Annotated in this window: 49 protein-coding genes and 1 pseudogene (1 of these 50 running past the window's edge); 35 read left to right on the forward strand and 15 right to left on the reverse strand. The window is 71.0% G+C overall.

Annotation, left to right across the window (positions count from 1 at the left end; genetic code table 11):
* Positions 1 to 478 precede the first annotated feature (478 nt).
* The 6 genes from ruvB to FAF44_RS23090 all read left to right on the forward strand — a co-directional run bounded on the left by ruvB (position 479) and on the right by FAF44_RS23090 (position 8173).
* Positions 479 to 1513, forward strand: coding sequence for a Holliday junction branch migration DNA helicase RuvB (ruvB, locus tag FAF44_RS23065; protein WP_237105310.1), 1035 nt, complete (start codon positions 479 to 481; stop codon positions 1511 to 1513).
* Between the two features lie 213 nt (positions 1514 to 1726).
* On the forward strand, positions 1727 to 2119 hold the full coding sequence (gene yajC / locus FAF44_RS23070; protein WP_237105311.1) for a preprotein translocase subunit YajC: 393 nt from the start codon (positions 1727 to 1729) through the stop codon (positions 2117 to 2119).
* Between the two features lie 91 nt (positions 2120 to 2210).
* Positions 2211 to 4019 carry a protein translocase subunit SecD gene (secD, locus tag FAF44_RS23075; RefSeq protein WP_237105312.1) on the forward strand — a complete coding sequence of 603 codons (1809 nt, stop codon included), beginning with the start codon at positions 2211 to 2213 and terminating at the stop codon, positions 4017 to 4019.
* Position 4020: 1 nt separating this feature from the next.
* Complete coding sequence (gene secF, locus FAF44_RS23080; protein ID WP_237105313.1) at positions 4021 to 5031, forward strand: protein translocase subunit SecF; 1011 nt, start codon at positions 4021 to 4023, stop codon at positions 5029 to 5031.
* Between the two features lie 227 nt (positions 5032 to 5258).
* Entirely contained in the window at positions 5259 to 5777 is a 519-nt protein-coding gene (locus FAF44_RS23085; RefSeq protein ID WP_237105314.1) for an adenine phosphoribosyltransferase, read from the forward strand.
* Positions 5778 to 5980: 203 nt separating this feature from the next.
* Positions 5981 to 8173: a bifunctional (p)ppGpp synthetase/guanosine-3',5'-bis(diphosphate) 3'-pyrophosphohydrolase gene (locus tag FAF44_RS23090; protein ID WP_237105315.1), complete on the forward strand. Its 2193-nt coding sequence runs from the start codon at positions 5981 to 5983 to the stop codon at positions 8171 to 8173.
* Between the two features lie 4 nt (positions 8174 to 8177).
* Here the strand turns inward: FAF44_RS23090 and FAF44_RS23095 are convergent, their stop codons facing one another.
* The 3 genes from FAF44_RS23095 to FAF44_RS23105 all read right to left on the reverse strand — a co-directional run bounded on the left by FAF44_RS23095 (position 8178) and on the right by FAF44_RS23105 (position 11505).
* The gene (locus FAF44_RS23095) at positions 8178 to 9269 is read right to left on the reverse strand and encodes a cupin domain-containing protein (protein WP_237105316.1); all 1092 of its coding nucleotides are present in this window, start codon (positions 9267 to 9269) and stop codon (positions 8178 to 8180) included.
* 128 nt (positions 9270 to 9397) lie between these two features.
* Positions 9398 to 10627 (reverse strand): DUF349 domain-containing protein, encoded by a 1230-nt coding sequence (locus FAF44_RS23100; protein ID WP_237105317.1) that lies wholly within the window; start codon positions 10625 to 10627, stop codon positions 9398 to 9400.
* A gap of 62 nt (positions 10628 to 10689) precedes the next feature.
* Complete coding sequence (locus FAF44_RS23105; RefSeq protein WP_308193363.1) at positions 10690 to 11505, reverse strand: peptidylprolyl isomerase; 816 nt, start codon at positions 11503 to 11505, stop codon at positions 10690 to 10692.
* A gap of 195 nt (positions 11506 to 11700) precedes the next feature.
* Here FAF44_RS23105 and FAF44_RS23110 point away from each other — a divergent pair, with 195 nt between their 5' ends.
* From FAF44_RS23110 to aspS, 3 genes are read left to right on the forward strand one after another with little or no spacing between them, the layout of a single operon-like run.
* Positions 11701 to 12381 (forward strand): MBL fold metallo-hydrolase, encoded by a 681-nt coding sequence (locus tag FAF44_RS23110; RefSeq protein ID WP_237105319.1) that lies wholly within the window; start codon positions 11701 to 11703, stop codon positions 12379 to 12381.
* Positions 12381 to 13637 (forward strand): histidine--tRNA ligase, encoded by a 1257-nt coding sequence (gene hisS / locus FAF44_RS23115; RefSeq protein WP_237105320.1) that lies wholly within the window; start codon positions 12381 to 12383, stop codon positions 13635 to 13637. Before FAF44_RS23110 ends, hisS begins: the two co-directional genes overlap by 1 nt.
* A 55-nt stretch (positions 13638 to 13692) precedes the next feature.
* A complete protein-coding gene (gene aspS / locus FAF44_RS23120) occupies positions 13693 to 15429 on the forward strand; it encodes an aspartate--tRNA ligase (protein WP_237105321.1) in 1737 nt (578 codons plus the stop codon).
* Between the two features lie 69 nt (positions 15430 to 15498).
* Here aspS and FAF44_RS23125 read toward each other — a convergent pair whose 3' ends face one another.
* The gene (locus tag FAF44_RS23125) at positions 15499 to 16404 is read right to left on the reverse strand and encodes a peptidylprolyl isomerase (protein ID WP_237105322.1); all 906 of its coding nucleotides are present in this window, start codon (positions 16402 to 16404) and stop codon (positions 15499 to 15501) included.
* A 275-nt stretch (positions 16405 to 16679) separates the two neighbouring features.
* Between FAF44_RS23125 and FAF44_RS23130 the strand changes: the two genes are divergently transcribed.
* The 16 genes from FAF44_RS23130 to FAF44_RS23205 all read left to right on the forward strand — a co-directional run bounded on the left by FAF44_RS23130 (position 16680) and on the right by FAF44_RS23205 (position 33879).
* The gene (locus FAF44_RS23130; RefSeq protein WP_237105384.1) at positions 16680 to 17921 is read left to right on the forward strand and encodes a replication-associated recombination protein A; all 1242 of its coding nucleotides are present in this window, start codon (positions 16680 to 16682) and stop codon (positions 17919 to 17921) included.
* An 84-nt stretch (positions 17922 to 18005) separates the two neighbouring features.
* Entirely contained in the window at positions 18006 to 18869 is an 864-nt protein-coding gene (locus FAF44_RS23135; protein WP_237105323.1) for an oxygenase MpaB family protein, read from the forward strand.
* Positions 18870 to 18954: 85 nt separating this feature from the next.
* Entirely contained in the window at positions 18955 to 19356 is a 402-nt protein-coding gene (locus FAF44_RS23140) for a DUF948 domain-containing protein (RefSeq protein WP_237105324.1), read from the forward strand.
* Complete coding sequence (locus FAF44_RS23145; protein WP_237105325.1) at positions 19353 to 19586, forward strand: hypothetical protein; 234 nt, start codon at positions 19353 to 19355, stop codon at positions 19584 to 19586. Before FAF44_RS23140 ends, FAF44_RS23145 begins: the two co-directional genes overlap by 4 nt.
* Positions 19587 to 19753: 167 nt before the next feature.
* Entirely contained in the window at positions 19754 to 22426 is a 2673-nt protein-coding gene (gene alaS / locus FAF44_RS23150) for an alanine--tRNA ligase (protein WP_237105326.1), read from the forward strand.
* 1 nt (position 22427) lies between these two features.
* Complete coding sequence (gene ruvX / locus FAF44_RS23155) at positions 22428 to 22907, forward strand: Holliday junction resolvase RuvX (RefSeq protein ID WP_237105327.1); 480 nt, start codon at positions 22428 to 22430, stop codon at positions 22905 to 22907.
* A 103-nt stretch (positions 22908 to 23010) separates the two neighbouring features.
* Positions 23011 to 24219, forward strand: a complete 1209-nt coding sequence (mltG, locus tag FAF44_RS23160) for an endolytic transglycosylase MltG (RefSeq protein WP_237105328.1) — start codon at positions 23011 to 23013, stop codon at positions 24217 to 24219.
* Positions 24220 to 24430: 211 nt separating this feature from the next.
* Positions 24431 to 25585, forward strand: coding sequence for an endolytic transglycosylase MltG (gene mltG, locus FAF44_RS23165; protein WP_237105329.1), 1155 nt, complete (start codon positions 24431 to 24433; stop codon positions 25583 to 25585).
* 75 nt (positions 25586 to 25660) lie between these two features.
* The gene (locus tag FAF44_RS23170) at positions 25661 to 26518 is read left to right on the forward strand and encodes a shikimate dehydrogenase (protein WP_237105330.1); all 858 of its coding nucleotides are present in this window, start codon (positions 25661 to 25663) and stop codon (positions 26516 to 26518) included.
* A gap of 290 nt (positions 26519 to 26808) precedes the next feature.
* Positions 26809 to 27405 (forward strand): translation initiation factor IF-3, encoded by a 597-nt coding sequence (gene infC / locus FAF44_RS23175; RefSeq protein WP_308193364.1) that lies wholly within the window; start codon positions 26809 to 26811, stop codon positions 27403 to 27405.
* A gap of 123 nt (positions 27406 to 27528) precedes the next feature.
* Positions 27529 to 27723, forward strand: a complete 195-nt coding sequence (rpmI, locus tag FAF44_RS23180) for a 50S ribosomal protein L35 (protein WP_090761693.1) — start codon at positions 27529 to 27531, stop codon at positions 27721 to 27723.
* A gap of 24 nt (positions 27724 to 27747) precedes the next feature.
* Entirely contained in the window at positions 27748 to 28131 is a 384-nt protein-coding gene (gene rplT / locus FAF44_RS23185) for a 50S ribosomal protein L20 (RefSeq protein WP_090945401.1), read from the forward strand.
* Between the two features lie 75 nt (positions 28132 to 28206).
* Positions 28207 to 29010, forward strand: coding sequence for an RNA methyltransferase (locus FAF44_RS23190; protein WP_237105332.1), 804 nt, complete (start codon positions 28207 to 28209; stop codon positions 29008 to 29010).
* A gap of 50 nt (positions 29011 to 29060) precedes the next feature.
* Positions 29061 to 30152 (forward strand): ATP-binding protein, encoded by a 1092-nt coding sequence (locus FAF44_RS23195; protein WP_237105333.1) that lies wholly within the window; start codon positions 29061 to 29063, stop codon positions 30150 to 30152.
* A gap of 131 nt (positions 30153 to 30283) precedes the next feature.
* Complete coding sequence (gene pheS / locus FAF44_RS23200) at positions 30284 to 31324, forward strand: phenylalanine--tRNA ligase subunit alpha (protein ID WP_237105385.1); 1041 nt, start codon at positions 30284 to 30286, stop codon at positions 31322 to 31324.
* Positions 31324 to 33879 carry a phenylalanine--tRNA ligase subunit beta gene (locus FAF44_RS23205; RefSeq protein WP_237105334.1) on the forward strand — a complete coding sequence of 852 codons (2556 nt, stop codon included), beginning with the start codon at positions 31324 to 31326 and terminating at the stop codon, positions 33877 to 33879. The genes pheS and FAF44_RS23205 overlap by 1 nt, the downstream gene beginning before the upstream one ends.
* Before the next feature lie 42 nt (positions 33880 to 33921).
* Here the strand turns inward: FAF44_RS23205 and FAF44_RS23210 are convergent, their stop codons facing one another.
* Complete coding sequence (locus FAF44_RS23210; protein ID WP_237105335.1) at positions 33922 to 34527, reverse strand: Uma2 family endonuclease; 606 nt, start codon at positions 34525 to 34527, stop codon at positions 33922 to 33924.
* Positions 34528 to 34591: 64 nt separating this feature from the next.
* On the opposite strand from FAF44_RS23210, the gene FAF44_RS23215 reads away from it, so the two are divergent.
* Entirely contained in the window at positions 34592 to 34825 is a 234-nt protein-coding gene (locus FAF44_RS23215) for a hypothetical protein (RefSeq protein WP_237105336.1), read from the forward strand.
* Between the two features lie 60 nt (positions 34826 to 34885).
* Positions 34886 to 35629 (forward strand): metallophosphoesterase, encoded by a 744-nt coding sequence (locus FAF44_RS23220; RefSeq protein ID WP_237105337.1) that lies wholly within the window; start codon positions 34886 to 34888, stop codon positions 35627 to 35629.
* 110 nt (positions 35630 to 35739) lie between these two features.
* On the opposite strand, the gene FAF44_RS23225 is transcribed toward FAF44_RS23220, so the two are convergent.
* From FAF44_RS23225 to FAF44_RS23240, 4 genes are all read right to left on the reverse strand, one after another.
* Positions 35740 to 37038: an MFS transporter gene (locus FAF44_RS23225; RefSeq protein WP_237105338.1), complete on the reverse strand. Its 1299-nt coding sequence runs from the start codon at positions 37036 to 37038 to the stop codon at positions 35740 to 35742.
* A gap of 101 nt (positions 37039 to 37139) precedes the next feature.
* On the reverse strand, positions 37140 to 37490 hold the full coding sequence (locus tag FAF44_RS23230) for a nuclear transport factor 2 family protein (RefSeq protein ID WP_237105339.1): 351 nt from the start codon (positions 37488 to 37490) through the stop codon (positions 37140 to 37142).
* A gap of 51 nt (positions 37491 to 37541) precedes the next feature.
* Positions 37542 to 37952, reverse strand: coding sequence for a hypothetical protein (locus tag FAF44_RS23235; protein ID WP_237105340.1), 411 nt, complete (start codon positions 37950 to 37952; stop codon positions 37542 to 37544).
* Positions 37953 to 38266: 314 nt separating this feature from the next.
* Positions 38267 to 39928: a class I adenylate-forming enzyme family protein gene (locus FAF44_RS23240; protein ID WP_237105341.1), complete on the reverse strand. Its 1662-nt coding sequence runs from the start codon at positions 39926 to 39928 to the stop codon at positions 38267 to 38269.
* Positions 39929 to 40234: 306 nt separating this feature from the next.
* Between FAF44_RS23240 and FAF44_RS23245 the strand changes: the two genes are divergently transcribed.
* Together FAF44_RS23245 and FAF44_RS23250 are read left to right on the forward strand one after the other, a co-directional pair.
* Entirely contained in the window at positions 40235 to 41848 is a 1614-nt protein-coding gene (locus FAF44_RS23245) for an endo-1,4-beta-xylanase (RefSeq protein ID WP_237105342.1), read from the forward strand.
* Between the two features lie 91 nt (positions 41849 to 41939).
* Positions 41940 to 42236, forward strand: coding sequence for a hypothetical protein (locus FAF44_RS23250; RefSeq protein WP_237105343.1), 297 nt, complete (start codon positions 41940 to 41942; stop codon positions 42234 to 42236).
* Positions 42237 to 42260: 24 nt separating this feature from the next.
* Here FAF44_RS23250 and FAF44_RS23255 read toward each other — a convergent pair whose 3' ends face one another.
* Entirely contained in the window at positions 42261 to 42866 is a 606-nt protein-coding gene (locus FAF44_RS23255) for a VOC family protein (RefSeq protein WP_237105344.1), read from the reverse strand.
* 122 nt (positions 42867 to 42988) lie between these two features.
* On the opposite strand from FAF44_RS23255, the pseudogene FAF44_RS23260 reads away from it, so the two are divergent.
* Positions 42989 to 45832 (forward strand): annotated as a pseudogene (locus FAF44_RS23260) (alpha-mannosidase); the annotation flags it as partial.
* Between the two features lie 12 nt (positions 45833 to 45844).
* On the opposite strand, the gene FAF44_RS56405 reads toward FAF44_RS23260, so the two are convergent.
* Positions 45845 to 47017 carry an ROK family transcriptional regulator gene (locus tag FAF44_RS56405; RefSeq protein ID WP_368857766.1) on the reverse strand — a complete coding sequence of 391 codons (1173 nt, stop codon included), beginning with the start codon at positions 47015 to 47017 and terminating at the stop codon, positions 45845 to 45847.
* A gap of 118 nt (positions 47018 to 47135) precedes the next feature.
* Here FAF44_RS56405 and FAF44_RS23265 point away from each other — a divergent pair, with 118 nt between their 5' ends.
* The 4 genes from FAF44_RS23265 (at position 47136) to FAF44_RS23280 (ending at position 54063) form a co-directional block, all read left to right on the forward strand.
* A complete protein-coding gene (locus FAF44_RS23265) occupies positions 47136 to 48467 on the forward strand; it encodes an extracellular solute-binding protein (RefSeq protein WP_237105345.1) in 1332 nt (443 codons plus the stop codon).
* The gene (locus FAF44_RS23270; RefSeq protein ID WP_237105346.1) at positions 48464 to 49381 is read left to right on the forward strand and encodes a carbohydrate ABC transporter permease; all 918 of its coding nucleotides are present in this window, start codon (positions 48464 to 48466) and stop codon (positions 49379 to 49381) included. Before FAF44_RS23265 ends, FAF44_RS23270 begins: the two co-directional genes overlap by 4 nt.
* A complete protein-coding gene (locus FAF44_RS23275) occupies positions 49378 to 50199 on the forward strand; it encodes a carbohydrate ABC transporter permease (protein WP_237105347.1) in 822 nt (273 codons plus the stop codon). The genes FAF44_RS23270 and FAF44_RS23275 overlap by 4 nt, the downstream gene beginning before the upstream one ends.
* A gap of 180 nt (positions 50200 to 50379) precedes the next feature.
* Positions 50380 to 54063, forward strand: coding sequence for a S8 family serine peptidase (locus FAF44_RS23280; protein ID WP_237105348.1), 3684 nt, complete (start codon positions 50380 to 50382; stop codon positions 54061 to 54063).
* Here the strand turns inward: FAF44_RS23280 and FAF44_RS23285 are convergent.
* On the reverse strand, positions 54048 to 54605 hold the full coding sequence (locus tag FAF44_RS23285) for a TetR/AcrR family transcriptional regulator (RefSeq protein WP_237105349.1): 558 nt from the start codon (positions 54603 to 54605) through the stop codon (positions 54048 to 54050). The two genes, FAF44_RS23280 and FAF44_RS23285, sit on opposite strands and share 16 nt — an antisense overlap.
* Before the next feature lie 72 nt (positions 54606 to 54677).
* Between FAF44_RS23285 and FAF44_RS23290 the strand changes: the two genes are divergently transcribed.
* Positions 54678 to 55487 (forward strand): SDR family oxidoreductase, encoded by an 810-nt coding sequence (locus FAF44_RS23290; protein ID WP_237105350.1) that lies wholly within the window; start codon positions 54678 to 54680, stop codon positions 55485 to 55487.
* Here FAF44_RS23290 and FAF44_RS23295 read toward each other — a convergent pair.
* The 3 genes from FAF44_RS23295 to FAF44_RS23305 form a co-directional block, all read right to left on the reverse strand.
* Positions 55465 to 56133, reverse strand: a complete 669-nt coding sequence (locus FAF44_RS23295) for a sensor domain-containing protein (protein ID WP_237105351.1) — start codon at positions 56131 to 56133, stop codon at positions 55465 to 55467. The two genes, FAF44_RS23290 and FAF44_RS23295, sit on opposite strands and share 23 nt — an antisense overlap.
* A gap of 72 nt (positions 56134 to 56205) precedes the next feature.
* Entirely contained in the window at positions 56206 to 56949 is a 744-nt protein-coding gene (locus tag FAF44_RS23300) for a carbon-nitrogen hydrolase family protein (protein ID WP_237105352.1), read from the reverse strand.
* Between the two features lie 4 nt (positions 56950 to 56953).
* A protein-coding gene (locus FAF44_RS23305; RefSeq protein ID WP_237105353.1) for an ABC transporter ATP-binding protein crosses the window boundary here: on the reverse strand, positions 56954 to 57671 show its end. Its footprint extends 887 nt past the window's final position; only the last 718 of its 1605 coding nucleotides appear in the window; its start codon lies beyond the right edge, outside the window; the stop codon is at positions 56954 to 56956.

A 57671-nucleotide genomic window follows, 5' to 3' on the forward strand; every position in this document is an offset into this window, starting at 1 on the left:
ACCGACCACCCCTCGACCCCCTTCGGCCCCGTCTCGGCCTCTTTCGGCCCCGTCTCGATTCCACCCGGCTGTGTCGAAAGGGCTTCAGGCGCGCGCCTTTTCGGGCATGGCCCGGTCGTGTGCTCTTCCGGTCGTGCCCTGGCCGCGCGGGACGTCGCCGAAGGCTCTCCCGCCGACCGCGTCTCGCTCGCGCCGGGTCTTGCCGGGGATGTCTCGTTCGCGTTCCTTTCTGGTTGTGGCTTGGTCACGCGGGGCTGGGTAGATGATGGGTCGCCATTCGCGAAAACGCTTTCTGGGCGACGGTTTGTGACGGCGGCCTCCGGTTCTCGGCCTATGAAGTGGGTTGCGTGCGCGCCGTCCACGGCGGCGGCCCGCGAGGCCGGGCGGCCGGGTGCGAAGGTGGGGGCGGAGGTTCGAAAGCCGGCCGACACCCGGATGACGACCACCCGGATGACGACCACAGGAAGGAGACGCCGGAGTGGGGTTTGAGCGGGAGGAGATCCTTTCCTCCACCGCCGGAGGCGACGAGCTGCAGATCGAGGCCGCCCTCCGGCCCAAGCGCCTGAGCGAGTTCATCGGCCAGGGCCGCGTGCGCGAGCAGCTCTCGCTGGTGCTGGAGAGCGCGCTGCGCAGGCAGAGCCCGCCCGACCACGTGCTCATGAGCGGCTCCCCCGGCCTCGGCAAGACGACCCTGGCCATGATCATCGCGGTCGAGCTGAACGCCCCGCTCCGGATCACCTCGGGCCCGGCGCTGGAGCGGGCGGGCGACCTGGCGGCGATCCTGTCCACGCTGAGCGAGGGCGAGGTGCTGTTCATCGACGAGATCCACCGGATGGCCAGGCCCGCCGAGGAGATGCTCTACCTCGCGATGGAGGACTTCCGGGTCGACATCATCGTCGGCAAGGGCCCGGGGGCGACCGCCATCCCGCTCGACATCGCCCCGTTCACGCTGGTCGGCGCGACCACCAGGGCCGGGCTGCTGCCGGCGCCGCTGCGCGACCGGTTCGGGTTCACCGCGCACATGGACTTCTACGAGGCCGCCGAACTGGAGCAGGTGCTGCACCGCTCGGCCCAGTTGCTCGGGGTGCCGCTGCCGGAGGAGGGCGCGCACGAGATCGCCCGGCGCTCGCGCGGCACGCCCCGTATCGCGAACCGGCTGCTGAGACGGGTGCGCGACTTCGCCGACGTGCGGGCCGACGGCGTGATCGACCGCGACATCGCCTCGGCGGCGCTCAACCTGTACGAGGTCGACGGCGAAGGGCTCGACCGGCTCGACCGGGCGGTGCTCGGCGTGCTGCTGAAGAAGTTCGGCGGCGGCCCGGTCGGCCTGTCCACCCTGGCGGTGGCCGTGGGGGAGGAGCCGGAGACGGTCGAGGTGGTGGCCGAGCCCTTCCTCGTACGCCAAGGGCTGCTGGCCAGGACCCCGAGAGGCCGGGTCGCCACCGCCGCGGCATGGGCCCATCTAGGAATGAAACCGCCACCCGATGCGTTCGGAGCGTCACTTTTCGACTGATCACAGAACGGTTGCAACCGTTTCAAAATGGGAACTTCCCCGCGCGCCGAAACGCTGCCTCGTTGCCGCGTTTCGCAACAAGCGCCTACACTCCGTGGCTTGGCTGGCTGTGTAGGCTGACGGGCTGAGCGGCGCGGCCCGAAGCAACGCACGGAATTTCCGGCGCGAGGCCGGTGTCAACTTCTTTGTACGAAAAATGGAAGGTCGCCCCTGATGGACATGGGACAACTCGGAAGCATCCTGCCGCTGATTCTTCTGGTGGTGGTGTTCTACTTCCTGCTGATCCGCCCGCAGCGCAAGCGCCAGCAGGAAGCGGTCAAGATGCAGAACTCCCTGACGCCCGGAACCCGGGTCATGACCACGACGGGCCTGTTCGCCAACGTCGTGACGGTCGACAATGAGGACGTCGTCCTCGAGATCGCGCCGGGGATAGAGACCCGTTGGGTGAAGGCGGCGATCGGCCGCGTCGTCACTCCGGGCGATGCCCCGGCCAGTGACGGCGATCCGGTCGCTGACCAGGCGGATCTCGACGATGAGGGTAAGAAGGAGACCGAGGCCACCGTAGAGCGCGACGGCGACCAGGGCTCCAGTACCAAGCAGTCCTGACTAAGCTCTGCGACAAACCTCTATCTGAAAGAACTGACGACCAGTGGCCCGACCGACCAGCCGCCACAGCCGACCGGGGCGTACGCTCCTGGTGCTTCTGGCGCTCATCCTCGCCCTGGGCGGGACGATGTTCCTGCAGAAGGCGTTCACGCCCAAACTTGGGCTCGACCTCGCGGGTGGCACGACGGTGACGCTGTCGCCCGTGACCCAGAACAACGCCTCGCCGCCTGAGGAGATCCTCGACCGCGCGGTCAACATCATCCGCGACCGGGTCAACGGCACCGGAATCTCCGACGCCGAAGTCGCCAAGTCCGGCGACAACATCATCATCTCCATCCCGGGCGTCGGTCAGAGCGAGGCCATCAAGCTGGTCGCGACCACCGCGGAGCTGCGTTTCCGCCAGGTGCTGGCCGTGGCGGCCACCCAGGCCCCGCAGGAGCTGGCCACCAACGCGCCGACGCCGGGCGCCACGCCCTCGGGCGGCGCGTCCACGGCTCCGTCGGGCGAGCCGTCGGGCTCGGCGCCGTCCAGTTCGGCCTCGGTGCCGAGCGCCTCTCCGACGGGCAAGGCACTGTCGTCGGCGCTGACCGCTCCGACGCCCGCGGCCTCGGCGCCCGCCCAGGGCGCCGAGGACCCGACGGCCAAGCCGGCCGCGACGCAGAACGGCCAGACGGGCCAGGACGGCCAGACGGGCCAGACCGGTCAGGACGCCAAGCAGCAGGACGGCAAGAAGGGCCAGGAGGCCAAGGCCACGCCGACCGGCCAGGCCAGCACGCCGCCCGCGCAGGACCCCAACGCCGGCATCGACACCTCGGGCATCGACCCGGCGGTGCTGGCCCAGTTCAACAAGCTCGACTGCGCCGACCCGGCCAACCGCGGCCAGGGCGTCCAGGACGACCCGAACAAGCAGTTCGCGGGCTGCGAGACCGACGGCAGCTACAAGTACGTCCTCGACGTCGCCAAGGTCGTCGGCACCGACATCGACACGGCCTCGGCGGGCGTGCGCCAGGGCACCACCGAGTGGGTCGTCCAGCTCGACTTCAAGAGCAAGGGCGCCGGCGAGTGGGGCAAGCTCACCACGGCCGCCTTCAACTCGCCCGAGCCGCGCAACATGGTCGCGGTCGTGCTCGACGGCGTCGTGATCACCGCGCCGGTCATCCAGGGCCCGATCCCCGGCGGCCGGGCCGAGATCACCGGCAACTTCGACCAGGTCAGCGCCACCAACCTGGCCGACCAGCTCAAGTACGGCGCGCTGCCGCTGAAGTTCAACCGCAGCTCGATCGACACGGTCTCCTCGACCCTCGGCCAGGACCAGCTCGAAGGCGGCCTGATCGCCGGCCTCATCGGCCTGGCGCTCGTGCTCGTCTACTGCCTGCTCTACTACCGGGGCCTGGGGGTGGTGGCGGTGCTGAGCCTCGTGGTGGCCACGGTCATCACCTACACGGCGGTGGTCGTGCTCGGCCACAACGCCAACTTCCGGCTCTCGCTGCCGCACATCATCGGCCTGGTGGTCTCGATCGGCATCACCGCCGACTCCTTCATCGTGTACTTCGAACGCATACGTGATGAGATGAAGGAAGGACGGCGGACGCTTCGCGCGGCCGTCGAGGTGGCCTGGGTCCGCGCACGGCGCACGATCCTGATCGCCGACGCCGTGATGTTCATCGCCGCGATCGTGCTGTACTTCCTGGCGGTGGGCGGTGTGGCCGGGTTCGCGTTCGCGATGGGCCTGACCACGCTGATCGACATCGTGGTGGTGTTCATGTTCACCAAGCCGTTCATCGCTCTGCTGGCGCGGTTGAAGTTCTTCGCCAAGGGGCACCCGCTGTCGGGTCTCGACGCCGAGCGCATGAGCGACACGCACTCGACCGGCCGCACGACCACACCGCAGGAGGCCTGAGATGGGACTGGGGCGTCGCCTCTACCGCGGCGAGATCGATGTCGACTTCGTCGGCAAGTGGCGGCTGTGGTACAGCCTGTCCGGCCTGCTGCTGGTCGTCTCGCTCGCCGGTCTGCTGATCAACGGGCTCAACCTGGGCGTGGAGTTCAGGGGCGGGTCGGTCTTCTCGTTCAAGGCCGGCAACGCGAGCATCGAGCAGGTCCGTGAGACCTTCCAGGCCGAGGGTGTGCACCAGCCGATCGTGCAGACGGCCGGCGACCGCTGGCGGGTCACCACCGAGACGCTGGCGGAAGGCACCACCACCCAGGTGCAGACGGCCATCTCGAAGGACTACAGCGTCCCCGCCGACCAGGTCGACATTCAGTCGATCGGCGCGTCCTGGGGCGGTGAGGTGTCGCAGAAGGCCTGGATCGGCCTGGGCGTGTTCATGCTGGCGATCATCCTGTACCTGTCGATGGCGTTCGAGCCGAAGATGGCGCTGGCCGCCATCGTCGCGCTCGTCCACGACCTCGTCATCACCGCCGGCATCTACGCCTGGTCGGGCTTCGAGGTCACGCCCGCGACGCTGCTGGGCTTCCTGACCATCCTCGGTTATTCGCTCTACGACGCGGTCGTGGTGTTCGACATGATCAAGGAGGTCACGGCCAAGCTGGGGCACACGTCGAAGCAGACGTACTCGATGGCGGCCAACAACGCGCTCAACCACACGCTGATCCGTTCGCTGAACACCTCGCTGGTCGCGATCCTGCCGGTGGCGGCGATCCTGTTCATCGGCACCACGCTGCTCGGCGCGGGCACGCTGAAGGACCTGTCGCTGGCCCTGTTCGTCGGCATGATCGTCGGTACGTACTCGTCGCTGTGCGTCGCCACGCCGCTGCTGGTGACGCTGAAGGAGCGCGAGCCGAAGTACCAGGCCATCGCCAGGAGGCTGGCCTCCACGGGAGGTGGCGGCAAGGGCTCCGGCGGCAAGGGGTCGAAGGATTCCAAAAGCGCGGCGGTAGCCAAGGGGTAGCCGCCCGAAAGCCAGGCTGTCGACAGGCGCCTCCGTCCCTGAGCGGGCGGGGGCGCCTTCGCGTGCGCCCCGCCTCTCCCGAGGGCGCGCGGGAGCACCCGGAGCGCTCACAGGGGCTCTGAGGGACGCGGGAGGGCTACCCAGCACGGGAGCGGTACGAGCCGGACGCCCCGATGCACCATCATGGAGCCCGGCAGACGGCCGGCGGAGAAATGCGAGGAAATGCGATGACCGAGCTCAGCACGCTGATCCTGGACCGGATCAGGGACGTGGCCGACTACCCCAAGCCGGGAGTCATGTTCAAGGACATCACCCCGCTGCTGGCCGACCCGGTCGCGATGGCGGCCGTGGTGGAGGAACTGGCCGGCCTGTACCAGGTGGACAAGATCGTGGGCATCGAGGCACGCGGGTTCATCCTCGCCGCGCCGGTGGCCTACCGGGCGGCGGCCGGATTCGTGCCCGTACGAAAGAAGGGGAAACTGCCCGCCGAAACCCTGGAGGAGTCCTACGATCTGGAGTACGGCTCCGCGACGATCGAGGTGCACCGCGACGCGTTCGCGCCGGGTGACCGCGTGCTCATCGTCGATGACGTGCTGGCCACAGGAGGCACCGCGCAGGCGGCGGTGGAGCTGGTGAGCAGGGCAGGGGCCCAGGTCGTCGGCATCGCGGTGCTGATGGAGCTGGCGTTCCTGAAGGGGCGGGAGCGGCTGACGGGATTGGATGTGCACTCCCTCGTGATCGTCTGAACCGGCCCGCGACGGCTCAGGTTCGCCGCCTGGATACACTGTGGTCTCTGGACTCGAAACGTAAGGAGCTTTTTGCGTGAGGAGCCAGTGCGGGAGGAGCCTGTGTGCCCCGTGATGTGGTCGTGCCCGACGTAACCGACTCTGGCAATGCCGAGACGCCCAACGTCCCAGCGGTGCGTCGAAGGCGGTTTGGGGGTGGGGCCATGAATCCGGTGCTGGAACCGTTGTTCCGCACCGTACGGGCCACCCACCCCAAGGCGGACCTGCGGGTGATCGAGCGTGCCTACGACGTGGCCGCCTACCATCACCGCGACCAGAAGCGGAAGTCCGGCGACCCGTACATCACGCATCCGCTGGCCGTGGCGACGATCCTGGCCGAGCTCGGCACCGACGACGAGACGCTGTGCGCCGCGCTGCTGCACGACACCGTCGAGGACACCGCCTACAGCCTCGACGAACTGCGCGGCGACTTCGGCGACACGATCGGGTCCCTGGTCGACGGCGTCACCAAGCTCGACAAGGTCAAGTTCGGCGACGCCGCGCAGGCCGAGACCGTCCGCAAGATGGTCGTCGCCATGTCGCGCGACATCCGCGTGCTGATCATCAAGCTGGCCGACCGGCTGCACAACATGCGCACCATGCGCTACCTGCCGGAGCACAAGCGTCACCAGAAGTCGCGCGAGACGCTGGAGATCTTCGCCCCGCTCGCCCACCGCCTGGGCATGAACACGATCAAGTGGGAGCTGGAGGACCTCGCCTTCGCGATGCTCTACCCCAAGCGCTACGACGAGATCGCGCGCATGGTGTCGGAGCGGGCGCCCCGCAGGGACCTGTTCCTGCAGGAGGTCATCGAGAAGGTCTCCGGCGACCTGCGCGAGGCCAGGATCCGCGCGGTGGTCAAGGGGCGGCCGAAGCACTACTACTCGGTCTACCAGAAGATGATCGCCAGGGATGTCGCGTTCGACGACATCTACGACCTGGTGGGCATCCGCGTGCTGGTCGACAGCGTGCGCGACTGCTATGCCGCGCTCGGCACCATCCACGCCAGGTGGAACCCGGTGCCGGGCCGGTTCAAAGACTACATAGCGATGCCCAAGTTCAACATGTACCAGTCGCTGCACACGACGGTGATCGGTCCCGAGGGCAAGCCGGTGGAGCTGCAGATCCGCACCCACGCGATGCACCACAGGGCCGAGTACGGCGTGGCCGCGCACTGGAAGTACAAGGAGGAGGTCGGCGCCCCCGGCCCCGCGGGCAAGGTCAAGCCGGGCAGCGACATGGCCTGGCTGCGCCAGCTCCTCGACTGGCAGAAGGAGACCTCCGACCCGGGCGAGTTCCTCGAGTCGCTGCGCTTCGACCTGTCGGTCTCCGAGGTCTACGTCTTCACCCCGAAGGGCCAGGTCATCGCCCTGCCCGAGGGGGCCACGCCGGTCGACTTCGCCTACGCGGTGCACACCGAGGTGGGCCATCGCTGCATCGGCGCCCGGGTCAACGGGCGGCTGGTGCCGCTGGAGTCGCGCCTCGGCAACGGCGACACGGTGGAGATCTTCACCTCGAAGTCGCCCGACGCCGGGCCGTCGCGCGACTGGCTGAAGTTCGTCAAGTCGGGCCGCGCCCGAAACAAGATCCGGCAGTGGTTCTCCAAGGAGCGCCGCGAGACCGCGATCGAGGCGGGCAAGGAGGCCATCGGCCGCGCCATGCGCAAGCAGGGCCTGCCGCTGCAGCGGCTGATGTCCGGCGAGGCGCTGCTGGCGCTGGCCCGCGACCTGCGCTACCCCGACGTGTCGGCCCTGTACGCGGCCGTCGGCGAGGGCCACATCGCGGCCCAGGCGGTCGTGCAGAAGCTGGTGGCCTCGATCGGCGGCGTCGACAGCGCCGAGGAGGACATCGCCGAGACCTCGCTGCCGACCCGCCTGCGCGGCCGTCCCCGGGGCGGTGGCGGCGCGGGCGTGGTGGTGGCCGGCGACGCCGACGTCTGGGTCCGGCTGTCGAAGTGCTGCACCCCGGTGCCCGGCGACGAGATCGTCGGCTTCGTCACCCGCGGCCACGGCGTGTCCGTGCACCGCGACGACTGCACCAACGTGCAGCAGCTCAAGACGCAGCCCGACCGGCTGGTCGAGGTGAGCTGGTCGCCGAGCGACGACAGCGTGTTCCTGGTGGCCATCCAGGTGGAGGCGCTCGACCGGCCGAGGCTGCTGTCCGACGTCACCCGTACGCTGTCCGACCAGCACGTCAACATCCTCAGCGCCTCGGTGACGACCTCGCGCGACCGGGTGGCGATCAGCAAGTTCACGTTCGAGATGGGCGACCCGAAGCACCTGGGGCACGTGCTCAAGGCGGTGCGCAACATCCAGGGCGTGTTCGACGTCTACCGGGTGAGCGGCGCGGGAAGCTGAGCCCTCAGCGGGGGCGCAGGTCGGGCAGGTTGACCACGATGGCCTCCTGCGTGCTGCGCGCGATCACCACGACCGCCTCCCGCGAGGGGTCGGGGTTCTCCTCGCGGTGCGGCACGTACGGCGGCACGAAGACGTAGTCGCCGGGCCCGGCCTCGATGCGGGTCTCCGCGCCGTCCTCCAGGAACGCGAACGACGGCGTGCCGCTGACCACGTAGATGGCCGTCTCGGAGGCGCCGTGGTGGTGGTCGGAGGAGCGGGTGGCGGGGGCGACGTGGGTCTGGCCCATCCACAGCCGCGCCGACCCGGTCGTGGCGCCGCTGATCGCGGCCAGCCGCCGCATTCCCGAACTCTGCGCCGTCTCGCCGGAGAGCTCTCCTGAGCGGACGTGACGCAGCGGCCGGTGGAAAGGGTCACCCTGGGCCCGGTAACCCTCCCAGAGGCGTCCTCCGGCCCGCTCGAGGACGTCTGAGGCCACCGCGGAGAGCCTGGCGGGGTCGTCGCGGGCGGCCAGCAGCTCGTCGGCCAGCCGCGCGTCATGGGCGCGCAGCTCCCGCAGCAGCCACTTGCCGCTGCCCTGCCACGCCCGTCCCACGCCCAGCGCGGTCCGGGCGGTGGCCTGGACGACCTCCCAGCCGATGAACGCGCGCTCACCCGGGTCGGTCGCCCCCGACAGGTCGTCCAGCAGGTCGGACAGGCTGTATCTGAACCGCTCGGCCTGGTCGGCCGACAACCCCGACGGGCCGGCCGCCAGGCGTTCGGCCAGCGTGCTCTGCAGGTCGCTGGCCCGGCCGCCGGTCCGGTCGGCCAGCACCGCGCCCTCGGCGCAGATGCGGGCCAGGGTCGGCCGCCGCCGGTCGAAGTCGCCGTCGATGTAGGCGGCCAGGCTGGTCTCGCTGTGCGCGAACAGCTCGACGGGCCACTCGCGCCAGCGCAGCGACTCGCGGTAGGGGGTGGCCAGGCCGTCGAGCACCACCACGATGTCGAGGTCGGAGGTGCTGGTGCGGCTCTCGGTGAGCACGCTGCCGCCGACGAAGGCGTACAGGGCGCCGGGGAAGAGCTCTTCGACGAAGGCGCGCGCGGCCGTGACGGGGTCCATGCACGTCAGCCTAGATCCCGGGCCCCGTCGCGCGCCGCCCGAATCGGCGACGGCGGCCCGGGGGACGGGCCCTCAGCCGGAGACGGGTCTCCGCCGAGGACCGGACACTCGCGCCGGACGTCGAGCCCTCAGCTGAACTCGGTGAGGGTGCGCTCGGCCTCCGCCAGCCACGAGCGGCGCGCGGTGATGGCCTCCTCGGCCTCCTTGACGTCCTTGGCGCGTCCGGCGGCGTGCGCCTTGGCCAGCCGCTTCTCGAGCTGCTCGATCGAGGTGCGGAGCTGGTCCACGGTGCTCTGGGCGCGGGCCCTGGCCTCGGGGTTGGACCGCTTCCACTCGGCGTCCTCGGCCTTGCGCACGGCCTCGTCGACCTTGCGCAGCCCGCCTTCGAGCCGGTCGCGCTGCTCGCGCGGCACGGGCCCGGCGGCCTCCCAGCGCTCCAGGATGTGCCGCAGCGCCGCCCTGGCCGTGCGGACGTCGGTGACCGGCAGGATCTTCTCGGCCTCGGTCAGCAGCACCTCCTTGACCTCCGCGTTGGCGGCCAGCGAGGCGTCGCGCTCGGCGAACACCGCGGAACGGGCCTGGAAGAACTGGTCCTGGGCGGCCTTGAAACGCCCCCACAGCTCGTCCTCGACGTCCCGCGAGGCCCGGCCCGCGCCCTTCCACTGCTGCATCAGGTCGCGGTAGATCGCCGCCGTCTGGCCCCAGTCGGTGGAGCCGGCGATGGCCTCGGCCTCGACGACGATGCGCTCCTTGATCGAGCGCACGCCCTCGCGCTGCTCGTCCAGGCCCGAGAAGTACACCTTGCGGCGCTTGGCGAACGCCGTGCGCGCGGCCGACAGCCGCTTCCACAGCGCCGCCTCGGTGACCCGGTCGATGCGGTCGGCGGCCTTCCACTCCTCGACGAGCTGGCGCAGTCGTTCGCCGCCCGACTTCCAGTGGGTGGTCTCGTCCGCGATGCGCTCGGCCTCGGCGACGATGCGCTCCTTGACCGACCTGGCCTCGGCCCTGGCCTGCTCGCGCGCCGCCTTGACCTCCTCGCGGCGCTGGGCGACCAGCTCGGTCAGGCTGTCGAGCCGCCTCGTCAGCGCGTCGAGGTCGCCGACGGCGTGCGCCTCCGAGACGGCCTCGCGCAGCTTGGTGATGTTCGCCTCGGCCTGCGCCGGAGCCAGATCGGTGCCCCTGACCCGCTGTTCGAGCAGCTGCACCTGACCGGCCAGCTCGTCGTACTTGCGATGGAAGTAGGCCAGTGCCTCTTCGGGTTCACCGGCCTGCCAGGAGCCGACGGCCCGCTCTCCCTCAGCCGTACGCACGTAGACGGTGCCGTCGTCGTCTACCCGGCCCCACGGGTCGGTGCTCACCGTGTCCTCCCGCACTATCCATCAGACCCTTCGGGACTACTTCGTCCCTAGTTTGTATTACGTCAGCTCTTGCCGGCGATTGTCACGTCTTTGATTTCGACGGTTTGCTTTGGCGCTCCCGTCTCGTCTCCCATGTTGGCGATGACTCCCGCTTTGTTCACCTTGTCCAGGATGTCGAGCCCCTTGGTGATCGTACCCACAGGCGTGTAATCCGGGCTGAGCCCGATGTCCCCGAAAACGAGGAAGAACTGGCTGCCCGTGCTGCCCGGCGCGGAGGTCTTGGCCATCGCCATCACACCGCGCTTGTACTGGGCGCCCTGGAGGTTCTCCTCGGCCAGCACGTAGCCGGGGCCACCGGAACCGTCCGTGGTGTTCTTGCCGTCGGCCTTGGCGGTCGGGTCGCCGCACTGCAGCATCGGGAACTTGTCGCTGCCGAGCCGGTGGCACTTGCTGCCGTTGTAGTACTTCTTGCCCGCCAGGAACTCCAGCGAGTTCGTCGTGCACGGAGCCTTGGCGTTGTCCAGCTTGACCACGATGTCGCCCAGGTTCGTCTGCAGCGTCATGGTCTTGGTGGCCGGCTCGGTCGCGACCTTCGCCGGCGGCATGCCGACGTCCTTCACCTGTCCGCCTGACGAGTCCTTGACGTAGTCGCAGGTGCCCGCCTTGGCGTCGTACGGCTTGGGCCCGGCCGCCGCCGACGCCTGCGCGGTCTCCGCCGGCGCCGACGAGGGCGAGGTCGCCGCCTCCGTACCTGTGTCATTGCCGCCGAGCAGCGCGACCGCGGCCACGATGCCGCCGACCACGATCACCACGCCCACGGTGGAGCCGATGATCGCCGTGCGCTTGGCCTTCTGCTCGCGCTCGGTGCGGCGCTGCATCTGCCGCTCGAAGTGCTCACGCGCGAGCTGCCTCTGCCGGTCCTTCCCCGTGGCCACCGCTTTGCCTCCCATAGTCAATCAACTGAGGTGGGCGAATCGTATCGGCCAACGGGTAATGATTCGCAGCCCGGCGACCCGCACCGGTACCCTTCGGTTACATTCCCATTGGATTTTCGACGAGATCACCTGAGGCAGATGCTCATCGCAGGCTTCCCCGCAGGGGCCTTCCAGACCAATTGTTACGTCGTCGCGCCCGCCGCCGGCGAGGAGTGCGTGATCGTCGATCCAGGTCAGGACGCGACCGAGGGCGTCGACGAGCTGCTGCGCGAGCACCGGCTCAAGCCCGTCGCGGTCCTGCTCACCCACGGCCACCTCGACCACGTCTGGTCGGTGGCCCCCGTGTGCGGCGCGCGCGACGTGCCCGCGTGGATCCACCCCGACGACCGTCACCTGCTGAGCGACCCGGCCGCCGGCTGGTCCGACACCAGCGCCTCGCTGTTCGGCGGCATCACGCTGAGCGAGCCCGACGACGTGCGCGAGCTGTCCGACGGGGCCGTGCTCCCGCTCGCGGGCCTGGAGTTCACGGTCGACCACACGCCCGGCCATACCAGGGGGTCGGTGAGCTTCCGCACGCCCGGTGACGAGGTCATGTTCTCGGGCGACCTGCTGTTCGCCGGCTCCATCGGCCGCTCCGACCTTCCCGGCGGCGACTACCCGACGATTCTGCGCAGCCTGGCTGCCAAGTGTCTGCCGCTGCCTGACGATACGGTCGTCCTGCCGGGCCACGGACCACAGACCACGATCGGCCGCGAGCGCGTGACCAACCCATACCTGAAGGAAGCAGCGCCGCACGCCGGTCCCACACGAGGGATCTAATGACTTTCCAAGCACCCAAGGGCGTCAAGGAGTACGTCCCGCCGCAGGCGTCCACGTTCCAGGCGATCCGCGGGGCGTTCGCGGAGACGGCCAGGCGCGCGGGGTACGCCTACCTGGAGACCGCGGTCTTCGAGGACACGCAGCTCTTCGCGCGCGGGGTCGGCGAGTCCACCGACGTCGTCAGCAAGGAGATGTACACCTTCACCGACCGCGGCGGCAGGTCGCTGACGCTGCGGCCGGAGTTCACCGCCGGCGTGCTGCGCGCCGTGCTGGAGTACGGCCTGCACCGCGGCCAGCTCCCGGTGAAGGTCTGGACCGACGGTCCGGTCTTCCGCGCCGAGGCGCCGCAGGAGGGCCGCTACCGCCAGTTCTACCAGCTCGACCTGGAGGCCATCGGCAGCGAGGACCCGGCGGTCGACGCCGAGACCATCGCGCTGGCCTGGAGCTGGTACACCTCGCTCGGCCTCACCCAGGTGCGGCTGCTGCTCAACTCGCTCGGCTGCGGCGAGTGCCGCCCGATCTACCGGGCCCGGCTGCAGGAGTTCCTGCGCGCGCTCGACCTCGACGAGGCCACCCGGCAGCGCATCGAGATCAACCCGCTGCGGGTGCTCGACGACCGGCGCCCCGAGGTCCGCGCGCAACTGGAGGACGCGCCGCTCATCGGCGACCACCTGTGCCCCGACTGCAAGTCCTACCACGACCGCGTCAAGCAGCTCCTGGCCGACCTCGGCATCCCGTGGGAGGACCAGCCCAGGCTCGTGCGCGGCCTCGACTACTACACCCGCACCACGTTCGAGTTCGACCACCCGCTGCTGGGCGCCCAGTCGGGCATCGGCGGCGGCGGCCGTTACGACGGCCTGTCGGAGGCCATCGGCGGGCCGCGCCTGCCCGGCATCGGCTTCGGGCTCGGCCTCGACCGCACCGTCATCGCGCTGGAGCGCGAAGGCGTGACTCTCGACGTCCCGGCCCGCTGCGAGGTGTACGGTGTGGCGCTGGGCGACGAGGCGGCGCGGGCGATGTTCAAGCTCCTGAGCGGGCTGCGCGCGGCCGGTGTCGCCGCCGACATGGCCTTCGGCGGCAAGGGGCTCAAGGGGGCGATGAAGGGGGCCGATCGTTCCGGCGCCCGCTTCGCGCTGATCCTGGGCGAGCGTGACCTCGCGGCCGGGGCCGTGCAAGTGAAGAACCTGGCCACCGCCGAGCAGACCGAGGTGCCGCTGGCCCAGGTCGTCGACGTCTTGAAGGGGAAGATGCAGTGACCGGCGAGCCAGGGCCGCTGCCGCCCCTCTCCTATCCGCATGAAGGGAAAGTGCAGTGATCCGCACGCATACCGCCGGGTCGCTCCGTGAGGAGCATGCCGGGCAGCAGGTGACGCTCGCAGGATGGGTGGCCCGCCGCCGTGACCACGGCGGCGTCGTCTTCATCGACCTGCGTGACGCCTCCGGCTCGGCGCAGGTGGTCTTCCGCGAGGAGGACCACGCCCACGACCTGCGCGCCGAATACTGCGTGCAGGTCGTCGGCCAGGTCAGGGTGCGGCCCGAGGGCAACGAGAACCCCGACCTGCCGACCGGCGCGATCGAGGTCGTGGCCGAGCAGGTCGAGGTGCTGAGCGAGTCCGCGCCGCTGCCGTTCCCGATCGAGGGCAACGTGGGGGTGTCGGAGGAGGCGCGGCTGAAGTACCGCTACCTCGACATCCGCCGCCAGCAGGTGGCCAACGCGATGCGCACCCGCTCCAAGGCCACCTACCTGGCCAACGAGGTGATGCACGAGCTCGGCTTCGTCTACGTCGAGACGCCCACCCTGACCCGCTCCACGCCCGAGGGCGCGCGCGACTTCCTGGTGCCGGTACGCCTGCAGCCGGGCAACTGGTACGCCCTGCCGCAGTCGCCGCAGTTGTTCAAGCAGCTTCTTCAGGTGGCCGGGCTCGAGCGCTACTACCAGCTCGCCAAGTGCTACCGCGACGAGGACCTGCGGGCCGACCGGCAGCCGGAGTTCACGCAGATCGACGTCGAGATGTCGTTCGTGGACCAGGAGGACGTCATCGCCGTCGGCGAGACGCTGATCGGCCGGCTGTGGCGGGAGATCGCCGGCTACGAGCTGCCCACGCCGCTGCCGCGCATCACGTACGCCGACGCCATGTCCCGCTACGGCTCCGACAAGCCCGACCTGCGCTTCGGCCAGGAGCTCGTCGAGATGACCGACTACTTCTCCGGCACCTCGTTCCGGGTCTTCCAGGCCGAGTACGTCGGCGCCGTCGTCATGCCGGGCGGGGCCGCGCAGACCCGCAAGGAGCTCGACGGCTGGCAGGACTGGGCCCGCGCGCGCGGCGCCAAGGGCCTGGCGTACGTGCTGGTGCAGGAGGACGGCACGCTCGGCGGCCCCGTCGCCAAGAACCTGTCGGAGGCGGAGCTGTCCGGGCTGGCCGAGAAGGTCGGCGCGCGGGCGGGCGACGCGATCTTCTTCGCGGCCGGTGCCAGGAGCGCCGCCCGCGACCTGCTCGGCGCGGCCCGCCTGGAGATCGGGCGGCGCTGCGACCTGATCGACGAGTCGCAGTGGTCGTTCCTGTGGGTCGTGGACGCCCCCATGTTCGAGGAGGACGGCGAGGGCGGCTGGACGGCCGTGCACCACCCGTTCACCGGCCCGAAGCCGGAGTGGGCCGACAACTTCCAGGACCACCCGGGCGAGGCGCTGGCCTACGCCTACGACATGGTCTGCAACGGCATGGAGATCGGCGGCGGCTCGATCCGTATCCACCGGGCCGAGATGCAGCAGCGCGTCTTCGACGTGCTCGGCATCTCCAAGGAGGAGGCGGAGAACAAGTTCGGCTTCCTGCTGGAGGCGTTCAAGTACGGCCCGCCCCCGCACGGCGGCATCGCCTACGGCTGGGACCGCATCTGCATGCTGCTGTCCGACGGCGACTCGATCCGCGACGTGATCGCGTTCCCGAAGACGGCCTCCGGCTTCGACCCGCTCACGGCCGCGCCGACGCCGATCACGGCCGAGCAGCGCAAGGAGGCGGGCGTGGACGCCCGGCCCAAGGCCGAGGTGTAGCCAAGCCCAGCCGACACACGGAAAGGGCCGGGGCGGCGCCGCCCCGGCCCTTTCCGTGTGTCGGGTCCCCTACTTGACGGTGACCTTCTCGATGATGATCGGGTTCTTCGGCGCGGTGGAGCCGCCGTCGCCGGTGATGTCGTCCGGGTTGGTGATCACACCGTCCTTGGCGATCTTCTCGATCATCTCCAGGCCGGACCGGACCACGCCGAGCACCGAGAACTGCGGCTCGAGCTGGGCGTTCTCGTCCGACAGCGAGATGGCGAACTGGCTGCTGTTCTGCCCGGCCGCGTCCTGCGGCTGGGTCAGGAAGACCACGCCCCTGCCGTACGGCACGGCGCCCACGGCCTCGTCGTGGAAGACGTACCCGGCGTTGCCCTGGCCGTCCGTGGGGTTCTTGCCGTCGGCCTTGGCCTGCGGGTCGCCGCACTGCAGCAGGAACAGGCCGGCCGTCTCCGGCGTCACCAGGCGGTGGCACTTGGTCTTCTCGTAGAAGCGCTTCTTGGCCAGGAAGGCCATCGAGTTCACCGAGCACGGGGTGGCGTTCGCGTCCACCTCGATGACGATGTCACCGTGGTTGGTGGTGATCGTCATCGTCGAGAGCTTCAGGTTGGGCTTCTTGCCCGGCATGCCCACGTACTTGTGGGGGACCGACTCGTCCCGCTTGTACTCGCAACTGACCTTGCCCGGCTTCTGCGGCGGCGTGGTGCTCGGCAGCTCGGTCGGCAGCGGCGCGGTGGCGGAGGCCGAAGGGGTGCTCGCGGCCGCCGCCTTCTTCGTCTCGTCCCCGCCTACCAGGTTGGTCGCCGCGAAGATGCCGCCCGCGACCACCACGACGGCCACGGCCGCGCCGATGAAGGTGTTCCGCCTCGCCTTGACGCTCTGCTCGGCCGCGCGCTTCGCCTGCCGTTCTTTGTGCTCTCGCGCCAGCTCTTTCTGGCGGTCCTCTTCGTTCTGGCGGTCGTCGCCGCTCACCGCTATGTCCTCTCGTCTTTGCCCACGCATGACTGAACAACTCCGCGAATGCTACCGGCCTCCGATATGTGACGGACGTAAGTGGCGAAAGCCGCACCTGCGACTGTTGAGGTCGTGAACCTTATGGTGGTGGCAAACGTGGGCCAAAGAGCTTTCCAGGCGGCCCACCGCGCCGCACAGCCGGGGCGGGCCCGGGGGTGCTGTAAAGTCGCGATGTGGATAGCCTGTTCGACTTGGCGGCTGAAGAGGCCACCCCGCAGCCCCTCGCCGTGCGCATGCGCCCGCGCACCCTCGACGAGGTGATCGGCCAGCGGCACCTGCTCGGCTCCGGCACCCCGCTGCGGCGCCTGGTCGAGAGCGAGGCTCCGATGTCGCTGTTCCTGTGGGGGCCGCCGGGCACCGGCAAGACCACGCTGGCCTACGTCGTCTCCAACGTCACCGAGCGCCGCTTCGTCGAGGTCTCCGCCGTGTCGGCGGGCGTGAAGGACGTCCGCGCCGCCATCGACACCGCCCGCCGCGAGCTGGGCATGAGCGGCCGCCAGACCGTGCTGTTCGTCGACGAGGTGCACCGCTTCAACAAGGCCCAGCAGGACGCCCTGCTGCCCGCCGTGGAGAACCGCTGGGTCACCTTCATCGGCGCCACCACCGAGAATCCGTTCTTCTCGGTCATCTCGCCGCTGCTGTCCCGCTCGCTGCTGCTCACGCTGGAGTCGCTGTCGGAGGACGACGTGCGCGCGGTGCTCCGGCGCGCGGTGTCCGACCCGCGCGGGCTGGGCGGCCGGGCCACGCTCGCCCCCGAGGCCCTGGAGCACCTCGTCCGCCTGGCCGGCGGCGACGCGCGGCGCTCGCTGACCTACCTGGAGGCGGCGGCGCTGCTGGCCGACGACATCACGATCGAGGTGGTGGAGAAGGCCGTCGACAAGGCCGCCGTCCGCTACGACCGGCAGGGCGACCAGCACTACGACGTCATCAGCGCGTTCATCAAGTCGATGCGCGGCTCCGACGCCGACGCGGCGCTGCACTACCTCGCCCGCATGATCGAGGCCGGCGAGGACCCTCGCTTCATCGCCCGCCGCGTGGTCATCTTCGCCTCGGAAGACGTCGGCCTGGCCGACCCGACCTGCCTGCAGACCGCGGTGGCCGCCGCGCAGGCGGTGCAGCTCATCGGGCTGCCGGAGGGGCAGATCAACCTCGCGCACGCCGTCATCCACTGCGCGACGGCCCCCAAGTCCAACGCCGTGGTCAAGGCCATCGGCGCGGCGGTCGGCGACGTGCGCAAGGGCCTGATCGGGCAGGTGCCCGGCCACCTGCGCGACGCCCACTACCAGGGCGCGGCCAAGCTCGGCCACGGCGACGGCTACAAGTACCCGCACGACTTCGAGCACGGGCTGGTACGCCAGGACTACGCGCCCGAGCAGGTGCGCGAGCGGCGCTACTACGAGCCGACCCGGCACGGCGCGGAAGGGCCGGTGGCCGAGCGGTGGGCCAAGATCCGCGACTTCCTGCGCAGGTCCTGACGCCCACGGGCCGCGAGGTCGAATCGTGATCTTCGATCGCCCGGCAGCCGTACTGAACGGGCGGGCGCGGGGCATCACAACCCTGTGAAGCCGATCGTGACCCCCGGTGGCGGCCTCTTCGGCCCGACGTCGATCACCTGGCGGGTGCACACCGAGACACCGGCCTGGCCGGCCGCCGTACGCGCCTTCCAGCTTCAGGCCCTGCACCCGCGCACCATCCGCGGCATCGCCCAGAACTGCCTCCTCGACGATCCCGGGGTGGCCCACGCCCGGCTCCGGCGGCAGCTCGGCTACGTCGCCGTGCGCACGTTCGGCAGCCGCGAGCAGGCCGAGCAGGTGGCCGGGCGGGCGCGTCAGGTGCATGCCCGCCTCGTCGGGCTCGACCCCGACACCGGCGTGCTGTTCCGTGTGGACGACGAGGAGAACCTGCGCTGGGTGCACTGCGTGGAGGTCGCCTCGCACCTGGAGGTGGCCGGGCGCTGCGGCGTGCCGCTCACGGCGGCCGAGCGCGACGCGTACGTGGCCGAGCAGCGCCGCGGCGCCCGCCTCGTCGGGCTCGGCGACGTCCCTGGCGACGCGGGCGAGCTGGACGCCTACCTCACCGGCATGCGCCCGCGCCTGGCGGCCACCGCGCAGGCGCGCGCCGCGTTGCGCGCCTGCCTCAGCCCGGCCCTCCCGCTCCGGACGCTCTTCGCCGCCGCGCCCCTCGCGCTCGGCTCGCTGCCCGCCGCCGGCGCGCTGGCGTTCGCCACGCTGCCCGCCTGGGCCAGACAGCTCTACGGCCGCCACGGCGACGAGGCGGCCGGGCACGCCGCCGACCTGGCGCTCAGGGCACTGCGCGCGGCGATCACGGCGACGCCGGACCGGCTGGTGTCGCCCGAGATCAGGGCGGCACGCGGGCTCATGCGCGCGGTCACGGAAGTGCCAGGGGCCGACGTGGCGGCCTGATCAGCGCCGCGTCCGCCACTAACGTTGTCACCCGAACGCGATAGGGTCTTGCCGTTCCGGCCCAGCGTACGAGGGAGATGAGCGGATGCTTACCGCTGGAGAGGTCGCCGGGCTGATCGCGGCCACGGGCTGGGTGGTCCTGGTCTGCGTCATGGCCATGGTGCTCGTCAAGCTCGCGAGGCTGCTCACCGAGACCACCAAGGCGGTCTCCGAACTGAACAACCGCCTCGCGCCGCTGCTCGACGACATGAGCGTCACGGTCAGCGAGACCAACAGGCAGTTGGTCGCCGTCGAGGCCATCGCCAACGACGTCAAGCAGGTCAGCGGGCACGCGGCCAAGCTGAGCGGGGTCACGCAGACCATCTTCACCGGCCCGCTGATCAAGGTGTCCTCGCTCGGCTACGGCGTGCGCCGCGCCATCGAGGCCCGCCGGACCGGCCGGCCCCGCGCCGGGGTGAGACGGGCCGGGCAGGGACGGGCACGATGATACGAAGGATCTTCTACCTGTCGCTCGGCGCGTTCCTCGCCTTCTGGGTGATGCGCAGGCTGCAGGCGCTGCAGCCCGACCACATCGCCCGCCGGACCGCCGACGGCGCGGCGGGCATGCTCCTGAGGGTGAGAGACTTTACTTCCGACGCGCTCGGCGAGGCCGCCGAGCGCGAAACGGAGTTGCGAGCACGCTTCGGGCTCGACAACGCTGAGGGCAGCGACCGCTGAGGCGGCGCCGCCCGAGGGCGGCCTTCTCCGGCAGTGCTCGAACGCGGGTACCCGGAAGCGGTGCCGACGGCGTCTGAGGGCGCGGCCGGCACGGCGGTCGCCGAGACCGCGATCGCCGAGACCGCGGTCGCACAGAACACAACTGACTACAGCAAAGGATGGCCACCATGGAGTCGGCAGAGATCGCGCGCCGCTTCCTGCGCTTCTTCGAGGAGCGTGGGCACAAGATAGTGCCCTCGGCCAGCCTGATCGCTGAGGACCCGACGCTTCTCCTGGTCAACGCGGGTATGGTGCCGTTCAAGCCGTACTTCCTGGGGCAGCGCAAGCCTCCGGGGTCACGGCTGGCCACCGCGCAGAAGTGCGTGCGCACCCCCGACATCGACGAGGTCGGCAAGACGACCCGGCACGCCACGTTCTTCCAGATGCTCGGCAACTTCTCCATCGGCGACTACTTCAAGGCCGAGGTGATCCCGTTCGCGTGGGAGCTGCTGACCCGGCCGGAGTCCGACGGCGGCTTCGGCTTCCCCGAGGACCGCATGTGGGCGACGGTCTACCACGACGACGACGAGGCGTTCGAGATCTGGCGTGACAAGGTCGGCCTGCCCGAGTCGCGCATCCAGCGCCGCGGCCTGGAGGACAACTACTGGCACATGGGCGTGCCCGGCCCCGGCGGCCCCTGCTCGGAGATCTACTACGACCGCGGCGCCGAGTACGGCAAGGAGGGCGGCCCGGTCGCCGACGAGGACCGCTACCTCGAGGTGTGGAACCTCGTCTTCATGCAGTACCAGCTCAGCCAGGTCCGCTCCAAGGTCGACTTCGACATCGCGGGCGAGCTGCCGAGCAAGAACATCGACACCGGCATGGGCCTGGAGCGCATGGCGGCGATCCTGCAGGGCGTCGACAACATCTACGAGATCGACACCACGTACAAGATCCTCGACAAGGCGGCGGAGCTCACCAAGACCCGCTACGGCCGCGACCAGCGCTCCGACGTGAGCCTGCGGGTGATCGCCGACCACGTGCGCACCGGCACCATGCTGGTCGCCGACGGCGTCCTGCCGAGCAACGAGGGCCGGGGCTACGTGCTGCGCCGCATCCTGCGCCGCTCGATCCGCAACCTGCGGCTGCTCGGCTCGGGTGACGAGCGCTACATGCACGAGCTCACCGACGTGGCGATCAACGTCATGGGCGAGCAGTACGAGCAGCTCAAGGCCGACGCCCCGCAGATCCACTCGGTCATCGACGCCGAGGAGTCCTCGTTCATGGGCACGCTGCGCACCGGCACGGCGATCTTCGACGTGGCGGTCGAGGAGACCAAGCGCAAGTCCGGCACCACGATCCCGGGCGACCAGGCGTTCAAGCTGCACGACACCTACGGCTTCCCGATCGACCTGACCCTGGAGATGGCGGCCGAGCAGGGGCTCAAGGTCGATGAAGAGGGCTTCCGCCGCCTCATGAAGGAACAGCGGCAGATGGCCAAGGCCGACGCCGCGGCGAAGAAGACCGGCAACGCCGACATCTCCGTCTTCGGGCAGCTCCTGGAGTCGGCGGGCCGGGTCGAGTTCCTCGGCTACGACCAGACCGAGGCCGACACCAGCGTGGTCGGCATCCTCGTCGACGGCGTGCCGGTCCCGGCGGCGGGCGCGGGCACCACGGTCGAGATCGTGCTCCAGCGCACCCCGTTCTACGCCGAGGGCGGCGGCCAGCTCGCCGACCAGGGCGTGATCCGCACCGGCGGCGCCGAGGTCGAGGTGACCGACGTGCAGACGCCGCTGGCGGGCCTCGTCGTGCACCGCGGCAAGATCCGCAGCGGCGAGCTGAAGGTCGGCGACGAGGCGCAGGCGGAGATCGACCTCGAGCGCCGCCGCGCGATCTCGCGCAGCCACAGCGCCACCCACCTCGTCCACCGCGGTTTCAAGAACGCGCTCGGCGAGACGGCGGCGCAGGCCGGCTCCGAGAACTCGCCCGGCCGCTTCCGCTTCGACTTCACCTCCGCGGGCGCGGTACCGCAGAGCGTGCTGCGTGACGTCGAGGACGAGGTCAACGCCGTGCTCGTCAACGACCTCAAGGTCAACGCGTTCTACACCTCGCAGGCGGAGGCCAGGGCGATGGGCGCGCTGGCGATGTTCGGCGAGAAGTACGGCGACGAGGTCCGCGTGGTCGAGATCGGCGACTACTCGCGCGAGCTGTGCGGCGGCACCCACGTTCACAGCTCCGGCCAGCTCGGCCTGGTCAAGGTGCTGGGCGAGCAGTCGGTCGGCGCGGGCGTGCGCCGCGTCGAGGCGCTGGTCGGCATCGACGCCTTCCGCTTCCTGGCGCGCGAGAGCGTGCTGGTCGCCCAGCTCACCGAGCAGCTCAAGGCGCGCCGCGAGGAGTTGCCCGAGCGCATCGACGGCATCGTCACCCGGCTGCGCACGGCGGAGAAGGAACTGGACAGGCTGCGTTCGGCCCAGGTGCTCGAAGCGGCCGGCGAGCTGGTGTCCGGGGCTCGTGACCTGCAGGGTGTCTCCGTGGTGACACACCGCGCGCCTGATGGAACCGGCGCCGATGATCTGCGTAAGCTCGCGCTTGATGTGCGTGGCAGGTTCCCGGCCGACCGGCCGGCGGTCGTGGTGATCGCCGGAGCCCCCTCCGACCGGCCCGTGGTGGTTGCCGCGGTCAACGAGGCGGGGCGCGAGCGGGGGCTCAAGGCCGGGAAGCTGGTCGGCGTCGCCGCCAAGGCTCTTGGGGGTGGCGGTGGCGGCAAGGACGATGTCGCGCAGGGCGGCGGCACGCGGCCCGAGGCGATCGGCGACGCGTTGCGACTGGTCGAAGAGGCGATTTCTGGGCAGCTCGGCTGACATGAGATTCGGTTCACGGATCGGCGTCGACGTCGGCTCCGTACGCGTCGGCGTGGCCCGCAGCGACCCCAGCGGCCTGCTGGCCACGCCGGTGGAGACCGTCCGGCGGGGCAAGGGCGACCTCGAACGCATCGCGGCGATCGTCGCCGAGCACGAGGCGATCGAGGTCGTCGTGGGGCTGCCCACGTCGCTGTCGGGGCGCGAGGGGCAGGCCGCGGGGCTGGCGCGCGAGTTCGCCGGCAGGCTAGCGGCCCGGCTGGCGCCCACGCCCGTACGGCTGTTCGACGAGCGGCTCACCACGGTCGCGGCGCAGCAGGGGCTGCGGGCCAGCGGCGTGCGGGCCAAGAAGCAGCGCGGCGTCGTCGACCAGGCGGCGGCCGTGGTGCTGCTGCAGGACGCGCTCGACTCCGAGCGCGCCACGGAAAGACCACCAGGCAGGCCCGTCGAACCGCCAGCGGCGGCCGACGGACCTGCCTCATGAGCGGGCGCACGACGGGGGAGCGGGTCCGGGAGTCCGGCGACCGCCTCCGGGCCCGGCCCGCGTGCCGGAAGGGCCCGGCCCACGACGCCGGCGAGGTGGTCTCGTGAACAACGGCACTCCTGGCGACGAGGACGACGTCGGCGAGGTGATCCCCTTCCGGTCGGGCGACGACCAGGGCGAGGACGCCCGTCCCGAGACGCCGGCGCGGGAGCCGGAGCCCGGCTCGGCGGCGGCGCAGGCCGTTCCCGAGGCGGAGGTCATCCCGCTGCCGCCGCGCCGCGGGCGGGCCGTGCGCAGGGTGGGCCTGCTCTCGGCGGGTCTGCTGGCCGGGGCGCTGGCCCTGGGCGCGGGCGGCATCGCGCTGCTCAAGCCCTACGTGAGTCCGGCCGACTTCGAAGGGCCGGGCAGCGGCGCGGTGACCGTGCGGATCGTGCCCGGTTCCACCGCGGAGGCGATCGGTTCGGCGCTGGCCGACGCCGGGGTGGTGGCCAGCGCGCGGTCGTTCGTGAACGTGACCGAGGACCGCGCGGTGAGCGACCGGCTGCGGCCCGGCCACTACCGGCTGCGCAAGGGCATGGCGGCCTCGGCGGCGCTCGACCTGCTGCTCAGCCCTGCCGCGAGGATCGTGCGGCGGGTGACGCTGCCCGAGGGAATGCGGGTGTCGGAGGTGCTGGCCCGCCTGGCCAAGCAGGCCGGGCTGTCGCTGGAGGGGCTGCGGGGCGTGGACAAGGCCCTGGTGGGCCTGCCGGACTACGCCAACGGCCTGGAGGGCTTCCTGTTCCCGGCCACGTACGAGATCGAGCCCGGCCACTCGCCGGTCGACGTGCTGGCGGCCATGGTGGAGCGCTTCGCGGCCGCGGCCCGGCACGTGGGCCTGGAGGAGCAGGCGCCGAAGGTGCACCTGAACCCGCTCCAGGCCGTCACGGTGGCCAGCATGATCCAGGCGGAGGGCGGCACGGACGAGGACTACCCGAAGATCGCCCGCGTGATCTACAACCGCCTGGCCAAGGACATCCCGCTGGAGATCGACAGCACGGTGCTGTACGCGCAGAACAGGCGGACACTGAAAGTCACGGAGCGTGACACCAAGGTTGACTCGGCTTACAACACCTATCGTCACAAAGGGCTGCCTCCTGGGCCTATCGCCAATCCTGGCGAGAAGGCCCTGATGGCGGCGCTGAACCCCGCCGAGGGTGACTGGCAGTGGTTTGTGACGACGGATCCAGCGCATAGAATCACCAAATTCACCAGCAAAGAGAGCGAGTTCGTGAGATACCGGGAAGAGTTGAACAAGAACCTCAGGACGAGCTGATGTTCGACGGGCCTCCCACCGTTCCACCGCAAAAACCCCAAAGTGGGGCATGCACGCTCTTTCCTTCCTCTAGCATGGCTACCCAGAGTGATCTCCGCCGTCCGTCACAGCACGAGCGGCGGTCCCCCCAGTTCCGCTCGGTGACACCAGCCGTTTGGGCAGATCCGCTTGACGCCCGTCCGGCGGTACCGGGAGATTGGCCACCGCATCTATGAACGATCTCGATCTGAACACCCTGCTCGGCGCCGAGGACGACGAAGGTTCTTCCCGGCGCCGCTCCCGGTCTTCCGGCAAACGGGGCGGGCGCAGGCGGCGGCGCCGCCGCAACCGCGGCGGGTTCCTGGCGCCGTTGCTCGCGTTCGTGGTCCTGGCGGGCATCCTCGGCGGCGGCGGCTACTACGGCTACCTCTGGATCAGCGACGCCCTCGTGCCCGACGACTACACCGGTCAGGGCACCGGTGAGGTCGTCATCGAGATCAAGCAGGGGCAGAGCGCCTCGGAGGTGGCGCAGGAACTGGAGCAGCAGGGGGTCGTCGCCAGCGCCAGGGCGTTCACCAACGCCATCTCCAACGCGAACATGAGCGCCTCGCTGCAGCCCGGCTCGTACAAGCTGCGCAAGCAGATGTCGGCCTCCAGCGCGGTGGCGATGCTCGTCCCGGGCAACCGGCTGCTGGCCACGGTGCGGCTCAAGGAGGGCCTGCGGCTCTCCCAGACCATCGCCGAACTCGCCGAGCAGACCGGCCGGCCGGCCAAGGAGTTCACCGCCGCGGTCAAGGACAGCGACGCCCTCGACCTGCCGTCGTACGCGAAGGGCAAGGTCGAAGGGTACGTCTTCCCCGCCACGTACGAGTTCCAGCCCAAGACCACGCCCAAGGAGATGCTGGCGGCGATGGTCGAGCGGTTCAAGCAGGCGGCCGACCAGGCGGATCTCGAAGGCGGCGCCAAGGAACTCGGCCACACGCCGCACGAGATCCTCGTCATCGCCAGCATCGTGCAGGCCGAGGCCGGCCGCACGGAGGACATGACGAAGATCGCCCGCGTCATCTACAACCGGCTCGACCGCAAGCCGCCGATGAAGCTGCAGATGGACAGCACCACGATGTACGCGCTCGGCAAGTTCGGCACCAGGGCCACGTTCGCCGAGATCGCGACCAAGCACCCGTACAACACGTACTACGTGGACGGTCTGCCGCCCGGGGCCATCACCAACCCCGGCGACCACGCCATCCAGGCGGCGCTGAACCCCGCCAAGGGCGACTGGCTCTACTTCGCCGCCACCGACCCCAAGAGCAACGTCACCAAGTTCGCCACCACGGAGGCCCAGTTCAACGAGCTGCTGGCCGAGCTGGAGCGCAACAGCGGCTGACCTGACCCGGTGACCTCGGGCACGGCCGCCTCCGGGCGGCCGTTAAGGTCGTGGTGTTCTCGGAAGGAGAGGTGGATGCGGGCTGCGGTGATGGGGTCGCCCATCGGCCATTCGCTCTCGCCCCACCTGCACAGGGCCGCCTACCAGGCGATGGGGCTCGGCGGGTGGAGTTACGAGGCGTTCGAGTGCGACGAGGCGCGGCTGCCGGGGCTGCTGGCCGGGCTGGGGCCGGTGCGCGGTCAGCCCGGGGCCGGCGCGGACGCCTGGGCCGGGCTGTCGCTCACGATGCCGCTCAAGCGGGCCGTGCTGCCCCTGCTCGACACGGTCTCCACACTGGCCGTCGAGGTCGGCGGGGCCAACACCGTGGTGTTCCGCGACGGGCTGCGCCACGGCGACAACACCGACGTGTACGGCATCGAGCAGGCGCTGAGCGAGGCCGGCGTGCCCGCGCCGCGCTCGGCCACCGTCCTCGGCGGCGGGGCCACGGCGGCCTCCGCGCTGGCGGCGCTGCGCAACCTCGGGCTGTTCTCGGCCACGCTCCTCGTCCGCGATCCCGCGCGGGCGGGGGAGACGGCCGCGGTGGCCGAACGGCTGGGGGTGGCGCTGGCGGTGGAGACCTTCGACAAGCTCGACGCGTTCACGGGCGTCGATCTCGTGGTCTCCACGCTGCCCGGCGGGGCGGCCGACGTCTTCGCGCAGCGGCTGGCGCGGGTGCCGGCCCTGTTCGACGTCGTCTACTCGCCGTGGCCGACCGGGGCCGCGGCGGCCGTGCTGGCCGCGGGCGGAACCGTGGTCGGCGGGTTCGAGATGCTGGTGCACCAGGCGGTGCTGCAGGTGCGGCTGATGACGGGCGTCGCCGAGGTGCCGGTGGCGGCGATGCGCGCCGCCGGGGAGGCGGAGCTCCTGAGGCGCTCGGCCGCCCGTACCGGCTGAGCCGCCATGATCGGGATGATTCGAGCGGCCTCCGGCGTTGTGGTAGTGTAGCTCTCTGATCGGTCCGGCATGCCTGCTGGACGCGCAAGCGGAGGTCTCCCTCCCACCCGGGTCACCGCCACGGTGGCCGGGTCCAGGATCACGCCGGACTACTCCGGGGAGCTCGAGGCCACGAAAGCCGAAGAGCTCAGTGGCCCCGCATGCGCGACGTGCGGGGCTTTTCGCGTTCGGGGGAACGCGTAAAGCTCCGATACGACGAGCACGTAGGGATCGCAAACCTAGGAGGCCCCATCAGCACTGAGCCCCGCATCAACGAGCGTATCCGAGTTCCCGAGGTCCGCCTCGTGGGCCCGAACGGCGAGCAGGTTGGCATCGTCTCGATTCACGACGCCCTGAAGCTCGCCCAGGAGGCCGACCTCGACCTCGTCGAGGTCGCGGCCACGGCTCGACCGCCCGTGTGCAAGCTCATGGACTACGGCAAGTTCAAGTACGAGTCCGCGATGAAGGCGCGCGAAGCGCGCAAGAATCAGGCGCACACGATCATCAAGGAGATCAAGCTCCGGCCCAAGATCGACCCGCACGACTACGAGACCAAGAAGGGTCACGTGGTGCGGTTCCTGAAGGCCGGAGACAAGGTCAAAGTCACGATCATGTTCCGCGGGCGCGAGCAGTCCCGGCCGGAACTCGGTTTCCGGCTGCTGCAGCGGCTGGCGGACGACGTCCAGGAGCTCGGCTTCGTGGAGTCCCACGCCAAGCAGGACGGCCGTAACATGATCATGGTGATCGGTCCGCACAAGAAGAAGGCCGAGGCCAAGGCCGAGAAGGCCGCAGCCAAGGCACAGCGTGGCAGCGAGGGCAGCGAGGAGCCTTCCCCCGAGGAAGTGTGACCCGCGGCCGGGGTTAGCCTTACAGCGCCCCAAGCAGCCACAGGCCGACGTAAGACGCCGCGACCGGGCCGGCCAGCCACCGGCCCGGCCACCGGCACGACCGAAACGAGGAGAGACGGCGACATGCCGAAGATGAAGACGCACAGCGGTGCGAAGAAGCGGTTCCGGGTCACCGGCACCGGCAAGATCAAGCGTCGCCGTGCCAACCGCGCGCACTACAACGAGTGGAAGTCGTCCACGCTGACGCGCCGTCTCAAGAACGAGGTCGTCCTTTCCGACGCCGACTCCAAGAAGATCAAGAAGCTGCTCGCCAAGTAGCGCGAACCCCCGGGGAGAACAAACATGGCACGCGTGAAGCGGGCGCTCAACGCCAAGAAGAAGCGTAAGGTCGTCCTCGAGAGGGCGAGCGGGTATCGCGGCCAGCGGTCGCGTCTGTACCGCAAGGCCAAGGAGCAGATGCTCCACTCGATGACGTACGCCTACCGGGACCGCAAGGACCGCAAGGGCACCTTCCGTCGTCTGTGGATCCAGCGCATCAACGCTGCTGCCCGCCAGAACGGCATGACCTACAACCGCCTGATCCAAGGTCTGCGTCTGGCAAACATCGAGGTCGACAGGAAGATCCTGGCCGACCTCGCGGTGAACGACAGTCAGACTTTCGCCACGCTCGTCGAAGCCGCCAAGAAGGCGCTCCCGGCGAACGTGAACGCTCCGGCCGCGAGCTGAGCCGGTCGAGCTGACCGAGGGGCCCACCGATGACGGTGGGCCCTTTGTTGCTGTCTGAACGAGTGGGAGAGAGTTGTGGCGGGGTCCGAGCTGACCAACGTCAGGTCGCCGCGGGTGAAGGCCGCCAGGCGGCTGACCAAGCGGGCCTTCCGCGATCAGGACAGGAAGTTCCTGGCCGAGGGGCCCCAGGCGGTGCGCGAGGCGCTCCGGCTCGACGGCGTGACGCTGGAGCTGTTCAGCACGGCCGAGGCCGAACTGCGCCACCCCGAGCTCATCGACGAGGCCGCGCTCAAGGGTGTGCCCGTGCACCGGGCCAGCGGCGAGGTCATGGCGGAGCTGTCGCAGACCGTCACCCCCCAGGGGCTGGTGGCCGTCTGCCGGCTCGTGCACGTGCCGCTGGAGGAGGCGCTGACCGGCCGGCCGCGGCTGGTCGCGATGCTCGCGCACGTCCGCGACCCGGGCAACGCCGGGACCGTGATGCGGGCCGCCGACGCCGCCGGGGCCGACTCGGTGATCTTCACCGACGCCTCCGTGGACCCGTACAACGGCAAGTGCGTACGGGCCAGCGTGGGAAGTCTGTTCCATCTGCCCGTCGCGATCGGTGCACCGGTGGGCGCCGCCGTGCGTCAACTCAAGGAGCGGGGCCTGCGGGTGCTGGCGGCCGACGGCTCGGGCAAGCACACGCTCGACGACGTCGATCTCTCGGGACCCACCGCGTGGATCTTCGGCAACGAGGCCTGGGGACTACCGGAGGAGATACTCGCCGAGGCGGACGATGTGGTCAGAGTGCCCATCTACGGACAGGCTGAAAGTCTCAACCTGGCCACTGCCGCGGCGGTATGCCTTTACTCCTCGGCCAGGGCGCAGCGAGTGCCCTAGGGGGCCGGAAACCCGCTATTGTCGGCGTTGTAGGCGGAGGAGGCGAGGTCGTGCACGGCGCAGACACCGACGGGCGAGTAGTGGCCGCCGCGTGCACCATCGCCATCGACGATCTTCCCGACGGCCTCGTGGTGACCGACCGATATGGGCGCGTGCAGGCCGTCAACCGGGCCGCCGCCCGGCTCACCGGCGTCGCGATGGAGCGCGCGGTCGGCCTCCACATGAACGACGTCTTCCCCTTCCGCGACCACGACGGCCGCGACTGGTGGAAGGCGCTCGACCCCGAGGGCGGGCTGCGCACCAGGAGCAGGGCTCCGGAGCGCCCGCTGCACCTGCCCGGCGGGCAGGAGCTCTACGTCGCGGCCCGGCTCGTGCGCGAGCCCGAGCGCGCCGGCGACGTCGAGCGCGTCGTGATCACCCTGCGCGACGGCGGCGCCCGCGCCCGGCTGGAGCGCAGCCGCGCCGACCTGGTCTCGACCGTGGCCCACGAGCTGCGCTCGCCGCTGACCAGCGTCAAGGGGTTCACCGCGACGCTGCTGGCCAAGTGGACCCGCTTCACCGACGAGCAGAAGCGCGTCATGCTGGAGACCGTCAACAACGACGCCGACCGGGTGACCCGGCTCATCACCGAACTGCTCGACGTCTCGCGCATCGAGTCCGGGCGGCTGGAGGTGCGCCGCCAGGTCGTCGATCTGCCCGCCAGGGCGCGCCGGCTGATCGCCGGGCGGGTGGCGGCCGGTGAGGCCGAAGACCGTTTCCGGCTGATCGCGGGCGACGACCTCCCCGAGATGTGGCTCGACCAGGACAAGATCGACCAGATTCTGGGTAATCTGGTGGAAAACGCGCTGCGTCATGGGCGCGGCACTGTGACAATCGAGATCGAGTCCGTGGAATGGGGAGCTGCCGTGTCGGTGCGCGACGAGGGCGAGGGCATCGAGCCCGAGCTGGCTCCGCGCGTCTTCCGCCAGTTCTGGCGGGGCGGCAACAGCCGTCGCCGCGGCGGCACCGGGCTGGGCCTGTTCATTGTCAAGGGCCTGGTCGAGGCACACGGCGGCACGATCGCGGTGCAGCGCGCGCCCGAGGGCGGGGCGGAGTTCCGATTTACCGTGCCCACCGGCACGCCCGACTTCGCCGGCGTCTAGTTGCCGAATGCGGGCCCGGTGGGCGGGCCCCACTAGACTCTTTTCCGCTCAAGCCCTGGATACGGAGCCCACTCTTGTCTGACTACGATCCCGTCGAGGTGACACCGTTGCATGCCGACGAGGTGTCCCGGATGGAAGCCGACGCCATCGCGGCGATCAAGACGGCCGGCGACCTCGACGCACTCAAGCAGGCCCGGCTGGCGCACGCGGGTGACCGCTCGCCCATCGCCCTGGCCAACCGTGAGATCGGGGCCCTGCCCCCGGCCGCCCGCGCCGAGGCGGGCAAGCGGGTCGGCACCGCCCGCAAGGCGATCAACGAGGCGATGGCCGCCCGGCAGGCCGAGCTCGAAGCCGAGCGCGACGCGCGGGTGCTCGTCGAGGAGGCCGTCGACGTCACGCTGCCGTGGGACCGGCGCCCGCGCGGCGCCCGCCACCCGCTGACCACGCTGCAGGAGCGCATCGCCGACGCCTTCGTCGCCATGGGCTACGAAGTGGCCGAGGGACCCGAGCTCGAAGGCGAGTGGTTCAACTTCGACGCGCTCAACATCGCCAAGGACCACCCGGCCCGCTCCGAGCACGACACGTTCTTCGTCGGCTCCACCGAGTCCGGCATGGTGCTGCGCACCCAGACCTCGCCGGTGCAGGTGCGCGCGCTGCTCCAGCGCGAGCTGCCGGTGTACGTGATCTCGCCGGGCAAGACCTTCCGCACCGACGAGCTCGACGCCACCCACACCCCCGTCTTCCACCAGACCGAGGGCCTGGCCATCGACGAGGGCCTGACGATGGCCCACCTCAAGGGCACGCTCGACCGGTTCGCGGAGGTCATGTTCGGCAAGGGCATCACGACCCGGTTCCGGCCCAACTACTTCCCGTTCACCGAGCCGTCCGCCGAGATGGACCTCAAGTGCTTCGTCTGCCGCGGCACCTCGGCGATCCCCGGCAACCCGCCCTGCCGCACCTGCAAGTCGGAGGGCTGGATCGAGTGGGGCGGCTGCGGCATGGTCAACCCGCGCGTGCTCATCGCGTGCGGCGTGGACCCCGCGCGCTACTCCGGGTTCGCGTTCGGCATGGGCATCGAGCGCACGCTGATGTTCCGTCACAACGCCGAGGACATGCGTGACATGGTCGAGGGCGACAACCGCTTCACCCTCCCGTTCGGAATGGAGATCTGATGAAGGTCCCGCTTTCCTGGCTGCGGGAGTACGTCGATCTCCCGGCGGCCACCGCTCACGAGGTGGCCGACAAGCTCACCGCGGCCGGGCTCAAGCTCGAGTCGATCGCCTCCTACGGGCACGACGTCAAGAACGTCGTCGTCGGCGAGGTGCTCGAGATCGAGGAGCTGACCGGGTTCAAGAAGCCGATCAGGCACTGCCGGGTCGAGGTGGGCGAGGCCGAGCCGCGGCTGATCGTCTGCGGCGCGACGAACTTCGCCGCCGGCGACCGGGTGCCCGTCGTCCTGCCCGGCGGCGTGCTGCCCGGCGGGTTCGAGGTCGGGTCGCGCAAGACGTACGGGCGCATGTCCGAGGGCATGATCTGCTCCGAGCGGGAGCTGGGCCTCGGCGACGACCACAACGGCATCATGGTGCTGCCCGCCGACACGCCGATCGGCACCGACGTGGTCGAGCTGCTCGGGCTGCGCGACGACGTGATCGAGCTGGAGATCACGCCCGACATCGGCTACGCCCTGTCGATCCGCGGGGTGGCGCGCGAGGTGGCCACGGCGTTCGGGGTGGACTTCCGCGACCCCGCCGCCGTCGAGCCGCCGCCCGTCGAGACCGAGACGGCGTGGCCGGCCTCGATCGCCGACCCGACGGCCTGCGACCGGTTCGTGCTGCGCGAGGTGAGCGGGTTCGACCCGGCCGCGCAGAGCCCGCTGTGGATGCGGGTACGCCTGAACCGGGCCGGCATGCGTCCGGTGTCCCTGGCCGTCGACATCACCAACTACCTGATGCTGGAGCTGGGGCAGCCGCTGCACGCGTTCGACCGGGGCAGGCTGCGCGGCGAGATCGTCGTGCGCCGGGCCGCGGCCGGCGAGCGGCTGGAGACGCTCGACCACGTGGTGCGCGAGCTCGACCCCGACGACATCCTCATCACCGACCAGTCCGGGCCGATCTCGATGGCCGGCACGATGGGCGGCCTGGAGACCGAGATCTCCGACGGCTCCACCGACATCGTCATCGAGGCCGCCCACTTCTCCGCCACCGGGATCTCCCGCGAGTCCCGCAGGCACGGGCTCGTGTCCGAGGCCAGCAAGCGGTTCGAGCGCGGCGTCGACCGCGAGCTGCCGCTGGTCGCCTCCTGGCGGGCCGTACGGCTGCTGGCCGAACTGGGCGGCGCCACCGTACGGCCCGGCGTCACGCACGCCGAGGTCGCCGTGGAGCCCGCGCGCATCGCCATCCCGTCCGGCTACCCCGGCCGGGTGGCGGGCGTCGACTACTCCAAGGACACCGTGGTCGCGCGGCTGGAGCAGGTCGGCTGCGTGGTGGCCGACGGCGACGACCCGGCCGTGCGCAAGGGCGGCGTGGCCCCGACCGGGGTCGTGACCGGCGGCGCGCTGGCGGCCAAGCTGGCCGTCACCGGCGACGACATGATCACCGTGACGCCGCCGTCCTGGCGGCCCGACCTCACCGACCCCAACGACCTGGCCGAGGAGGTCATCCGGCTGGAGGGCTACGAGAGCCTCCCGTCGGTGCTGCCCTCCGCCCCGGCCGGGGCCGGGCTCACTGAGGGGCAGCGGCTGCACAGGCGGGTCGGCCGGGCGCTGGCCGAGGGCGGCTACGTCGAGGTGCTCAGCTACCCGTTCATCAGCGGCGACGACTTCGACCGGCTGCTGCTGCCCGCCGACGACGCGCGCCGCCTGGCCGCGCGGCTGGCCAACCCGCTGTCCGAGGACGAGCCGCTGATGCGCACGACGCTGCTGCCGGGGCTGCTCAAGACCCTCGTGCGCAACGCCGGTCGCGGCTTCTCCGACGTGGCGCTGTTCGAATCCGGGTCCGTCTACCGGCCCCGTCCGAGCGCGCCCGAGACGGCGCCCGTGCTGGGCGTCGAGCGCCGGCCGACCGCCGAGGAGATCGCCTCCATCGAGGCGGCGCTGCCCGACCAGCCACTGCGGGTCGCCGCGGTGCTGGCCGGCGAGTTCGAGCGGTCCGGCTGGTGGGGCGACGGGCGTACCGCCTCGTGGGCGGACGCGGTCCAGGCCGCCCGGCTGGTCGCGGCCGAGGCGCGGGTCGAGCTGTCCATCAGCGCCGACCAGCACGAGCCCTGGCACCCCGGCCGGTGCGCCGCCCTCTACGTGGGCGACACGCTGGTGGGGCACGCCGGGGAGCTGCATCCGCGGGTCATCGAGGCGTACGGGCTGCCGGCGCGTACGGCGGCGATGGAGCTGGAGCTGACGCGGCTGGAGGCCGCCATGCCGGGCCCGGTGCAGACGCCCTCGGTGTCGGCCTACCCGGTGGCCACCCAGGACGTCGCGCTGATCGTGCCCGACTTCACGCCGGTGGCCGACGTGGAGGCCGCGCTGCGCGACGGGGCCGGCGACCTGCTGGAGTCGATCCGGCTGTTCGACGTGTACGCCGGGGAGCAGGTGGGCGAGGGGAACAAGTCGCTCGCCTACTCGATGCGGTTCCGCGCCTCCGACCGGACGCTGACGGTCGAGGAGACCACGGCGGCGCGCGACGCCGCGGTGGCGATGGCGGCCGATCGGGTGGGGGCGCAGCCTCGCACGTGAGGGCTTCGCGGGGGCCGGCGCGGCGGTTGCCGTGCCGGCCCCTCAGCGGGTGCGCCCGCGGTACAGCGTGGTGAGATCGATGTCGATGTCGAACGGGACCGTGAGCTTGAGCCGGTCGTGATGGACGCCGTTGCCGGCGTACGACTTCGTGGCGGGGTCGAGTTCGTAGACGAAGACGGCGGGGCGGTCGTGGATCTCCTCGATACGCCAGAAATGGGGCACGCCCGCCTCGGCGTAGCGGACGGGCTTGCGTTCCCTGTCACGCACCGCGGAGTCGGGCGAGACCACTTCGACGGCGAGCACGACGTCGGCGGCCTCGAAGCAGGTGACCTCCTGGCCGATGATCGCTTCGGGGCCCACGACGATGAGGTCGGGTTCCGGGCGTTGCCGCGGACCCAGCTTGACGCTCATCTCCTGGAGCACCTCGTGGCCTGGCGGCAGGAAATCCTCGAGCTTGAGGTGCAGCCGGAAGAGGGTGGATTGGTGGAAGTGGCTCCGAGGGGCGCGGAAGACCAGGGCGCCGTCGATCAGCTCTGTGTGCGGGGGCGTGTCAGGAAGGCGATCGAGGTCCGCCGCGACGAAGCCTCGCGGCGGCGGGAGAAGCCGATCGGGGAGCGAGGCGGGCGTCAGGTCGGTTTCGGCGGGCACGGCGCAACGCTATCCGTCCGGGGCGCTCATGCCTCGTGAACGCCGGAAAGGGGAAGGCCGGGCGATGACGCAGTTGCTGGTGTTCGGTGAGCGGGACGACGCCGAGGAGGTCGCCGAGACGCTGGGGGAGAGGTTTCCCGGGCTGGGCGTGCCGCGGGTGGTGCGGGAGACGCTCGCCGGCGAGGACGACGCCGAGGACGCGCAGTGGCTGGTCGTGGTCGAGGGGCTGGACGAAGCCGCCCTGGCCGAGGTGGACGAGCTGGTCGCGCGGCACGACGGCTGGCGGGAGGCGGGCTGAGGTGTTCGCCGCGTAGCGAACACGGGCTCCGGCGGGCCGTGCGGGGTGGAGAGTGGGGGCATGCGTGTCGCCGTGCTCTCCGACGTCCATGGTGTGCTGCCCGCGCTCGAGGCGGTGCTGGCCGAGCCCGACGTGGCCGGGGCCGACCTGATCGTGCTGACCGGCGATGTCGCCGCAGGGCCGATGCCCGTCCAGACGCTCGATCTGCTGGTCTCGCTGGGTGAGCGGGTCCGGTGGGTGGCCGGGAACGCCGACCGGGAGCTGGTCGAGGCGGCCGGGGGGAAGGACAGCCCTTATCCGTCGTCCCGGTGGGCGGCGGGGCGACTGCGTGCCGATCAGGTGGAGCTGCTGGCCGGGCTGCCCGCGCGGCAGGTGCTGGAGCTGGGGCGGCTGGGCACGACCCTGTTCGTGCACGCGACGCCGCGCGGTGACGAGGAGATGATCCTGGTCGACAGCTCCCTGGAGCGGTGGGGCGAGGTGCTGGCGGGGGAGAGCGCCGAGACCGTGGTGCTGGGGCACACGCACATGCCGTTCGTGCGGCTGGCCGATCGGGTGCTGGTGGTCAACCCGGGGTCGGTCGGGATGCCGTACGGGAGGTACGGCGCGCAGTGGGCGTTGCTCGACGGGGAGAGCGGCGCGGTGACCTTACGGTGCACGCCGCTCGACGCCCGGCGGGTGGGGGAGCGGCTCAAGGCCGAAAGCGAGTTCGAGGGGATCGCGGAGTGGGTGGAGGAGTACGTGAGCGGCGTCTACTCCGACGCCGAGGCGCTGCGGGCGTTCGCCAAGGCTGAGGGAAGGGGTTGAGCGGGAAGGGCCGAGCGGGGCCGCCCGCCCGCAGGGGTGGCGCCTGTGGGGTGTGCCTGTTGGGTGGTGGTGCGTGTCGGCCGGGTGCGGGAGGGTGGCTCGCCGGAGTGTCAGGTGGTGGCTTCGGCGGCGGCGGCCTCGCGGCGGGACTTCTCGGCGAGCGCGTGCTCGTCCGTCCCGGAGTCGTAGCGGCGGAACGTCGGGAGCGCGGCGGCCAGGGCCAGGACGGCGGCCACGCAGATGACGCCGCCGCCCGTGAGGGAGAAGCGGGTGCCGCCGACGCTCGCCATCAGGCTGGCCCTGGCGTTGCCCAGCATCGGGCCGCTGGCGTAGGAGAGCAGCTCGATGCCGGCCAGCCGGCCGCGATACTCGGGCGGGATCGTCTGGTTCCACATCGTCAGGCGGAAGATGCCGCTGATCATGTCGGCGGCGCCCGCCAGCGCGATGCAGACGAAGACCAGCCAGACGCTCGGGGCCAGGCCGGTCAGGGCCACCGCCACGCCCCAGAGCACGGCCGCGACGATCACGCCGAGGCCGTGCCGCCGCACCCGGGCCGTCCAGCGGCCGGTGAGGGAGGCGAGCAGCGCGCCGACCGCGGCGGCCGAGTAGAGCAGGCCGAGGGCCTGCGGCGCTCTCAGCTCGTCGGCCAGGAACGGGAACAGCGCCGTGGACATCGCGAACACCATGGCGGCGATGTCCACCAGGTAGGTGCCCATCAGGTCGCGGCGGCTCACCGCGTACCGCAGGCCCTCGACCAGCGACCGGAGCGAGGCGGGGGCGGCGTTCTCGGCGGGCGGGAGCGACCTGACCCGCCAGAGCAGCAGCAGCGACAGCGCGAAGGTCAGCGTGTCCAGGGCGTAGGCGGAGGCGGTGCTCCACGTGACCAGCACGCCGCCGAGCGCCGGGGCGACGATGGCGCCGAAGTTCCAGCGCAGGCTCGACAGCACGGCGGCGGCGCCCTGCTGCTCGTGCCTGACCACCTGCTGGATCACGGCTTCCAGGCTCGGACGCTGCAGGGACGCGATCGCGGTGGAGATCGCGCCCATCACGTACAGGACCCAGATCTGCGGGTCGGGCAGCAGCGCGTTGACCGTGAGCGCGGCCGAGGTCCCCAGCAGGCCGAACTCGCTCAGAACGATGATCTTGCGCCGGTCGAGCGCGTCGGCGATGGCCCCGCCCCACAGGCCGCACACCACCATCGGCACGAACTCCGCCAGGCTCACCAGGCCGACCGCCAGGTAGGAGTCCGTCAGCTCCTTCATCTGGTACGGCACCGCGACCATCGCGATCATCGTGCCGAACATCGTGATGACCCCGGAGCTGAAGAGCAACCGGTAGTCGCGGGAGTCACGCAACGGGCTCAGGTCCAGCGAAAGGTGCCGGACCAGGCGTTTCACTGCAGGTAGCACGAAGTGACATTGTCCGGTAGCCGCTGACCTCCGGGCAAATACATTACGGGGACACGGCGGCGGCCCCCCGGAACTCCGGGGGGCCGGTACGCGGCGAGGCTCTAGCCCGGGACCTTGTCCAGGAAGCCGAGCACCTTGCTGATCCGGCCGTCCTCGGCCAGCTCGACCACGTCGAACCCGGTCGCCACCGGTTCCCCGCCCTCCGGGCCCAGGTGCCAGGTGAAGCGGGCGGTGTGGTGGTGGGTGTCGAACAGGTCGCCGGGGGTGAAGACCAGGCCGGGGAACATGCCCTGCGCGCCCTCGATCGCGGCCGCGATCCCGGCGTGGCCGGCGACGTCGGCGAGCGGGTCGGTGTAGGTGGCGTCCGCGGTCCACAGCTCGGCGACGGCCTTGGCGCGGGCCTCGGGGTCGGTCTGGTTCCAGCAGGCGGTGTAGCGGTCGGCGAGGTTCATGGGTGGTGCCCTTCTTCCGGGTGTCTGTGGTGTTCGCGGCGGGCGCTGTGGTCAGCCGGTGCGGCGGGTCCGGCGCAGGCCGGTGATCTGGAGCTCGGCGAAGACGGCGACCACCAGGGCCTGGGCGATGGCCCAGATCGCGCCGACGGTGGTGAGGCCGGCCGCGCCGGTGACGACGGCGGCGATGCTGCCCAGGGTCCAGACGATGTTCATCGCGATCACGACCCTGGTGCCGGCGGGGCTGATGTCGCGGCGGGCGGCGAGGACGGCGACCGCGACGCCGTACGCGAGGAGGAAGGCGCCGATGCCGCGCAGCAGGCCGGTGTCCGGGCCGAGCAGGGTGCCGACCGGGCCGGCGAAGGCGAGGTAGACCAGCCCGTTGCCGCCCGTGACCACGGCGTCGGCGGCCAGCGTGAGGCGCAGGAACTTCGTCCGGTCAGGGGTGACGGTCAGGGCGGTCATGTCGGGCTCCTTCAGGATGGCCTCGGTCGTGCGGACACCTGAAAGATGCCAGGCCAGGAGTAGGGGCCGCGATTACGCGCCAGGTAACGAGGAGCGGCGACACCCGCGCTGAGCTGGGAGAACGTGGAATTGTGAACGTTGTCACAGGGCCTCGGGAGCAGGCGGCGGCAGGGCCCGGCCCGGCCGGTCAAGGCTCCGACGGGGTCCGGCCCCGGCCTCGTGTTCCGGCCCTGAGCGGTCATGGCTCCGAGCGGTTGCGGCCCTGAGCCGCGGTCCGGCCCTGGCCGGGGCGGGTCAGGGCCGGAACGCGTGGGTCAGGAGCCGAGGATCTCGCGGCGCAGGTGCGTCTTGAGGATCTTGCCGCCGGGGTTGCGGGGCAGCTCGCCCTCGCGGAACCAGACGTGCACCGGGATCTTGAACTTGGCGATCCGGTCCGTCAGGAACGAGCGCAGCTCCTCGGTGGTCACCGACGTGCCGGGGGCCAGGCGGATGACCGCGCCGACCTCCTCGCCCAGCTCGTCGTGCGGCACGCCGATGACGGCGGCGTCGTCCACCGCCGGGTGCTCGAACAGCGCCGCCTCCACCTCCGCGCAGTAGACGTTCTCGCCGCCCCTGATCACCATGTCCTTCGCGCGGTCCACGATGTAGACGAAGCCCTCGTCGTCGATCTTGGCGAGGTCGCCGGTGTGCAGCCAGCCGCCGACGAAGGTCTGGGCCGTGGCCTCCGGCTTGTTCCAGTAGCCGAGGATGACGTTCGGGCCGCGTACGCACAGCTCGCCGACCTCGCCGGGCGGCAGTTCGTCGCCCATCGGGTCCACCACGCGCACGTCCACCACGGCCGCGGGCAGGCCGATGCTGTCGGGCTTGGCCTGGTAGTCGGCGCCGCCGTTGCCGATGGCCAGGGCGGAGGTCTCGGTCATGCCGTAGCCGTTGGAGGGGGCGCGGTTGGGGAGGTTCGTGGTGATGCGTTCCAGCAGCTTGGGCGGGGCGGGGGCGCCGCCGTAGCCGAGGGTGGTCAGGGACGACAGGTCGTACTTGCCGAAGTCGGGGTGGGACATGAGCTGCCAGGCGTTCGTCGGGACGCCGATCATGGCGGTGACCCGCTCCCGCTCGATGAGGCGCAGGGCCTGCTCGGGGTCCCACTTGTACATCAGCACCAGGCCGCCGCCGGTGAACATCGTCGTGGTCAGGCCCGAGAAGCAGCCGGTGACGTGGAAGAGCGGGACGGTCAGGAGCGTGATCCGGCGGGCCCCGGTCGCCGCCGCGACGTCCTTGCCGGCCATGGTGACCGAGCGCATGAGGCCGAAGGCGACCGTCATGGGGGACTGGCCCAGGTTGCGGTGGCTGCCGAGCGCGCCCTTGGGGCTGCCGGTCGTGCCCGAGGTGTAGAAGATCGTGGCCGGGTCGTCGGGGGCCAGCTCCACGTCGGGGAGCCGCACGTCGGCCGGGATCTCGCCCATGACCTCGGCGAACGCGCGTGCCTCCGGCGGCACCTCGCCCCTGGTGACGATCATCGGCACGCCCGTGCCCGCCAGCCTGACCGCGCGCTCACCGTCCGCGATCAGCACCTTCGCACCGGAGTCGCGCACGCCGTAGGCCAGCTCCGCCTCCGTCCACCAGGCGTTCAGCGGTACGGCGATCGCGCCCGCGGCCAGCGTGGCCGAGAACGCGACCACCCATTCGGGGTAGTTGCGCATGGCCACGGCCACCCGGTCGCCCTTGGTCACGCCGTACTCCTCGACCAGGCGGTTGGCGAGGGTGGCGGCACGGCGGAAGTGCTCCTCGAACGTGATGTGCTCGTCCTCGTAGGCGAGGAAGACCTTCTCACCGTGGAACCTGCTCATCTCCAGCAGGGCACGGAAGTGGGCCGGAGCGTGCTTCCACGTGCGTACGCCGGTGTCGCCGATCTCCTCGATCTCGAAAAGCTGGCCGGGGCCGGTGAGCTGGGCCTGGGCCTGGGCGTGCGAAAGAGACATGCGCAGAACTCCCGCAGTGGACGATTATTCCGGATAAATCACAGTACCGACCGGCCGGTACGTCGCGCTAGACGGTCAAACAGGCACCATGTGGGAATGAAAGTTTCATTGATCTACCGATAGTTTCTGGCCTCCAACTGCTGCTTTAGCGCTGCTGTGAGCATGCCATTGACCACTCACCAGCATGTCAATACCGTCGGCGAGACGGTCCTCATCAGACCGAAACTTTCGGGATCGAGTGCCTGCCTCCGGAGGTAGATGTCCGTGCGTTCGTCCTCGTTGCTGCGACTCCTCACGTTAGTGGGGATGTTCGTCGCCTTCCTCCTGCCCGCCACCTCGGCGCAGGCGTCCGCGCCGCTGCGTGAGCACGCCGCCGCCAGGGGCAAGTTCATCGGCGCGGCGCTCGCCACCGGCCCGCTGTCCAATGAGACCTCCTATCGCAACATCGCGACCACCGAGTTCAGCCAGGTGACCGCCGAGAACGCGATGAAGTGGGACGCCACCGAGCCCAGCCAGGGCCAGTTCAACTTCTCCGGCGCCGACGCCATCGTCAACTTCGCCACCCAGAACAACCAGCAGGTCCACGGTCACACGCTCGTGTGGCACAGCCAGACGCCGGGCTGGGTGCAGGGCCTGGGCGCCACCGCGATGCGTACCGCGATGCAGAACCACATCAGCCAGGTCGTCGGCCGTTACGCGAGCAACGCGACCGTCGTGTCGTGGGACGTCGTGAACGAGGTGTTCGACGACAACGGCAACATGCGCACCTCGTTCTGGTACAACACGCTGGGCCAGAGCTACATCGCCGACGCCTTCCGCGCCGCCCGCGCCGCCGACTCCAACGCCCGGCTGTGCATCAACGACTACAACGTCGAGGGCATCAACGCCAAGAGCACCGCGATGTACAACCTGGTCTCGTCGCTGCGCCAGCAGGGCGTGCCGGTGGACTGCGTGGGCTTCCAGGGCCACCTCGCCATCCAGTACGGCTTCCCCGGCGACATCCAGCAGAACATGCAACGCTTCGCCGACCTCGGCGTCCAGGTCCGGGTCACCGAGCTGGACATCCGCATGCAGATGCCCAGGGACACCGCCAAGGACACCACCCAGGCCACCTACTACCGCAACGTGATCAACGCCTGCAACGCCGTCACCGCGTGCGCCGGGGTGACGATCTGGGGCTTCACCGACAAGTACTCCTGGGTGCCCGACACCTTCTCCGGCCAGGGCGCCGCGCTCATCTACGACGAGAACTACCAGCAGAAGCCGTCCTACACCGCCGTGCACGACGCGCTGGCGGGCGGCAGCAGCTCCGACACCACACCGCCCACCACGCCGGGCACGCCGACGTCGAGCAGCGTGACCTCCAACTCCGCGACGCTCACGTGGACCGCCTCGACCGACAGCGGCGGCAGCGGCCTGGCCGGGTACAACGTCTACCGCGAGCAGGGCGCGACGGACCCGCAACTCGGGCAGAGCAGCACCAACTCGATCAACCTGACCGGGCTGACCCCGAACACCCAGTACCAGGTGTACGTCCGCGCCCGTGACGGGGCGGGGAACCTGTCGGCCAACTCGGCACTGGCCACGTTCACCACGCAGAGCGGGCCGGTGGGCGGCGGGTGCGCCGCCGTGGGGACCGTGCAGAACCAGTGGAACAACGGCTACGTCGTCCAGCCCGTCACCGTCACCAACAGCGGCTCCTCCGCGATCACCGGCTGGACCGTCACCTTCACCCTGCCCGCCGGGCACACGCTGGCCGGGTCGTGGAACGCCACCCTGACCACCAGCGGCCAGACCGTCACGGCCAGGAACGCCGGCTACAACGGCAACCTGGCCGCGGGGGCCAGCACCAGCTTCGGCTTCCAGGTCACCCGCCCGAGCGGGGACACGCAGACGCCTTCCGGCTACACCTGCGCCTGAACGGGGATCCCCTGGGGCCTGCCCGCCTGCCCGCCCGGCATCGGCACCCGCCCCAGGGGATTCTCTCCTTCACGTCGTCGGCGAAGACGGTGTGCGCGTCCTGCCGCCGCTGCTCGTCGAGCAGGAGCGCGAAGCGGGTGAACAGGTCGGCGATCAGGGTGTCGGCGGACATGGCTGTCCCATTCGTTGGTGCGTCCAATGTTGGCGGCTGGCCGCGCTGGACGAGTTCGGGGTGGCCAGCCAGGCCGAACTCGGCCGCCGGTTCCGCCGCATGGAGCGAGCACTCGACAAGGTGCAGGACGACCTGCTCGGGCCGCTGTCGGCCGAGGACAGGCAGACGCTGACCCGCCTGCTCACCCGGCTGCTCACGCACCACCAGCAGGGCTGAGCGGTCGGGCCCGCCCAGGGCGGGTCAGGGGTTCAGGGTGATGCCCTCGCGGCGGAGGTCCTCGACGATGCCGTCCACCAGGCGGGTGGAGACGGTGTGGCGCAGCCGGCCCTCCTCGCGCAACTCGCGGACGGCGGGCACCGGGTCGGGGTCGGCGAACAGGCGTTCGTCGGCGTGCTCCGCCGGGCGGCCGGTCGGGTCGATCGTCCACCAGGACGCCTCCAGCGCGATGCCGTTGGGGTCGCTGAAGTAGATCGAGCGCAGGAAGCCGTGGTCGATGACGTCGGTGACCTCGCAGTCGTGCGCCTTGAGCCGGTCGCGCAGCCGGTTGAGCGCGTCCTCGTCCGGCAGGTGCAGCGAGAGGTGGTCGAACTGGGCCGCCTTCGCGTACGGCACGCCGGCCGGCTTGGCGAAGCTGTCGAGGGGCTGGTCGGCGTATTCGAAGAAGGCGACCGTGTGACCGGGGCCCACCTCGAAGAAGTAGTGCTTGAACGCGGGCACGGCGAGGGTGGCGACGAGGCGGGCGTCGAGCACACCGTGCCAGAAGCGCACGGTGGCGTCCATGTCCGCGGTCACGAGGGCGAGATGGTGCACGCCGCGCCAGTGCACCGTTTCCTGGGTCGCAGCCATGCGTCAACAGTACGCCTTTCAACTATCTCTGGTAAGGCACGGATCGATGGCCGTTGCCTCCGCGCCGACACGGTGCCTAACGTGCTGTTGGTGATCCCCTGACCGATGAGGAGCCCTTGCTGATGCATGACGACCGCGAGCTGGTCGAGGCCCGGCTGAAGCGCGTTCTGGACGAGCGGATCCGCCCGGCGATCTACCCCGAGTCCGTCCCGCTGGAGGTGGCGGTCTGGCACGCGCCGGACGAGCCGGTGCCGGTGGCGGAGGGCCTGGCGGCCACGCCCGAGCCGATCTCGGTGGGACAGGCGTGGGGCAGGCCGTGGGGCACGAGCTGGTTCACCGTCACCGGCACCGTCCCCGAGGAGTGGGCGGGCCGGATCGTCGAGGCGATCCTCGACCTCGGCTTCGACGCGGACAAGCCGGGCTTCCAGTGCGAGGGGCTGGTCTACCGGCCCGACGGCACGCCGGTGAAGGGTCTCAACCCGCGCAACCAGTGGGTACGTCTCGGCTCCCCCGCCGAGGGCGGCGAGGAGGTGCGGCTGCACGTCGAGGCCGCCTCCAACCCGATCATCCTGATGCACGGCGCGTTCCTGCCGACGCCGATGGGGGACAAGGAGACGGCCGGAGCCGACCCGTTGTACCGGCTGACCCGCATGGACCTGGCCGTCTTCGACAGGACGGTGTGGGACCTGGTGATGGACCTGGAGGTGCTCGGCGAGCTGATGGCGGAGCTGCCGGTGGACGGCGCCCGCCGCTGGGAGCTGCTGCGCGCGCTGGAACGCGCCCTCGACGCGGTCGACCTCCAGGACGTGAACGGCACGGCGCAGGCGGCGCGGGCGGAGCTGGCCGGGGTGCTGGCCACGCCGGCGACGCCGTCGGCGCACCGGATCAGCGCCGTCGGGCACGCGCACATCGACTCGGCCTGGCTCTGGCCGCTGCGCGAGACCGTGCGCAAGGTGGCCCGGACGGCCTCGAACATGACCGCGCTGCTGGAGGACGAGCCGGACTTCGTCTTCGCGATGTCGCAGGCCCAGCAGTGGGCGTGGATCAAGGAGCACCGCCCCGAGGTGTGGGCGAAGGTGACCAAGGCGGTGGCGGCGGGCAGGTTCGTCCCGGCGGGCGGCATGTGGGTGGAGTCCGACACGAACATGCCCGGCTCCGAGGCGATGGCCCGGCAGTTCGTGCACGGCAAGCGGTTCTTCATCGACGAGTTCGGCGTGGACAACGAGGAGGTGTGGCTGCCGGACACGTTCGGGTTCGCGGCCGGGCTGCCGCAGATCATCAAGGCGGCCGGGTCGAAGCGGCTGCTCACGCAGAAGATCTCGTGGAGCCAGACGAACACGTTCCCGCACCACACGTTCCTGTGGGAGGGCATCGACGGGACGCGGATCTTCACGCACTTCCCGCCGGTGGACACCTACAACTGCTCGATGAGCGGCGGCGAGCTGGCGCACGCGGCGCGCAACTTCAGGGACAAGGGCGTGGCCCGGCACTCCCTCGCGCCGACGGGCTGGGGCGACGGCGGCGGCGGCACGACGCGGGAGATGGTCGCCAAGGCGGCCCGCGCACGGGATCTGGAGGGCTCGCCCGCCGTCACCTGGGAGACGCCCGCCGAGTTCTTCGCCAAGGCCGAGGCCGAGTATCCGAGCCCGCCCGTGTGGGTCGGCGAGCTCTACCTTGAGCTGCACCGGGCCACCCTGACCAGCCAGGCCAAGACCAAGCAGGGCAACCGGCGCAGCGAGAGCCTGCTGCGGGAGGCCGAGCTGTGGGCCGCCACGGCGGCGGTGCGCCGCGGCGCGCCCTACCCGTACGAGCGGCTCGACCGGATCTGGAAGACGGTGCTGCTGCACCAGTTCCACGACATCCTGCCGGGGTCGTCGATCGCGTGGGTGCACCGGGAGGCGCGCAGGACGTACGAGCTGGTGGCGGCCGAGCTGACCGAGATCATCGACGGCGCCCAGCGGGCGCTGGCGGGGGAGGGGCCGGGGGAGCTGACCTTCAACGGCGCCCCGCACGCGCGCGGCGGCGTGCCCGCGGGCGGCGCGGCCCGCGCCCGGCGGGCGGACGCGGCGGCCCCGCGCCCGCGGGACGGCGGCGGCCACGTGCTGCAGGACGCGCGGCTCCGGGTGGAGATCGACGCCCGCGGCCTGGTCGTGTCGGCCCGCGACCTGGTCACGGGACGGGAGGCGGTCGCGCCGGGCCGGGCGGCCAACCTGCTCCAGCTCCACCCCGACTTCCCCAACAAGTGGGACGCCTGGGACGTGGACGCGTTCTACCGCCACACGGTCACCGACCTCACCGAGGCCGACGACGTCCGGGCCGCGGGCGGCGCGGTCGTGGTCACCCGCTCGTTCGGCGGCTCGCGGGTGACCCAGCGGCTCACGGTCACGGACGGCCGGCTGGAGATCGACACCGAGGTGGACTGGCACGAGACGGAGAAGTTCCTCAAGCTCGCCTTCCCGCTGGACGTGCGCGCCGACCGGTACGCCTCCGAGAGCCAGTTCGGGCACGCCTTCCGCCCCACCCACACCAACACGAGCTGGGAGGCGGCCAAGTTCGAGGCGTGCAACCACCGGTTCGTGCACGTGGAGGAGCCGGGCTGGGGCGTGGCCCTGGTCAACGACTCGACCTACGGCCACGACGTCACCCGCGACGTGGACGGGCACGGCACGACGACGACCCTGCGCGCCTCGCTGCTGCGCGCCCCGCGCTTCCCCGACCCGGAGACCGACCAGGGCGTGCACCGCTTCCGGCACGCGCTGGTGCCGGGGGCGGCGATCGGCGACGCGGTGCGCGAGGGCTACTTCGTCAACCTGCCCGAGCGCCGCGTGCCCGGCGGCGAGGAGACGGTCGAGCCGCTGGTCACGGTGGACGACGACGCCGTCGTGGTGACGGCGGTGAAGCTGGCCGACGACGGGAGCGGCGACGTGATCGTGCGCTTCCACGAGTCGCGGGGCGGTCCGTCGCGGGCACGCCGGGCCTCAGCCGCTGACCAGCGTGCCCAGGCGGGGCGCGTACGTGGCGTGGAAGACCAGCGAGGCCGCGCCGATGGCCGCGGCGTCGGCCGCGATCGGCGAGGTCTCCACCCTGACCGCGTGCAGCCGCCGGGCCAGCGGCCGGTCGGCCACCGCCCGCGCGATCACCTCCCGGTAGATCCCCCCGACCTCGCGCAGCGCGGGGCCGCCGAGCACGAGCAGGTCGATGTCCAGCATGTTCACCACGCTCACGGCGGCGTCGGCCAGCCGCCGCGCCACCCGCTCGATCACCCGGCGCGCCTCGGGCTCCCCGGCGGCGGCCGCCGCGCAGATGGCGGCGTGGTCCGCGCGGTTGCCGAGCGCCGCCTCGATGGCGCTCGGGCAGCACACGGCCTCCACGCACCCGCGGTTGCCGCAGTAACACTCGGGCCCGTCGGGCTCGACCGCGATGTGCCCGAACTCGGCGGCGTTCAGCGAGCTGCCCCGGTAGACCTGGTTGTCCAGGAAGAGGCCGCCCCCGATCCCGGTGCCGAGGTAGAGGTAGGCGAAGTCGCGGGCCGAGCGCGCGATGCCCGCCCAGCGCTCGCCGATGGCCGCCGCCGTGGCGTCGTTGTCCACGGTCACGGGGAAGCGGGTGTACTCCTGCAGCAGGCCCTTGACCGGCACCCGCTGCCAGCCCGCCAGCCGCGGCGGCGAGACGATCACGCCGTCGGCGTTCAGCGGCCCCGGGCAGGCCAGCCCCACGCCGAGCACCTTGCCGTCGGGCACCCCGGCCTCGCGCAGGATCCGGCGGGCCGCCCTGGCCATCCGGCGGATCACCGCGTCGGGGCTCATGCCGGGCCGCAGCGGCAGGTGCAGCCGGGTGAGGGGCCGCCCCGCGAGGTCGGCCAGCACGCACGACAGCTCCTGCGGGTCGAAGTGCACGCCGACCGCGTAGCCGGCGCGGGCGTCGACGCGCAGGATCGTCCGCGGCTTGCCGCCGCTCGACGGGGCGGAGCCGTCCTCGACGACCAGGCCCTCGTCGAGCAGCCGGCGCACGATCACCGACACGGTCTGGGCGGTGAGCCCGGTCACGGAGGCGATCTGCACCCGGCTGATCCCGTCGGACGCCTGGATGGCCTCCAGCACCACGGCCCGGTTGTAGCTGCCGACCTTGGGCAGGTTCGTGCCCTGCTGCATGTGAGCAATGTCACCACAGAGTGTTGACTTAGTAAATCAAAAAGATTTACGTTCTCGGCAACCCAAGGAAACAAGGGAAACCGTGATGAAACGTAGCCTGGCTGGTTCCCTCGTCGTGTTGACAGCGCTGACAGCCGCAGGTTGTGGTGGCGGCGGCGCGCAGGAACCCGCGTCCGGAGCCAAAGAGCTCGAGGTCCTCTACAAGGTCGAGCCGACGTGGCCGCATCTGGAGAAGATGCTCGGCGACGCCAAGAAGCAGTACGAGGCCGCCCACCCCGGCGTCACGATCAAGCTGACCGCGGTGCAGGGCAACAACGAGGCCTACTACACGAAACTGGCGCTGCTGAACCGGTCCCCCGACTCGGCGCCCGACCTCTACTACCACGACACGTTCCAGGTCAACGCGGACGTCGCGGCGGGCAAGCTGGCCCCGCTCGACGACTACCTCGCCAAGTGGCCCGACTGGAGCACCCAGTTCCCCGACTCGGTCAAGCAGGCCGCCAAGGGCGCCGACGGCAAGATCTACGGCGTGCCGATCAGCACGGACACCCGCGGCCTCTGGTACCAGAAGGACGTTTTCGCCAAGGCCGGCCTGCCCGTCCCGTGGGAGCCGAAGACCTGGGCCGACGTGCTGGCCGCGGCCCGCGCGATCAAGCAGAAGGTCCCGGACGCGGTCCCGTTCAGCATGTACTCCACGAAGATCCACGGCGAGGCCGCGACCATGCAGGGCTTCGAGATGCTCCTGTACGGCACCCCCGGCGGCACCCTCTACGACGACGCGCAGCAGAAGTGGGTGGCCGGCGGCAAGAACTTCACCGACGCCCTGACCTTCATCAACACCGTCTACCGGGAGGAACTCGGCCCCAAGCAGGCCGACGCGCACAACGCCAAGCTGGCCGACAAGGTCAACCTCGAGTGGTTCCCGGCCGGCCGGATCGGCATCTCGCTCGACGGCGCGTGGACGTCCGCGGCCTGGAAGCCGACCAGCACCAAGCCGTGGCCCGAGTGGACCGACAAGGTGGGCTGGACCGCCATGCCGACGCAGAACGGCGAGGAACCCGGCGCGATCAGCATGTCGGGCGGCTGGGTGATGGCGATGAGCTCCTACACCAAGCTCAAGCAGGAGGCGTTCGACTTCATCGCGGTGGCCACGAACAAGGAGAACTCGATGACGTACTCCGTGAGCACCGGTGACCTGGCCACCCGCAAGGACGTCGCCGAGGACCCGAAGTACACCGCCGACAACCCGAGCGTCAAGTTCTGGACCGACCTGGCCTCGGTGACGCGGTACCGGCCCGCGTACGAGGTGTACCCGAAGGTGTCGGCGCAGGTCCAGGAGGCGATGGAGGCCGTCACGACCGGGGCGCGCACGCCCGAGGAGGCCACCGCCGCCTACGTCAAGGCGCTGCCCACGGCCGTGGGGGGCGCCGACAAGGTCCTGACGCGATGACGATCGCCACCGCGCCGTCCGCGGCCGTGACGGGCTCGCCGGCAGGCGGCCCGCCACGGCCGCGGCGGCTGCTGCGCTGGCTGCTCCCCATGGCCCCCGCGCTGGTGCTGCTGGTGCTCTTCATGGCGGGCCCCATCCTGTGGAGCGTCTACATCGCCTTCACCAACGAGACGCTGACCGGCTCGGCCTCGGTGAACTCCCGGTTCGTCGGCTTCGACAACTTCGTCAGGATGTTCGGCGACCCGAACTTCCTCAACTCCTTCGTGCTCACGTTCGTCTTCGTGGTGGGCTCGGCGGTGATCGGCCAGAACACGCTCGGCCTGATCATCGCGCTGCTCCAGCGCGGGCGCGGCCGGGTGACGCGGGGCGTGGTCAACGGCGTGGTCATCGGCGCCTGGGTGATGCCCGAGATCGTGGCGGCGGCCTGCTGGTTCTCGTTCCTGGCCGAGGACGGCACGCTCAACACGGCGCTGGGCCTGTCGCAGGAGTGGCTCTACACCGCTCCGATGCTCGCCGTCATCCTGGCCAACGTCTGGCGGGGCACGGCGTTCTCGATGCTGGTGTACTCGGCCGCGCTGTCGGAGGTGCCGCCCGACCTGGTGGAGGCGGCGGCGGTGGACGGCGCGAGCCCGCTGCGGCGGCTGCTGCACATCACGCTGCCGTTGATCCGCCGCTCGATCATGGCCAACCTGATGCTGATCACGCTGCAGACGCTGGCCAGTTTCGGCCTCATCTACGCCCTGACCGGCGGCGGCCCCGGCACGGCCAGCCAGACGACCCCGCTCTACATGTACGAGCAGGCCTTCCGCTACTTCGAGATCGGCTACGGCTCGGCCGTCGCGCTCGTGATGCTGGTCATCGGCGCCCTGTTCTCCCTCGTCTACCTGCGCCTGATCAGGGTGGAGGACGCATGACCCGGATCGCCGCGAGGACCGCGGCCCTGCTGTCGCTGCTGCTCATCACGCTGGCCTTCCTGGGGCCGTTCGTCTGGGTGCTGATCGCCTCGGTGCAGCCGGAGTCCACGCTGTCGGCCGCCCCGACGGCCGCGTTCTCCCTGGACAACTTCGCCGCCGTGCTCACCTGGGAGACGGTGTTCCTGCCGCTGATCAACTCGATCGTCATCTCGGGCTCGACGGCGATCGTCACGGTGCTGGTGGCGGGGCTGGCGGCCTACCCGCTGTCGCGTTTCCAGCTCCGCTACGGCCGGCACTTCATGCTGACCCTGCTGTTCACCACGGGCCTGCCGATGACGGCGGTGCTCGTCCCGGTCTACTCGATGTTCTTCCGGTTCAACCTGTACGGCTCCGTGCCGGCGATGGTGCTGTTCCTGACGGCCAGTTCGCTGCCGTTCTCCATCTGGATGATGAAGAACTTCATGGACGGGGTGCCGGTGAGCCTGGAGGAGGCCGCCTGGGTGGACGGGGCCGGCTGGGTGCAGTCGCTGCGGGCCGTGGTGGGGCCGCTGATGGCGCCGGGCATCGCGGTGGTGGCGATCTTCGTGTTCGTGGGGCAGTGGGGGAACTTCTTCGCCCCGTTCGTGCTGCTGGACACGCCGGACAAGCAGCCGGCGGCGGTCACCGTCTTCACGTTCTTCACCCAGTACGGGCAGGCCGCGTACGGGCAGCTCGCCGCGTTCTCGATCCTGTACACGGCGCCGGCGGTGGTGCTGTACGTGGCGGTCAACAAGTACCTGGCGGGGTCGTTCAACTTCGGCGGCTCGGTCAAGGGCTGAGCGCCGCGCGGCGCGCGTGCGGGGGCCGCACCCGTCCCTGAGACTTTGGCGGCTTTACGACAAGTCAGGATCTGGCCAGGGCGATCTCATGGACAGCGCAGTTCAGGATGGCTAGGAATTCGGTATTCGTGCTTACCGATTTTCTGGAGGTCGTCCATGCGTGGCTTAAGGCGGGGAAGGGTGCTGACCGTCGCGGCGGCCATGGCGGCCTCGCTGCTCTCGGTCCCCGGCGCGTACGCCGAGTCCGATCCGGCGGCGAACAGCGCGGCGTTCACCGCGGCGGCGGCCGGCACCGAGATCACCCTGATCACCGGTGACCGGGTGCAGGTGCGGAAGGTGGACGGCGAGCACTCGACGGTCACGGTCACCCCCGCGCCCCGGGCCGACGGCTCCGTGCCGACGTTTCAGGTGCTGGAGACCGGGAGCGGCGTGACGGTCATCCCCGACGACGTCGCGACCCTGGTCCCCGAGCGGCTCGACACCGAGCTGTTCAACGTCACGGCCCTGGCCGAGCAGGACTACGGCGCGGCCATCCCGCTCATCCTCACCTACGCGCAGAACGCGGCCAGGGCCGCGGTGCCGGCGGCCGAGCGGCTGCGCACGCTGGAGAGCATCGGCGGCGCGGGCGTGCGGGTGGCGGCGGCGGACGCGGCGGCGTTCGGGGCGGAGCTGGCCAAGCTCGCGGCCCCGTCGCCGCAGGCGCGCGCGGCCACGCCGCTCGCGGGCGTGTCGAAGGTCTGGCTGGACCGCAAGGTGCGGCCGGTCCTGGAGGACAGCGTCCCGCAGATCGGCGCGCCCGAGGCGTGGGCCGCCGGTTACGACGGCTCCGGCACCACCGTCGCCGTGCTCGACACCGGCGTGGACGCCGGCCACGCCGACCTGGCCGGCAAGGTCGCCGAACAGCGCGACTTCACCGGCGAGGACGTCAATGGGGACCCGCACGGCCACGGCACCCACGTGGCGAGCACGGCCTCGGGCGTGGCGCCCGGCGTGCGGCTGCTGGGCGGGCGGGTGCTGGGCGCCGACGGCTCCGGCCAGCTCTCCTGGATCATCGACGGCATGGAGTGGGCGGCCGGCGAGAAGCACGCCGAGGTCGTCAACCTGAGCCTGGGCGGCCGTGAGGCGGGCGGCCCGCTCACCGACGCGGTGAGCACGCTGACCCGCCAGTACGGGACGCTGTTCGTCGTGGCCGCCGGCAACGACGGCTGCGACTCGTGCGTGGGCACCCCTGGCGACGCCCCCGAGGCGCTGACCGTCGGCGCGGTGGACAAGCAGGACCGTCTCGCGGACTTCTCCAACCGCGGCCCGGTGGCGGCCGACGGGGCGGTCAAGCCCGACGTCACCGCGCCGGGCGTGGACATCACCGCCGCCAGGTCGGGCGGCGGCCGGATCGCGATGTCCGGCACCTCCATGGCCACTCCGCACGTCGCGGGCGCGGCGGCGCTGCTGCGCCAGGCCCGTCCCGACCTCACCGCGAACGAGCTGAAGTCGCTGCTCATGGCCACCGCCGAGCCGGGTGCGGACATCCCCGTGGACGCGCAGGGCGCGGGCCGGATCGACGTGGCCGCCGCCGTCAAGGGCTCGGTCGTGGCCTCGGCGGGCTCGCTCAACTTCGGCCGGCTGAGCATCGGCGAGGAGAAGACGCTCACCGTCGGCTACCGCAACCTCGGCCAGGCCCCCGCCGAACTGCGGCTGACCGGCGGCGACGCGTTCACGGTCGAGCCGGCCACGCTCACCCTGCCCGCGGGCGGCTCCGCGGAGGCCAAGGTGACGCTCAAGGCCGGCGAGCCCGGCACGCTGCGCCGGGAGCTGACGGCGGCGGGCACCCGCACGCTGCTCGCGGCCACGGTGGAGGAGAAGCGCGTCGAGCTGCGCGTGCGCGGCGTGGCCAGGGACGGCCGCACCGCCCGCGGCGGCTTCACCGTGCTCAACCTGGACGAGGGCACCCTGGTCGGCCGCCTGCTGCCCGGTGCCCCGGACGAGCCCTGCACCGAGGCGAAGTACGGCTCCGGCACCTGCCTGCGCGTCAAGCCCGGCACGTACTCGGTGCTCGGGCACATCTTCACCATGCCGGCCACCCAGGACAGCACCGCCACCGGCAAGCCGCTGCACGAGAGCCTCGTCGGCGACCCCGAGATGCGCATCACCAAGGACACCGAGGTCGTCCTGGACGCCCGCAAGGCCGTCGAGGTGCGGGTCGAGACCCCCGACCACGAGACCAAGCGCAACACCGGGGCCGCCGCCGCCCTCATGTGGTACCGCGCCGGCGAGCAGGGCACGGCGCTGCGCGGCGGCACCAACATCTCGCCCGGCGGCCAGGTGGAGGAGCGGCTGTTCGTGCAGCCGACGAAGAAGGTCACCAAGGGCACGTTCGTGGTCTCCACCCGCTGGCGGCTCGAGGCCCCGGCGATCGAGCTGTCCACGCCCGGCCTGAAGCTGACGCCCGAGTACGTCGATCCGGTCCAGTTCAGCGACTTCTCCACCGAGTACCCGCGCCTGGACGGCGTCCGCCTGCTGCCGGCCGCCGACGCCGGGCGGGGCAGCGCCGCGGAGATCAAGGCCCGCGACCTGCGCGGCCGGCTCGCCGTGATCCGCCGCACCGACGGCGTCCCGGTCTCCACGCAGGCCAACGCCGCCGCGGCGGCCGGGGCGGCCATGGTGGCCGTCTACAGCGACCGGCCCGGCTCCGACGTCACGACCGGCGGCAACATGGTCAAGCTGGCCGTCCCGACGGTGCGGCTGAGCCACGAGGAGGGGCTGAAGCTGGTCGAGCGGCTGCGCCGGCTGCCCGTGCCGGTCGTGGCCAAGGGCATCGTGGCCAGCCCGTACGTCTACGACCTGTACCTGCGCGAGCAGGGCAGGGTCGGCGACTCCCTCAAGTACGTGGTCCGCGCGAAGACGCAGGCCAGGGTCGAGACCGGCTACCACAGCCAGCTCGCCGACGACATGACGGCCAACGAGGCCCGCTACGTCTTCGAGCCCTGGGACACGCTGTCGATCTCGACGAACCATCCGATGGCCAAGACCCCGCGTACCCGCGTGGACTACGTCACCCCCGATCCCGATCTGCGGTGGAGCACCTCCGCGCAGACGCCGGAGCGCAACTACAACAACATGTGGCCGCGTCCGGACACGGTCCGCGTGGGGGTGTCGTCGCCGGAGATGCGCGCGTACGCGCCGGGGGAGCGGGTCGGCCGCACGGTGTTCAAGCAGCCGCTGCTGCCCGGCGTCAACCCGCGCAACCCGGTCCGCAGGGACGGCGACAAGCTGATGCTGTCGATGCAGGGCTTCGTGGACTCCGGCGGCAACGTCGGCGAGGCGTACACGAGCATGTTCGAGCGCGGCATGAAGACCGACTTCCGGCTCTTCCAGGGCGAGACGCTGATCTGGCAGACGAACTACCTGCCCGCCGGGTCGGGGATCCTCCCGGCGGACCGGAACGCCTACCGGATCGAGTACGACCTCGCCAACGAGTCGGACTGGGCCAAGCTGTCCACCCGCACCAGAGGCGTGTGGACGTTCACCTCGGAGCACGTGGCCCAGCCCACCGTGCTGCCGCTGCTGGTGGCCTCCTTCGACGCGCCGGTGGACCTGAAGAACCGGGCCGTCTCCCGCAAGCTCGGGCTGAGCGTGCGCCATCAGGAAGGGGCACGGCAGAGCTCGATCGGGCAGGTGTCGCTGGAGGTGTCGTACGACGACGGCGGCACCTGGCGGCCGGCCCGCCTGCGGGCCAAGGGGGACCGGGCCTACGAGACGACGCTCGACCAGTTCCGGCCGGGGTTCGTCTCGCTGCGGCTCAAGGCCGCCGACGTGGACGGCAACACGCTGACGCAGGAGGTGATCCGCGCCTACGCCCTGCGCTGAACGCCGTGCATGAGGGTGTCGAGCACCTTCGTGGCAAGGGCGTCAGGATTCTGACCTGATTCGATCGCTGGGGGAGTGCCGTGCGCGGCCTCCCCCAGCAGCGCGAGGTAGACCTGCCTGGCCCACACGATGTCGGCGCCGGGTTCGAGCAGTTTGCCGAAGACCTCCTCACATTGCCCCATCACCCGCGCCTGTACGGCCTGGGCCTCCGCGCTGAGCGGGATCTGCCGGGCCAGCGTGAACCGCCAGGCGGGCTTGACCTGCAGAATGTTGGCGGTGGCCTGGTGCAGCGCGACCAGCGGGGGCGCGGTGTCCGGCCGGGCGGCCTGCACCGCCTCCCAGATCTCCCGCCACGCGGTCACCTCCATCGCCTCGATGAGCGCCTCCCGGCTGGCGAACCTGCGGTGGATGGTGGCCCTGGCCACACCCGCCGCCTCCGCGATCTGCTCCATCGTGGCCACGGGGCTGGCACTCAGCACGTCTTCCGCCGCCACCATGATCGCCCGCATGCTGCGCTCGGCGTCGGCCCGCAGTTTTCCCATGGAAGGGAACGTTACAGCGTTTAACTGAGACTATGTGTTGCAGATACGAATAAATCTGCTACTTTCAATCGCATGACTACCAAGGGAACCGCTCTTGTGACCGGCGCGTCCTCCGGCATCGGCGCCGAGTTCGCCCGTCAGCTCGCCGCCCGCGGGCACGACCTGGCGCTGGTCGCCAGGTCCGGGCCGGCCCTCGACCGGCTCGCCGCCGACCTGCGCCGCGAGCACAGCGTCCGCGTGGAGGTGCTCGTCCAGGACCTGTCCGCGCCCGACGCCGCCGTCCGGGTCGCCGAGCAGACCGCCGCCCGCGGCCTGACCGTGGACGTGCTCGTCAACAACGCCGGGTTCGGCACCGCCGGCGACTTCGCCCGGATCGCCGCCGAGCGCGAGCACGACGAGCTCATGGTCAACGTCGTCGCCCTGGTGGGGCTGACGCACGTGTACGTGCCGGGGATGCTCGAGCGCGGCAGCGGCGGCGTGATCAACGTGGGCTCCACCGCGGGGTTCAACGTGGCTCCGTACTTCGCGACCTACGCCGCGTCCAAGACGTTCGTGCTCAACTTCAGCCTGGCACTCTGGAGCGAACTGCGCGGCAGCGGCGTGAAGGTGCTCGCCGTCACCCCCGGCCCGGTCGAGACCGCCTTCTTCGACCGGATCGGCACCAGGAAGGCCGCCATCGGCGCCAGGATCGCCACCCCCGGGTCCGTCGTCACCGCCGCGCTGCGGGCATACGACCGCGACCGGGGATACGTGGTCCCCGGTCGCGGCAACTTCGCGATGGCGCATCTGATGCCGCGCCGCCCCCGCAAGCTCACGGCGCTCATCGGCCGGCGCGTCACCCGGCAGGTGGCCGACGAGCTCACGCCCAGCGCGGCTCGCTGACCGGCTCCGGAGCGAGGGTCAGCAGGTCGCGGGCCGGGGCGCGGGTGAGCATGGCCTGGGCCAGGCTCGCCTTCACCAGGGCCGCGCCACGCAGCACCGGCACCAGCGTCAGCGCGAACAGCACGCCGAGCACGGTGTTGAAGCCCACGAACGTCAGGTCGTCGTTACCCAGGCCGAGCAGTTCGGGCAGCGTGTGGTCCATCCCGGGGAGGGCGGCGATGATCCAGCCGTAGAGGGGGAAGGTCAGGCCGGCCAGCGTGCCGGTCCACCACACGGCGGCCACGACGGAGGCCGCCAGCGAGATCGGGAAGGCGATGACGCCGTACAGCAGGTCCACCACGGCCTGGCCGCCGGCCAGCGGGTTCAGCATGCGGCGCAGCCGGCCCGCCCGCGACGGGGCGGCCGGGTAGGGCGGGCGGGCCACGGGACGCCCGAGCACCTCGGGGAGCGCGGCGCGCTCGAAGTCGGCCAGGTTCCTGGCCACGGCGGCGGTGGCGGCCAGCACGGGCAGCCCGACGAACACGACCGCCGTGCCCAGCCCCGCCGCGACCCCGGTCACGACGACGGCGAAGTACACGACGGCCATCGGCAGGCCGAGCAGGGTGTAGCGGGTGTCGGTGGCGAGGCGGTGCCGGAGGGTTGTCATGACGAGAACGCTACGGGCCGGGCACCGGCCCGCTCGACCCTGCGCACGGCCCAACCCGGGGTAGGGACAGCCCTACCGGAACCCGCGCTCGGCGCGGTCGTGCCGGAAGGCGTCGAGCCGGTCGAAGTCCAGCTCATGGACCGAGACGGGCGCGCCGGGCGGCCCGGTGAAGAAGCCCGCGTGCGTCTGCGGGCACGGGTTGGCCAGGCCGGTCACCCCCGCGCACGGATGGCCGTGATAGGTGGTCTCGTGATGCCAGTCGCTGACTGCCACGTACGTCATGAACTCGTAGGCGCGCGCCACGGACATGTGCTGCCACAGCTCGCGGGCCGGGGCGGGGCCGTCCCACCGGGTGACGGAGAAGGCCGGCACCAGCACCGCGTCCAGCCCCTCACGCCCGGTCAGGCTCGCCGAGTACCACAGGTCGGCGCAGAGCAGCACGTGCAGGCGGCGTCCGTCCAGCTCGAAACCGGCGCCCGGCCGGCCGGGACGCACGCCCGAGCGCAGCTCCACCCCATACGGGTGCGCCTTGTCGTACTCCAGCAGCAGCGTGCCCCGCGCGTCGAACACCGCGCCCCTGTTCACCCGGTCACCGGTGGCGTCGTCGTAGTGCGAGCCCCCGACCACCGTCAGGCCCGCGCCCTCGGCCAGGGCGCGCACCCTGGCCAGGTAGTCGGCGCGGGGCAGGCTGGAGCCGACCAGCTCGGGCAGCAGCGCCACGTCCCCGGTGCGGGCGGCGAGCAGTTCCTCGGCGGCGTCGAAGTTCGCGTGGCCGTCGGGGGACCAGTGCGGGGGCTGAACCAGGAGGATCTTCACCTCTCTACTGTGGTCCGCCGGGGATCGCGGCGAGCAGCTCGCGGGTGTAGTCGTCGGACGGGCTGTCGAAGATCTCCTCCGCCGTGCCGCTCTCCACGATCCGGCCGTCGCGCATGACGTGCACCGCGTGCGAGATCATCCGCACCACGGCCAGGTCGTGGCTGATGAACAGGTAGCTGAGGCCCAGCTCCCGCTGCAACTCCGCCAGCAGCTCCAGGATCTGCGCCTGCACCAGCACGTCCAGCGCCGAGACGGCCTCGTCCAGCACGACCAGCTCGGGCGACAGGGCCAGGGCGCGGGCGATCGCCACCCGCTGGCGCTGGCCGCCGGACAGCTCGTGCGGCAGCCGCCCGGCCGTCGAGGCCGGCAGCGACACCTTCTCCAGCAGCTCCGCCGCCGCCCGCGCGCGCTCGGCCGCGCTGCCGACGCCGTGCACGCGCAGCGGCTCGGCGATCGACTTCCCGACCGGATAGCGCGGGTCGAGCGAGGCGTACGGGTTCTGGAAGACCGGCTGGACCCGGCGGCGGAAGGCGAACAGCTCCTTGCGGCCCAGCGCGGCCAGGTCGGCGCCGTCGAAGCGGATGCCGCCCGAGGTCGGCGCGTCCAGGCCGAGCACCAGGTTCGCGGTCGTGGACTTGCCCGAGCCCGACTCGCCCACGATCGAGACGGTACGGCCGCGCGGGATGGTGAACGACACCCCGTCCACCGCCGTGAACTCCTGC

The organism is Nonomuraea sp. MG754425 (assembly GCF_021699195.1).
GTDB lineage: Bacteria > Actinomycetota > Actinomycetes > Streptosporangiales > Streptosporangiaceae > Nonomuraea.

Bases quoted from the DNA above. Each gene is read 5' to 3' on its own strand.
- yajC (WP_237105311.1), top strand. From the start codon at position 1,727: ATGGACATGGGACAACTCGGAAGCATCCTGCCGCTGATTCTTCTGGTG.
- secF (WP_237105313.1), top strand. From the start codon at position 4,021: ATGGGACTGGGGCGTCGCCTCTACCGCGGCGAGATCGATGTCGACTTC.
- FAF44_RS23085 (WP_237105314.1), top strand. From the start codon at position 5,259: ATGACCGAGCTCAGCACGCTGATCCTGGACCGGATCAGGGACGTGGCC.
- FAF44_RS23090 (WP_237105315.1), top strand. From the start codon at position 5,981: ATGAATCCGGTGCTGGAACCGTTGTTCCGCACCGTACGGGCCACCCAC.
- FAF44_RS23095 (WP_237105316.1), bottom strand. From the start codon at position 9,269: ATGGACCCCGTCACGGCCGCGCGCGCCTTCGTCGAAGAGCTCTTCCCC.
- FAF44_RS23105 (WP_308193363.1), bottom strand. From the start codon at position 11,505: ATGCAGCGCCGCACCGAGCGCGAGCAGAAGGCCAAGCGCACGGCGATC.
- FAF44_RS23110 (WP_237105319.1), top strand. From the start codon at position 11,701: ATGCTCATCGCAGGCTTCCCCGCAGGGGCCTTCCAGACCAATTGTTAC.
- hisS (WP_237105320.1), top strand. From the start codon at position 12,381: ATGACTTTCCAAGCACCCAAGGGCGTCAAGGAGTACGTCCCGCCGCAG.
- FAF44_RS23130 (WP_237105384.1), top strand. From the start codon at position 16,680: ATGCGCCCGCGCACCCTCGACGAGGTGATCGGCCAGCGGCACCTGCTC.
- FAF44_RS23140 (WP_237105324.1), top strand. From the start codon at position 18,955: ATGCTTACCGCTGGAGAGGTCGCCGGGCTGATCGCGGCCACGGGCTGG.
- FAF44_RS23145 (WP_237105325.1), top strand. From the start codon at position 19,353: ATGATACGAAGGATCTTCTACCTGTCGCTCGGCGCGTTCCTCGCCTTC.
- alaS (WP_237105326.1), top strand. From the start codon at position 19,754: ATGGAGTCGGCAGAGATCGCGCGCCGCTTCCTGCGCTTCTTCGAGGAG.
- ruvX (WP_237105327.1), top strand. From the start codon at position 22,428: ATGAGATTCGGTTCACGGATCGGCGTCGACGTCGGCTCCGTACGCGTC.
- mltG (WP_237105329.1), top strand. From the start codon at position 24,431: ATGAACGATCTCGATCTGAACACCCTGCTCGGCGCCGAGGACGACGAA.
- FAF44_RS23170 (WP_237105330.1), top strand. From the start codon at position 25,661: ATGCGGGCTGCGGTGATGGGGTCGCCCATCGGCCATTCGCTCTCGCCC.
- rpmI (WP_090761693.1), top strand. From the start codon at position 27,529: ATGCCGAAGATGAAGACGCACAGCGGTGCGAAGAAGCGGTTCCGGGTC.
- rplT (WP_090945401.1), top strand. From the start codon at position 27,748: ATGGCACGCGTGAAGCGGGCGCTCAACGCCAAGAAGAAGCGTAAGGTC.
- pheS (WP_237105385.1), top strand. From the start codon at position 30,284: ATGGAAGCCGACGCCATCGCGGCGATCAAGACGGCCGGCGACCTCGAC.
- FAF44_RS23205 (WP_237105334.1), top strand. From the start codon at position 31,324: ATGAAGGTCCCGCTTTCCTGGCTGCGGGAGTACGTCGATCTCCCGGCG.
- FAF44_RS23215 (WP_237105336.1), top strand. From the start codon at position 34,592: ATGACGCAGTTGCTGGTGTTCGGTGAGCGGGACGACGCCGAGGAGGTC.
- FAF44_RS23220 (WP_237105337.1), top strand. From the start codon at position 34,886: ATGCGTGTCGCCGTGCTCTCCGACGTCCATGGTGTGCTGCCCGCGCTC.
- FAF44_RS23230 (WP_237105339.1), bottom strand. From the start codon at position 37,490: ATGAACCTCGCCGACCGCTACACCGCCTGCTGGAACCAGACCGACCCC.
- FAF44_RS23235 (WP_237105340.1), bottom strand. From the start codon at position 37,952: ATGACCGCCCTGACCGTCACCCCTGACCGGACGAAGTTCCTGCGCCTC.
- FAF44_RS23240 (WP_237105341.1), bottom strand. From the start codon at position 39,928: ATGTCTCTTTCGCACGCCCAGGCCCAGGCCCAGCTCACCGGCCCCGGC.
- FAF44_RS23245 (WP_237105342.1), top strand. From the start codon at position 40,235: ATGTTCGTCGCCTTCCTCCTGCCCGCCACCTCGGCGCAGGCGTCCGCG.
- FAF44_RS23255 (WP_237105344.1), bottom strand. From the start codon at position 42,866: ATGGCTGCGACCCAGGAAACGGTGCACTGGCGCGGCGTGCACCATCTC.
- FAF44_RS56405 (WP_368857766.1), bottom strand. From the start codon at position 47,017: ATGCAGCAGGGCACGAACCTGCCCAAGGTCGGCAGCTACAACCGGGCC.
- FAF44_RS23270 (WP_237105346.1), top strand. From the start codon at position 48,464: ATGACGATCGCCACCGCGCCGTCCGCGGCCGTGACGGGCTCGCCGGCA.
- FAF44_RS23275 (WP_237105347.1), top strand. From the start codon at position 49,378: ATGACCCGGATCGCCGCGAGGACCGCGGCCCTGCTGTCGCTGCTGCTC.
- FAF44_RS23285 (WP_237105349.1), bottom strand. From the start codon at position 54,605: ATGGGAAAACTGCGGGCCGACGCCGAGCGCAGCATGCGGGCGATCATG.
- FAF44_RS23290 (WP_237105350.1), top strand. From the start codon at position 54,678: ATGACTACCAAGGGAACCGCTCTTGTGACCGGCGCGTCCTCCGGCATC.
- FAF44_RS23295 (WP_237105351.1), bottom strand. From the start codon at position 56,133: ATGACAACCCTCCGGCACCGCCTCGCCACCGACACCCGCTACACCCTG.